The sequence below is a fragment of the Armatimonadota bacterium genome (assembly GCA_016125185.1).
Taxonomy (GTDB): Bacteria; Armatimonadota; Fimbriimonadia; order Fimbriimonadales; family Fimbriimonadaceae; genus Fimbriimonas.
The window spans coordinates 1-57671 of sequence record WGMG01000005.1 but is presented as its reverse complement, the minus strand read 5'-3'; the positions used below and the strand labels follow the sequence as shown (position 1 = coordinate 57671).

Annotated in this window: 43 protein-coding genes and 1 pseudogene (1 of these 44 running past the window's edge); 32 read left to right on the top strand and 12 right to left on the bottom strand. The window is 59.6% G+C overall.

The annotated features are described in order from the left end of the window. The 16 genes from GC165_07330 to GC165_07255 form a co-directional block, all read left to right on the top strand. Nucleotides 1–2537, top strand: partial view of a tetratricopeptide repeat protein gene (locus GC165_07330; GenBank protein MBI1332676.1) — the 3' portion only. Its footprint begins 190 nt before the window's first position; 2537 of the gene's 2727 nt are visible here — the last part of the coding sequence; the start codon falls outside the window, past its left edge; its stop codon occupies nt 2535–2537. A 111-nt stretch (nt 2538–2648) separates the two neighbouring features. After that, a complete protein-coding gene (locus GC165_07325) occupies nt 2649–5228 on the top strand; it encodes a tetratricopeptide repeat protein (protein ID MBI1332675.1) in 2580 nt (859 codons plus the stop codon). A 2100-nt stretch (nt 5229–7328) separates the two neighbouring features. Continuing rightward, nucleotides 7329–7787 (top strand): Rrf2 family transcriptional regulator, encoded by a 459-nt coding sequence (locus GC165_07320; GenBank protein ID MBI1332674.1) that lies wholly within the window; start codon nt 7329–7331, stop codon nt 7785–7787. A 117-nt stretch (nt 7788–7904) separates the two neighbouring features. Further along, nucleotides 7905–8945 (top strand): aliphatic sulfonate ABC transporter substrate-binding protein, encoded by a 1041-nt coding sequence (locus tag GC165_07315; GenBank protein ID MBI1332673.1) that lies wholly within the window; start codon nt 7905–7907, stop codon nt 8943–8945. After that, the gene (locus GC165_07310; GenBank protein MBI1332672.1) at nt 8942–9727 is read left to right on the top strand and encodes an ATP-binding cassette domain-containing protein; all 786 of its coding nucleotides are present in this window, start codon (nt 8942–8944) and stop codon (nt 9725–9727) included. Before GC165_07315 ends, GC165_07310 begins: the two co-directional genes overlap by 4 nt. Then, a complete protein-coding gene (locus GC165_07305; GenBank protein ID MBI1332671.1) occupies nt 9724–10479 on the top strand; it encodes an ABC transporter permease subunit in 756 nt (251 codons plus the stop codon). The genes GC165_07310 and GC165_07305 overlap by 4 nt, the downstream gene beginning before the upstream one ends. A 112-nt stretch (nt 10480–10591) precedes the next feature. Next, complete coding sequence (locus tag GC165_07300; protein ID MBI1332670.1) at nt 10592–10834, top strand: 4Fe-4S dicluster domain-containing protein; 243 nt, start codon at nt 10592–10594, stop codon at nt 10832–10834. Then, a complete protein-coding gene (locus tag GC165_07295; protein ID MBI1332669.1) occupies nt 10827–11654 on the top strand; it encodes a serine acetyltransferase in 828 nt (275 codons plus the stop codon). The genes GC165_07300 and GC165_07295 overlap by 8 nt, the downstream gene beginning before the upstream one ends. 16 nt (nt 11655–11670) lie before the next feature. Next, a complete protein-coding gene (gene cysK, locus GC165_07290) occupies nt 11671–12582 on the top strand; it encodes a cysteine synthase A (GenBank protein MBI1332668.1) in 912 nt (303 codons plus the stop codon). A 1-nt stretch (nt 12583) separates the two neighbouring features. Beyond that, nucleotides 12584–13315: a phosphoadenylyl-sulfate reductase gene (locus GC165_07285; protein ID MBI1332667.1), complete on the top strand. Its 732-nt coding sequence runs from the start codon at nt 12584–12586 to the stop codon at nt 13313–13315. Then, complete coding sequence (locus GC165_07280; GenBank protein ID MBI1332666.1) at nt 13312–14925, top strand: nitrite/sulfite reductase; 1614 nt, start codon at nt 13312–13314, stop codon at nt 14923–14925. The genes GC165_07285 and GC165_07280 overlap by 4 nt, the downstream gene beginning before the upstream one ends. Beyond that, entirely contained in the window at nt 14922–15590 is a 669-nt protein-coding gene (locus GC165_07275; GenBank protein ID MBI1332665.1) for a hypothetical protein, read from the top strand. Before GC165_07280 ends, GC165_07275 begins: the two co-directional genes overlap by 4 nt. Beyond that, a complete protein-coding gene (cobA, locus tag GC165_07270) occupies nt 15587–16390 on the top strand; it encodes a uroporphyrinogen-III C-methyltransferase (protein MBI1332664.1) in 804 nt (267 codons plus the stop codon). The genes GC165_07275 and cobA overlap by 4 nt, the downstream gene beginning before the upstream one ends. Next, nucleotides 16390–17304 (top strand): sulfate adenylyltransferase subunit CysD, encoded by a 915-nt coding sequence (gene cysD / locus GC165_07265; protein MBI1332663.1) that lies wholly within the window; start codon nt 16390–16392, stop codon nt 17302–17304. The genes cobA and cysD overlap by 1 nt, the downstream gene beginning before the upstream one ends. Before the next feature lies 1 nt (nt 17305). After that, entirely contained in the window at nt 17306–18940 is a 1635-nt protein-coding gene (locus GC165_07260) for a GTP-binding protein (protein MBI1332662.1), read from the top strand. A 66-nt stretch (nt 18941–19006) separates the two neighbouring features. Beyond that, the gene (locus GC165_07255; GenBank protein MBI1332661.1) at nt 19007–19234 is read left to right on the top strand and encodes a hypothetical protein; all 228 of its coding nucleotides are present in this window, start codon (nt 19007–19009) and stop codon (nt 19232–19234) included. A 1273-nt stretch (nt 19235–20507) separates the two neighbouring features. Here GC165_07255 and GC165_07250 read toward each other — a convergent pair. Beyond that, a complete protein-coding gene (locus GC165_07250; protein MBI1332660.1) occupies nt 20508–21425 on the bottom strand; it encodes a helix-turn-helix domain-containing protein in 918 nt (305 codons plus the stop codon). Between the two features lie 225 nt (nt 21426–21650). On the opposite strand from GC165_07250, the gene GC165_07245 reads away from it, so the two are divergent. Together GC165_07245 and GC165_07240 are read left to right on the top strand one after the other, a co-directional pair. After that, entirely contained in the window at nt 21651–22637 is a 987-nt protein-coding gene (locus GC165_07245; protein MBI1332659.1) for an aldo/keto reductase, read from the top strand. A 260-nt stretch (nt 22638–22897) separates the two neighbouring features. Continuing rightward, nucleotides 22898–23323, top strand: a complete 426-nt coding sequence (locus GC165_07240) for a hypothetical protein (GenBank protein MBI1332658.1) — start codon at nt 22898–22900, stop codon at nt 23321–23323. 7 nt (nt 23324–23330) lie between these two features. Here GC165_07240 and GC165_07235 read toward each other — a convergent pair whose 3' ends face one another. The 3 genes and pseudogenes from GC165_07235 to GC165_07225 all read right to left on the bottom strand — a co-directional run bounded on the left by GC165_07235 (nt 23331) and on the right by GC165_07225 (nt 27607). Next, nucleotides 23331–23579, bottom strand: a complete 249-nt coding sequence (locus GC165_07235; protein ID MBI1332657.1) for a hypothetical protein — start codon at nt 23577–23579, stop codon at nt 23331–23333. A gap of 640 nt (nt 23580–24219) precedes the next feature. Continuing rightward, nucleotides 24220–24414: pseudogene (locus tag GC165_07230) on the bottom strand (prepilin-type N-terminal cleavage/methylation domain-containing protein). A 175-nt stretch (nt 24415–24589) separates the two neighbouring features. Beyond that, nucleotides 24590–27607 (bottom strand): hypothetical protein, encoded by a 3018-nt coding sequence (locus GC165_07225; GenBank protein MBI1332656.1) that lies wholly within the window; start codon nt 27605–27607, stop codon nt 24590–24592. Between the two features lie 158 nt (nt 27608–27765). Here GC165_07225 and GC165_07220 point away from each other — a divergent pair, with 158 nt between their 5' ends. Both GC165_07220 and GC165_07215 read left to right on the top strand, forming a co-directional pair. Further along, nucleotides 27766–28314 carry a sigma-70 family RNA polymerase sigma factor gene (locus GC165_07220; GenBank protein ID MBI1332655.1) on the top strand — a complete coding sequence of 183 codons (549 nt, stop codon included), beginning with the start codon at nt 27766–27768 and terminating at the stop codon, nt 28312–28314. Next, on the top strand, nt 28289–29527 hold the full coding sequence (locus GC165_07215; protein MBI1332654.1) for a hypothetical protein: 1239 nt from the start codon (nt 28289–28291) through the stop codon (nt 29525–29527). The genes GC165_07220 and GC165_07215 overlap by 26 nt, the downstream gene beginning before the upstream one ends. Nucleotides 29528–29565: 38 nt before the next feature. Here the strand turns inward: GC165_07215 and GC165_07210 are convergent, their stop codons facing one another. Beyond that, nucleotides 29566–30873, bottom strand: coding sequence for a LytR family transcriptional regulator (locus GC165_07210; protein MBI1332653.1), 1308 nt, complete (start codon nt 30871–30873; stop codon nt 29566–29568). Between the two features lie 502 nt (nt 30874–31375). After that, a complete protein-coding gene (locus GC165_07205) occupies nt 31376–33550 on the bottom strand; it encodes an aminopeptidase (protein MBI1332652.1) in 2175 nt (724 codons plus the stop codon). Between the two features lie 786 nt (nt 33551–34336). Here GC165_07205 and GC165_07200 point away from each other — a divergent pair. Continuing rightward, nucleotides 34337–36223: an alpha-galactosidase gene (locus GC165_07200; GenBank protein MBI1332651.1), complete on the top strand. Its 1887-nt coding sequence runs from the start codon at nt 34337–34339 to the stop codon at nt 36221–36223. A 607-nt stretch (nt 36224–36830) separates the two neighbouring features. Here the strand turns inward: GC165_07200 and GC165_07195 are convergent. The 5 genes from GC165_07195 to GC165_07175 all read right to left on the bottom strand — a co-directional run bounded on the left by GC165_07195 (nt 36831) and on the right by GC165_07175 (nt 42273). Next, nucleotides 36831–37580, bottom strand: coding sequence for a methyltransferase domain-containing protein (locus tag GC165_07195; protein ID MBI1332650.1), 750 nt, complete (start codon nt 37578–37580; stop codon nt 36831–36833). A gap of 73 nt (nt 37581–37653) precedes the next feature. Continuing rightward, nucleotides 37654–38418, bottom strand: coding sequence for a hypothetical protein (locus GC165_07190; protein ID MBI1332649.1), 765 nt, complete (start codon nt 38416–38418; stop codon nt 37654–37656). Further along, nucleotides 38373–39050, bottom strand: a complete 678-nt coding sequence (locus GC165_07185; GenBank protein ID MBI1332648.1) for a hypothetical protein — start codon at nt 39048–39050, stop codon at nt 38373–38375. The genes GC165_07190 and GC165_07185 overlap by 46 nt, the downstream gene beginning before the upstream one ends. Beyond that, the gene (locus GC165_07180; protein ID MBI1332647.1) at nt 39034–39621 is read right to left on the bottom strand and encodes an ATP-binding cassette domain-containing protein; all 588 of its coding nucleotides are present in this window, start codon (nt 39619–39621) and stop codon (nt 39034–39036) included. Before GC165_07180 ends, GC165_07185 begins: the two co-directional genes overlap by 17 nt. 30 nt (nt 39622–39651) lie before the next feature. Next, entirely contained in the window at nt 39652–42273 is a 2622-nt protein-coding gene (locus GC165_07175; protein ID MBI1332646.1) for a DUF5117 domain-containing protein, read from the bottom strand. A gap of 106 nt (nt 42274–42379) precedes the next feature. Here GC165_07175 and GC165_07170 point away from each other — a divergent pair, with 106 nt between their 5' ends. Continuing rightward, nucleotides 42380–43666, top strand: a complete 1287-nt coding sequence (locus tag GC165_07170; protein ID MBI1332645.1) for a homoserine dehydrogenase — start codon at nt 42380–42382, stop codon at nt 43664–43666. Further along, entirely contained in the window at nt 43663–44439 is a 777-nt protein-coding gene (gene surE / locus GC165_07165) for a 5'/3'-nucleotidase SurE (GenBank protein MBI1332644.1), read from the top strand. The genes GC165_07170 and surE overlap by 4 nt, the downstream gene beginning before the upstream one ends. Here surE and GC165_07160 read toward each other — a convergent pair. Continuing rightward, nucleotides 44432–44866 (bottom strand): hypothetical protein, encoded by a 435-nt coding sequence (locus GC165_07160; protein ID MBI1332643.1) that lies wholly within the window; start codon nt 44864–44866, stop codon nt 44432–44434. The genes surE and GC165_07160 overlap by 8 nt on opposite strands. Nucleotides 44867–44919: 53 nt before the next feature. Between GC165_07160 and GC165_07155 the strand changes: the two genes are divergently transcribed. The 9 genes from GC165_07155 to GC165_07115 all read left to right on the top strand — a co-directional run bounded on the left by GC165_07155 (nt 44920) and on the right by GC165_07115 (nt 57056). Continuing rightward, nucleotides 44920–45687, top strand: a complete 768-nt coding sequence (locus GC165_07155) for a hypothetical protein (protein ID MBI1332642.1) — start codon at nt 44920–44922, stop codon at nt 45685–45687. A gap of 899 nt (nt 45688–46586) precedes the next feature. After that, nucleotides 46587–47078 (top strand): hypothetical protein, encoded by a 492-nt coding sequence (locus tag GC165_07150; protein MBI1332641.1) that lies wholly within the window; start codon nt 46587–46589, stop codon nt 47076–47078. A gap of 50 nt (nt 47079–47128) precedes the next feature. Next, entirely contained in the window at nt 47129–47662 is a 534-nt protein-coding gene (locus GC165_07145; protein ID MBI1332640.1) for a hypothetical protein, read from the top strand. Between the two features lie 5 nt (nt 47663–47667). Then, nucleotides 47668–49032 carry a flotillin family protein gene (locus GC165_07140; GenBank protein MBI1332639.1) on the top strand — a complete coding sequence of 455 codons (1365 nt, stop codon included), beginning with the start codon at nt 47668–47670 and terminating at the stop codon, nt 49030–49032. Then, nucleotides 49029–50339: a flotillin family protein gene (locus tag GC165_07135; protein ID MBI1332638.1), complete on the top strand. Its 1311-nt coding sequence runs from the start codon at nt 49029–49031 to the stop codon at nt 50337–50339. The genes GC165_07140 and GC165_07135 overlap by 4 nt, the downstream gene beginning before the upstream one ends. Nucleotides 50340–51444: 1105 nt before the next feature. Beyond that, a complete protein-coding gene (locus GC165_07130; protein MBI1332637.1) occupies nt 51445–52170 on the top strand; it encodes a 50S ribosomal protein L1 in 726 nt (241 codons plus the stop codon). 93 nt (nt 52171–52263) lie between these two features. Next, the gene (locus tag GC165_07125; GenBank protein MBI1332636.1) at nt 52264–55161 is read left to right on the top strand and encodes a DUF1553 domain-containing protein; all 2898 of its coding nucleotides are present in this window, start codon (nt 52264–52266) and stop codon (nt 55159–55161) included. A gap of 7 nt (nt 55162–55168) precedes the next feature. Beyond that, on the top strand, nt 55169–56725 hold the full coding sequence (locus GC165_07120; GenBank protein MBI1332635.1) for a DUF1501 domain-containing protein: 1557 nt from the start codon (nt 55169–55171) through the stop codon (nt 56723–56725). A gap of 4 nt (nt 56726–56729) precedes the next feature. Next, on the top strand, nt 56730–57056 hold the full coding sequence (locus GC165_07115) for a hypothetical protein (protein ID MBI1332634.1): 327 nt from the start codon (nt 56730–56732) through the stop codon (nt 57054–57056). Nucleotides 57057–57671: the final 615 nt, after the last annotated feature.

Sequence of the window (57671 nt, the reverse complement as noted above, 5' to 3'; positions counted from 1 at the left end):
TTCAGTCTCCGACCGCCTCGGTCGCGGCCGTCCTGGAGATTCAAAAGCGGCTCAAAGCCGCTGACTGGCCACCGGGCGCGACGATCCGGGTTCGGGCATCGGTTCACACCGGAGAGGCGCATCAGCGCGACGGCGACTACTTCGGCGTCACGCTCAGCGTGGTGGGACGCCTGCTCTCGGCTGGGCACGGCGGCCAAGTTCTGGTCTCAGGCGCGGCAAGCGAAGCCGTCCAAAACCAACTGCCGGAACAAGCCGGACTTCGCTCGATGGGCACCCATCGCCTCCGCGACCTCTCGCACCCCGACGAGGTTTTCCAACTCGACCACCCCGACCTCGACCAGGAGTTTCCCGCTCTTGCGACGCTGGATAACCGGCCCAACAATCTCCCCCGACCCCGCACCAGCTTCATTGGTCGTGAGCTCGAACGGCTCGACCTGGAAGTTTTGAGCACCAAAGCTCAGCTTCTCACCCTGACTGGCATGGGCGGCACCGGCAAAACCCGCCTCGCCATCGAGTTTGCCGCCGACCAGGTGGGGCGGTTTGCCCACGGCGTTTGGTTCGTCGATCTCGCCCCGTTAGCCGACCCCGAGCTCGTCCCTAATGCCGTGGCCGACGTGTTCAAATATCGGTCGGAGGAAGGGCGAACGATGACCCAAACCTTGGTCGAGAGACTCAAAGACAAGGCGATGCTGATCGTCATCGACAACTGCGAGCATGTGCTGGATGCCTCGGCGGAGCTCATCGACGAAGTGCTTCATGCGTGCCCAAATCTGCGCCTTGTGGCTACCAGCCGCGAGGCCCTCGGCATCTCGGGGGAGCAGGTGTACCGAGTTCGGTCGTTGGCAACGCCGAAGCCCAATGTGGACGCCTCCGTTCTGGCCGATTGCGATTCGGTACAGCTCTTCGTCGAGCGCGCCCGTCTGGCCCGGCACGACTTCCGAGTCACGGACGCGAACGCCCCAGCGGTGGCCTCGATCTGTTCGCGCTTGGATGGCATTCCTCTGGCCATCGAACTCGCCGCCGCTCGTCTCCGTTCGATGTCGGCCCAGGACATTTCCAGTCGGTTGGATCAGAAGTTCCGTCTGCTGACAGGCGGGTCGAAAACGGCGTTGAAGCGTCAACAGACCCTAGAGGGCCTGATCGATTGGTCGTACAACCTTCTACAGGAGGCGGAGCAGGAGTTGCTTTTGCGCCTGAGCGTTTTTCGCGGCGGATGGACGGTGCGGCTGGCCGAGCGGGTGTGCAGCGACGACATCGTGGATGAGTTCGACGTCCTCGACCTGCTCTCCAATTTAGTGGAAAAATCGCTGATTTTCTTGGAAGGAGACAGCGAAACCAGCCGGTACCGAATACTGGAAACCGTGCGCGACTATGCGTCGGAAAAGCTCGTGGGGAGTAGGGCCGATGTGTGGCGAGATCGTCATTTGGAAGCCATCACCCAACTGGCCGAAGAAGGCGACCGGCTGTTTCATGGGCCCGATCAAGCCAAGTGGCAAGAGGCTATTTCGGCGGAGACCGACAATATCCGCGCCGCCCTCATGTGGGCGAGCGACGACCCCGAGCGGGCGGAGACCGCCTTACGGCTCATTGGCTTTATGCGCATCTTTTGGAGTCGAGGAAGCCGTTTTCAAGAGGGATACGAATGGGCGACAGCCTTCCTTCAGACGACGCCCGGTGAACCACGGACCCGCGCTCAAGCGCTGATGACGGCATCGGCGATGGCGGGCCCGCTGGGCAGATATTCCGAGTCGATAGATCACCTCGACGAAGCGTTAGCCATTGCTCGCCAGGTGGGTGACAAGCTTTTGGAGACTGCCGCCGTGCGGGCCATGGCCAACCACCAAATCGTGCTAGGAGAGTTTGAGAAGGCGGTGCCGCTGCTTCGCGATTCACTCAAGGCTGAGCGCGAGGTCGGCAACAAGATCGGCGAGGCCGCTGTTCTCCGCAGCCTAGGTGCGGCGGTGTGCCAACTTGGCGACGATATCGAATCTGAAGCCCTCCTTCGAGAGGCAATTTCGAAGGCGAAGGAGATCGGGGACACCGACGCTCCGCCCGCCAATTTTGGCAACCTCGGGTATCTGCTCTACACAATGGGTCGATTCGAAGAATCGGCCGAAGTCCAGTTGGAGGCTTTGCGGCTGGCAGAGGAAAATCACCATCCTCGAATGGCGGCAAGGTCGGCTCAGAATCTTTCGGCGACGTTGTTGGAGCTTGGCGATGTGGACGGAGCTCGGCGGTATTTGTCGGCAGCCCTCCGGTTTGCCTCGGAGAACAGTGTGCTGCGCCTCATGGCGGATGCGCTGGAAGTGCTGGCTACACTCTTGGTTCGGACTCAGGGGAGCTTGGTGGATGCGGCCAAGGCATACGGCAAAGCGGATAGCCTTCGGGAACAGACCAGGGCGGAGCTTCCGCAGAAGCTGATGGCGCGTCGGTCGGCGACGGAAGGCGCTGTGCGCTCGGCGATCGGGGATGCGGCTTTCGAGGAGGCTTATCGGTTGGGTCAGGGAATGAGCTTGGAGGACGCGGCGGGTCTGTGAGGGGTGGAGTGGTCAACGGTGACTGGGAGTTGTGAGCGTCCCATCCTTTTGCCACCGACGTCGAGGATTCTCAAATTCGACGACAGCCTGATAAAATGTAACCGATAAGCGATGGACGAACCAAAGAAGACTCCAACCGCGTTCATTTCTTATTCGTGGGATGACGACACTCACAAAGATTGGGTGCGAGAACTAGCCACTCGTCTGCGAAACGATGGCGTAGAGACTATTCTCGACCAATGGCACTCGGTGCCTGGCGACCAGGTTCCGCACTTCATGGAGCAGGCGGTTGCCGACAACGATTTCGTCGTCATCATCTGCACTCCAAAATACAAGGTTCGGGCTGATGAGAGGAAGGGCGCAGTCGCTTACGAAGGCGATATCATCACCAGCGAAATCCTGTACGACGAGAACCATCGAAAGTTCATCCCCGTGATTGCATCGGGCGACAAGGGGACCTCTTTGCCGATCTATGCCAGGGGCAAATACTTTATCGACCTCGCTAGACGACCTTACTCGGAAGACAACTACCAAGAGCTTCTGCGGGCCTTGCACAAGGTTCGGCCCGAGATTCCGCCGGTCGGTTTGTCGCCGTTCGCTCCGAAACCTTCGGCGGTACCCAACAAACTTTGGATGCTTCCCAACCGACCGACGCCGTACTTTACCGGGCAGGAGGAGGTGCTGACGGAGGTGCATACCAAGCTGGCGACGGGGCATGTGAGCCTCGGTCAGGCGGCGGGGCTGGTGGGCGAGGGCGGCATCGGCAAGACGGAGATTGCCTTGCAGTACTGCCAACGGTTTGCCGACGAGTACGAGCGAGTGTTTTGGTTTAGCGGACGCGACCGGGCGGCATTGCAGACGGACTTGGCGCGAGCGTGTGAGCGGACGTTTGGCAAGGATGACGGGCTGGAGGGTCAGCCGAACGTGGGTCTGCAACGGGCGTTGCGAATGCGGGAGACTTTGCGCGAGATGAGCGAATGCCTGGTCGTGCTGGACAACGTGGACGACCTGGAGGGGTTGCGTGCTCAGGATGAGGCGGCAGCCAAGGAGTTGGGACAGGATGTCGGGTTCATCGACGCCTTGCTCAACCTTCATGGTCCGCATGTGCTGATTACCTCGCGGCGGGAGCATTGGGGACAACTGGCGACGACGATTCGCGTTGAGAAGTTGCCGGAAGAGGAAGGAGCGTTGATGTTCTTGCGCCGGGCATTGAACCGAGAAAAGGCTTCGTTCGATTCGTTTTCGAAAGAGGATCGGGCGGCGGCGCTGGAGTTGAGCCGCGACGTAGACGGCTATCAGCTTGCCCTGGACCAAGCAGGGGCGACGGCGTTTGCTTATCAGTGGAGACCGGCGAAGTACTTGGCCGAGTTTCGCGCGCGCTTTGCCGAACTTTCGAAAGAAGCGGCCGACGGTTTGGGTCTGAAGCACGAGCCGGCCTACGCAACCGTCGAGCTTTCGCTGAAGCATCTAGACGAAGCGTGCCCACAGGCAGGGCAATTGGTGCGGTGGTGTGCGTACCTGCCACCGGACGGCATTCCACCCGAGATTTTTCGCGTCAAGTACGGTGAGGTCGTCGAATCGTTGCAAGGGATGTCGCTGGACAACGTGATCCTTGCCGCGCGGAACCAATCACTGATCCATGTCGATTCCGAGCACGATTTGCTGACGATGCACCGCCACCTTCAGCGCATCGTCCGCCTGCTCGATTCGGGTGCAGAGGATGGAGAACCGAAGCGGTACGAAGCGTTAGCGTGGGCGGCAGACTTAGCTGATCCTGGCCAAGAATTCGAAGACTGGCAAGCCCGCGAGCGTCTGGTTCCGGTTTGGCGCTTCCTCGCCGAGCGAGCGCCGGAATCCGAAGCCGTGATTCAATGCTTATACATCATCGCCGATCATGGCTTTCAGGCATGGGGCGGGATCGGCATACTGGCCGAAGCCGAACGAGCGTACCGTCTGGCGGAACGGCTTCTGCCCGAATCGGATCGATGGCGACTCTTGGCCTTGAGTGTCTACGGATCGATCCTCGATGCCCACGGTCGCTACACCGAAGCATCTGCTCTGCATGAGGCCGCAGTTCGACTTTCTGGAGAGAACCTTGGCGAAAGAGACAGGAACACGTTGACGGCTAAAGGCAACCTGGCCAGGACCTATAGTGCGCTTGGCCGTCACGAAGAGGCGTTGAACCTTCAAAAGGAAGTTCTGGAGTTAAGGACCGAGATTCTTGGTCCGCGCGATCCCCGCACCCTGGCGGCGATGAATAACCTGGCTTCCACTTACAGCGAACTTGGCCGTCATGAAGAAGCCTTGAAGCTGATGGAAGAAGTACTGGAGTTAAGGACCGAGATTTCCGGTCCACGCCACCCTGACACCTTAACGGCGATGAATAACCTGGCTTCCACTTACGTCGAACTTGGCCGTCATGAAGAAGCCTTGAAGCTGATGGAAGAAGTACTGGAGTTAAGGACCGAGATTTCCGGTCCGCGCCATCCCGAAACCCTGTCGGCGATGAACAACCTAGCTTGGACCTATTGGAATCTGGGGCGGCGAGACGAGGCGATCGCTCTTATGCGAAAAGTGATCGATAGCAGTCTTGAAGTTCTTAACCCTGACCACCCGCGTATTAAGATGTCCCAGGCGAGTTTGGCGGTGATGTTGGATGCCGTGAACCGTGAACCGGGAACGGGGCCGTAAACCGGGAGCGTTATGGGTCGGCGAGCCAGTCGAGGAATTGGTGGACCATCTTGGCTTCGAATCGGGTGGTGAGTCCGGTGTGGTGGGCGTAGAGGAAGTTTTCGGGCGGTGCGGTTTGCGCGAGACTTGTCTCGCTGCGTTGGAGGGCGGGCGTCACGAAGTTCCCGCCCAGCCCAATATTGCGTTCCTTGAGAAGAGGAGGAGAATTGCACAATATTTTTCTTGTGCAATGTAAATCTTGTCTTTTCTAGTTTTTGGCTCATCATGAGCCGGGGCCGGGTGGCTTTGGTGGACAAGATGTGGGTTGCTCAATGAGCGGGACAACCCCGGACCGCACCCTCAGCGCCGAGGCTCAGGGCGAACGCATGAATCTTTGATCAGAGGTTTTGAGGGTTCAAAGGGAGTTGCTCGCGTAGCACCGAAGCAGGGTCAAAACCATCTCCCCTCCAAAGCTTGGAGGGGTGTCGCGAAGCGACGGGGTGGATGACCTTTTGTGACCGCCATAATGGCGGGGTCGCCCCGGTACTCGGGACTCCTTGGACTTTCTTCGTGTGCGGGACAATTCCCGGGGTGCAAGCACCCCGGGCTAAGCTCTGCGACCTCTCCGAGGTCGTTGTTGGACGGTAGGGGCGCAGGGCGCAGAGTACAGAAAGCAGAGCGCGGGAGGTCAGGCGATTTGGAGTGCGTCCCGAGGATCGGGACGCTTTGGCACGTCGCTGGACCCCGCCGAGCGAAGAGAGGAAGAGCCCTTGGAAAATAGTGCCACAAAGGCACTATTTTCTGAGGATGACGCGAAGCGGAATCGGGGCGAGACTTGTCTCGCGGGGTTGGAGGTTGGGCGCCACGCCCGCCAAAGGGGCTTCGCCCGGGTCGCCCCGATACTCGGGACTCCTCGGACTTTTCTTGCCTCGACCTTCTACCCAGCCCGGTTGGGCTGGGCTAAGTTAGAACGGGCCTTCAGCCCTGCATTGGTCAGTGTTTGTGCGCTTGGTGGATGGAGCGCCGGGTCTGGATTTCTATCCCCAGTCCCGATTCTCGGGACTCCTCGGGCCCTTTGCTGATACGGGACAATTCCCGGGGTGCAAGCACCCCGGGCTAAGCTCTGCGACCTCTCCGAGGTCGTTCCAAGACAAGTAGGGGCACTGCATAAACAGTGGCGCTGAGCACAGAAGGCAGGCAAAGGGTGTGATTCGCTAGGTCTAGGAACATCCAAGGAATCCTGCCACAAAGGCAGAAATGTAGTGGCCGGTGAGAGAATCGAACCGGGGGATAGTCGATGGCCTCTTTTCGACCGAGCAGTCCCTTAATCTCAGACACTCCCGCGTGGTTCTCTTGTTATTGCGGAGGTTTGTCATCTATCCCACGGTTCGATTCTCTCACCGATCCCTTCGCCAAGGGATAGCCTCGTTTTACGAAGGCTTAAGGCTTAAGGCTTAAGGCTTAAGGCTTAAGGCTTACGGCTTCGCCTAAGGTCGGCTCAGCCACTCCACATGAATCCTGCCACAAAGGCAGGCTCCATTGCGGACCAGGGAGTAGCGCGGTTATTCGGAATCCGGAGTCTGGTCGGTGCATCACCATACACGGACTATTCCAAAATGGCGAATTGGTATGAACTTCGTTCAAGCGTACTAGCCACGCTACTTCCCGGGGGGAGTCGCTGAACGCAGTGAAGCGGTGGGGAGGATTCATTGATTTGCACCCCGCACTCCTTTCGTATACTTGTCTTCCTGGCGGGCGTGACGCCTACTACCCAGCACTGGTGACCCTCCAACCTCGGACTTCGGCAAAAAGGCAGACGTCTTTACCAGGGCCGCGTCAAACTATGGTGGGCAGGATGCCCACCCTCCCAATGGGCCGCACTCCTTTGATCGGTCACGACAATGGATTTTCCCCTCCCTTTTTCGCATTGCGAGAAACCGGAGAGGGAATGGGCCCTACCAGCCAGCGAAGCAGGCTTGAGCACCCCCAAAGTGGGTTCGGCAGAAAGTAGAAAGCCCTTGCCCTCAATCGTCCCGTCCCACAAAGACATGGCCACCGCAAGCGAGAAGATGTCGTCCACCTAACCGACCACCCACGAACCAGGGGAGCTATAATCCATCTATGCTGTCGAGCCGAGCCCGGTATGCCACGCGGGCTCTCTTGGACCTCAGTCTTCAGTATCCGGGAGGGCCGATCCTCATTCAGGATATCGCCGACCGGCAAAAGGTGCCCCTCAAATATCTCCAGCAGATTCTGCTCGATCTCAAGCAGGCCGGCTTCCTCACCAGTCGAAAAGGGCCGGGCGGCGGCTACTGCCTGGCGGTGGCTCCCGAGGACATCACCCTCGGTCAAGTCCTTGCCGCCATGGACGGCGCCGTTGTCGATTTGAGCTGCAATGTGTCCGGCAACTTTAACGATTGTGGTTGTCCAAACCCGTCGACCTGCGCCATCCGCAACGCCCTCGACGAAGTCGCCAAGGCGATGCTGGGAGTCCTGAACGAAACGACCTTCGCCGATCTTCGCGATCGACAGCGCAAAGCTGACGAAGGCCAGGACGAGATTCTCAATTACATCATTTAGGCGTCGCGCCGATTTTCCTTCGTTTGTTAACTTTCAAATCGAATTCGTAGGCCATTTGTGCCGTATTGAGGTTTAATCTAATACTCTATGGACTAAATAGTCTATTCTGGAGAGACGATGAATTTCGGAAGTCAGCTTGGGTTGCCCGCGCTCACCCTCTTCGCCGTATCGGCGGGGCTGATCTTCCTGGGTCCGAAGGATGCTCCGGCCGCTAGCCGGGGCAAAAGCGGAGCGATTCGCGTTGCCTACTTTCCCAACATCACCCACGCGCCCGGTCTGATCGGGATCGGAAAAGGGATTTGGCAACGGGACCTGGCGGGCTACCGGGTGGAACCGATGGTGGTCAACGCGGGACCCGAGGCGATCGAAGCGCTCTTGGCCAAAGAAATCGACTTTAGCTTCGTCGGCCCCAGTCCGGCGGTCAATGCCTATCTGAAATCCAACGGGAAGGCGTTGCGGATCATCTCGGGGGCGTGCCTGGGTGGCGCGTCGCTGATTCGGCGGGCCGATGTCCAAATCTCCGGCGTCCGCGATTTGGACGGCAAGCGCGTGGCGGTGCCTCAGCTTGGCGGAACCCAGGACGTTTCTTGCCGCTATTTCCTCAGTCAGAACGGCCTACGGGCAAAAGAGCGCGGGGGCACGGTCGAGATTGCGCCGATCAAAAACCCCGACATTCTCGCTCTCTTTCTCCAAAAACAGGTTGACGCGGCCTGGGTCCCCGAACCCTGGGCGGCCCGCATCAAGAAGGAGGCGGGAGCTAAGACCGTCGTCGACGAGCGCGATCTTTGGCCGGAAGGGAAGTTCAGCACAACGGTGCTGGTGGTCCGTGCCGAGTTTGCCGACGCCCACCCGGATGTCGTGACCAACGTCTTGCGGGCCCACCTCGACACCCTCGAATGGATTCGGCAACACGATGCGGAGGCCAAGGTGGCGGTCAACTCGGAGCTGAAGCGGCTGACGGGCAAGGCGCTGGAGGGCGACGTGCTGAACGAGGCTTGGTCGCATGTTTTGTTCAGCGAGGACCCGAACGAGGAGAGCATCGACAGCTTTGCAAAAGCCGCGACGGTAGCGGGGTACCAAAAGCCGTCCGAGGTCAGCCTTTCAGGATTGATCGATACGCAAGCTCTCACGCGAGCGCGCAAGGATCGCCAACGATGAGTTCTCAACTGGTGATCGAAGGCGTCAACAAGACTTTTAGCAGTCGTGGGCATGTGGTCCAGGCTCTCTCGGATGTTTCGTTAGAGGTCGAGCCAGGCGAAATTGTGATGCTGGTTGGGCCGTCCGGGTGCGGGAAATCGACCTTGCTTAACGTGATCGCCGGCCTTGAAAAAGTGGATTCGGGGCTGCTGACGATCGATGGGCGGCCGATCGAAGGTCCGGGGCCGGACCGAGCCGTCGTATTCCAGGACGGCGCGCTTTTTCCTTGGCTGACGGTGCAGAAGAACGTCGAGTTTGGGCTTCGCCAGTTGGGCGTCTCGGACAAAGAGCGAGCGGAGCGGGCAAGCGAATTTCTGGCCAACGTCGGACTCGCAGGGTTCGAGAATCGGAACATCCACGAGCTTTCGGGTGGCATGCGGCAGCGGGTGGCGATCGCTCGGGCGCTGGTCACCAATCCGAAAGTGGTTTTGATGGACGAGCCGTTTTCCGCCCTCGATGCGCTGACGCGGGAGGACCTGTACGACCAAATGCAGGAGCTTTGGCAGGCTTCGGCGACGAGTGTGATCTTCGTGACCCACAACGTCCGCGAGGCGGTGACGCTCGGCGACCGAGTCGTTTTGATGACGCCCCGACCCGGGCGTATTCAGTCGATTTTCGACGTTCGCATTCTGCGGCCGCGTCAAGTGGACGACGCAGACGTGGCTCGGCTGGCCAAGCGCATCTCGATGGAGATGAAGTACGGCATCGGCATCGACGATGTGTCGGAGGCGATGTACATATGAAGGCGCTCCGCACCGCCCTGTTTTTCGTCTTCCTCATCGCCGCGTGGGCGTTTGTGGCCCAGCGTCAGATCTGGGATTCGACGCTGTTTCCGTCGCCGGCCAAGGTGGCGGGAACCCTGGCGGACCTCGGTCGGGACGGCACGCTCCTGAATGCGACGATTGTGAGCCTGAGGCGGGTGTGCCTGGGCTATGCGATCTCGCTGGGGATCGGGCTGCCGTTGGGAGCCCTGCTGGCCCAGGTCGCATGGATCGAGGATACGGTGGGGGCGCTGGTCAGCGCATTTCAGACGTTGCCCAGCATCTGCTGGCTCCCTCTGGCCTTGCTTTGGTTTGGGCTGAATGACCGCGCGATCCTGTTCGTCATCGTCATGGGGTCGCTGGTTTCCATCGCGATGGCGGTCAAGGATGGCGTTCGCCATCTTCCGCCGAGTTACCTCCGGGCGGCGCGAACCATGGGCACCTCGCCCTTGCGAACCTACACCGAAGTGCTGATTCCGGCTTCCCAACCCGCCCTGCTGACGGCGGCGAAGCTGGGCTGGTCGTATGCCTGGCGCGCATTGATGAGCGGCGAACTGCTGTTCGTCAGCCTCGGCCTGGGGCACATCTTGATGATGGGGCGCGAACTGGCGGATATGAGCCAGGTGCTGGCGGTGATGATCGTCATCATGGCGCTGGGGTTGGGGGCGGAGCATCTGTTCTTCCGTCCGCTCGAGACCCATGTTCGTCAGCGTTGGGGGTTTGCCACATCATGACGACCTTTTCTGTTTCCGTGATTCGACTTCGACGACGCGTCGAGTCACTTGCTTCTCGCCAAACCTTGGGCCGCGCCGTTGCCGCCTCACTTCACCCAACCGGAAAATCGATATGCCCTACGTCGTTTTAGAACCCTGCATCGGAGTCAAGGATAAGTCCTGCGTCACGGTCTGCCCCGTCGACTGCATTTACGAAGGGGAGGACATGGTTTACATCAACCCCGAGGAGTGCATCGACTGCGGACTTTGCGAGTCGGAGTGCCCGGTCAACGCCATCATGATCGACAGCGAAGTGCCCGAGAACTGGCGGCACTACATCGATCTCAACCGTGAGAACGGCTACAAACGTGACTGAGACCGCCTTTACCGACCGACTGGCAGAAGCGCACGCCCGGTACCCATACCGGTCGGATCTTCGCGCCTGGTCCAACCGATTTGTGGCGAGTTCGCTCTCGCTCCTCTTTCCTCATTTTGCCCAGGATGGAGTTCGCATCGAGAACCGATACGACCTGCTGAAAGTGCAGTTGAACGAGGCTCTTAGGGACCTGCGCGAGACCTACCCCACCGTAGGGTTGGAGATCGCCGAGTCCTTCTTGGCGGCTCTGCCGAACGTCTACGAGCTTCTGCTGGAGGATGCCGAGGCGTTTTACCAAAACGACCCGGCGGCCGAGAGCCTGGATGAGATCATACTCGCCTACCCCGGCTTCTATGCCGTCGCCACCCACCGGATCGCGCACACCCTGTATGAGCTTGGCGTGCCGCTCCTGCCGCGGCTATTGGGCGAGCACGCCCATCGGCAAAGCGGGGTGGACATCCATCCGGGCGCATCGATTGGGCGGTCCTTCTTCCTCGACCACGGCACCGGTGTGGTGATCGGCGAGACCTCGACGATCGGCGACCGGGTGAAGATTTACCAAGGCGTGACGCTAGGGGCTCTCCACGTGTACAAACGGCTGGCGAAGGTGAAGCGCCACCCAACCATCGAGGACGAGGTGGTGATTTACGCCCACGCAACGATCTTGGGCGGCGACACCCGCATCGGCGCTGGTTCCGTCATCGGCGGCAATAGCTGGATCACGGAAAGCATTCCTCCCCACTCGGTGGTCAGCCACCGCAACACGGTGCGCAGCACCAACGACCAAACAACCTACGAACTACACGATTTCAACATCTAACCCAGGAGTTTTAACTTTGAAAAGCGAATCAGTACTGAACCTCATCGGCAATACGCCCCACCTCAAAATCAATCGCCTCTTTGACCGCGATGTCGAGGTGTGGATCAAGCTTGAGCGTACCAACCCGGGCGGGAGCATCAAGGACCGCATCGCCCTTTCGATGATCGAGGACGCAGAAGAGCGGGGGATTTTGAGCCCCGACAGCGTCCTTGTCGAGCCGACTTCGGGCAATACCGGCGTCGGTTTGGCGATGGTCGCAGCGGTCAAGGGCTACGAAATCATCCTTGTGATGCCCGAATCGATGTCCGTCGAGCGGCGCAAGCTGATGTCGGCCTACGGAGCGAAGTTCGAGCTGACGCCGCGCGAGAAAGGCATGAACGGCGCGATCGCGCGAGCCCAAGAGCTGGCAGCAACCCTACCCAACGCCTGGATTCCCAGCCAGTTCGACAACGAGGCTAACATTGCGGTGCATAAGCGAACGACGGCGGAGGAAATCTTTGCCGACTTTCCCGAAGGGCTGGATTACGTGATCACCGGCGTGGGCACGGGCGGGCACATCACCGGTGTGGCCGAGGTCCTGAAGACCCGCTATCCGAACCTCAAGGTGTTCGCCGTCGAACCGGCGAAGTCGGCGGTGATTTCGGGCGGGTCCCCCAGTCCGCACCGCCTCCAGGGCATCGGCGCGGGGTTCATTCCGCAGAACCTTCACACCGACATCTTGGACGGAACGATTCCGGTCGACGAGGCCGACGCCTTCGGCTTTGCCCGCCGAGCGGCGCTGGAGGAAGGCTTGCTCGTTGGCATTTCAACGGGAGCATCCCTGGCCGCGGTGAACCAGAAACTGCCCGAGATTCCCGATGGCAGCCGGGTGCTGACCTTCAACTACGACACTGGCGAGCGATACCTGTCGATCGACGACCTTTTTTGACATGAGCACCCTCCTAGAAGTCACCGAGATCGAAGACCTGAACCGGCTTTTCGAGCACGAAACGCCCGAAAAGCTTTTGGCGTGGGCGGTCGAGCGGTTCCCAAACCGTCTTCGACTGGCGTGCAGTTTTGGGGCAGAGGACGTCGCGCTGGTGGACATCGTCTCCCGAAACGGCCTCGGCATCGTGCCCTTCGTGCTGGACACCGGGCGTCTGCACCAAGAGACCTACGAGGTGATGGACCGCTTTCGGGCGAAGTACGGAATCGAGTTTGAAACCTACTATCCAGATACCGAACGGATTCAGCGCCTGCTGAGTGTGAAGGGACCGAATTCCTTCTACGAGTCCATCGAGAACCGGAAGGAGTGTTGCGGCATTCGAAAGGTCGAACCGCTTCGACGGGCTTTGAGCGGGTGCGACGGATGGGTGACGGGCCTTCGCCGCGAGCAGGCGGTGACGAGGACGTCGCTCCCCAAGATTGAAATCGATGAGAGCCACGGGGGCATTGTCAAGCTCAACCCGCTGGCAGATTGGACGGAGGCCCAGATTTGGGAATACATCCGCCAAAACAACGTGCCCTACAACGCTCTCCACGACCAAGGATTTCCCAGCATTGGCTGCGCACCCTGTACGCGAGCGATTCAGCCGGGAGAAGACATTCGAGCCGGCCGCTGGTGGTGGGAGGCTCCCGAGCACAAAGAGTGCGGTTTGCACTCAAGGATCCAACGATCATGAACGACGCAGAACGCATTAAGAAAGAAAAAGACGGTCTCGATGTCTGGGAAGACATCGTTCGCTACTCCAAAACTGGGTTCGATTCCATCGATCCCGACGACTTCCTGCGCATGCGTTGGTACGGGCTGTACCAACAGAAGCCGAACGTTGGCCACTTCATGCTTCGAGTCAAGATTCCGGGGGGCATCATCACGAGCCCTCAGGCGAAGGTGATCGGCGAGATCGCGAACATCTATGCGCGGGGTATCACGGATATCACCACGCGGCAGAACTTCCAGTTCCACTGGCTGACGGTCGAGGACATTCCCGACATCTTTGCTCGTCTCGATTCGGTCGGAATCACCTCGTCGGGCGCTTGCGGCGATATTCCGCGCAACGTGACCGGCTGTCCGGTGGCGGGCATCGACCCCCACGAAGTGTTCGACGCCCAGCCGTATGTCGAGGCCGTACACCAGTTCTTCTTAGACAACAAGGACTTCTCCGACCTGCCGCGAAAGTACAAGCTGGCGGTTTCGGGATGCCCCGAGAACTGCGCGCAGCCGGAGATCAACGACATCGCCGCGACCGGCGTCCGCCGCGAACTTCCGAACGGCGAGTTCGAAAACGGGTTCCACATTCGGGTGGGCGGCGGACTGTCTTCGCGGCCCTTCTTTGCCCAGCAGATGAATATGTTTGTGCCGTGCGACAAACTGGTCGACGTTTTTCGGGCGGCGACCGAAGTCTTCCGCGACTATGGGAACCGCGAGAATCGCAAGAAGGCACGCATCAAGTTCCTCGTCGCCGAATGGGGCATCGAGAAGTTCGAGGAAGAAGTGCGGGCTCGGCTCGACTGGTCGCCCGATCCGGCCCTGAACGTTCTCGATCCGCGAAAGAACTTCCGCGACCACGTGGGGGTCCACGAGCAGAAGCAAGCCGGGCTCTTCTGGGTTGGGGCGGTGGTGCTGACCGGACGCATGACCGGCGATCAACTCATCGAAGCTGGGCGGCTGGCGGAAGAGTACGGCAACGGCATTTTGCGTACGACCAACCAGCAAAACCTGATCTTTTCGGATATCCCCGAAGCGCGATTGGAAGCGTTTCTGACGGAGCTGGAGGCGGCCGGACTGTATCACCGAGTCTCGTCGATTCGGCGAGCGGCGGTGGCGTGTACCGGCAACGAATTCTGCAATTTGGCCCTGACGGAGACAAAGAATCTGCTCATCGAAATCGTGAAGCATTTGGACGAAACCGTTTCGCTGGACGAGCCTTTGCGTATCAACCTCAACGGATGTCCGAACTCGTGCGGCCAGCACCACATCGGGGACATCGGCCTGCAGGGATGCTTGGTGAAGCAGGGGACCGACAAGGTCGACGGCTACGATATTTCGCTCGGCGGCCGACTGGGACGCGACTCGAAGTTCGTTCGGCCGATTTGGCGTAAGGTCCCGGCGACACAGGTGAAGTATGCGATCGAGCATCTGATCAACGGTTATTTGGATCAGCGAGAGATCGACGAGGACTTTAGCGGGTTTGTGGATCGCAATTCGGACGACGACCTCGCCGCGCTGATGCAAGTTCCGTTTGCCGAAGGGGTCGATACACCGGTGCAGGTGGGAGTCCAGGAAGAGTGAGCTACCCAACCTACCATTCGGTGTTCCTCCACCTGGAGGGGCGTTCGTGCCTCGTCGTTGGCGGTGGTCCAATCGCGGTCGAAAAGATCACCGGTCTGAAGGATGCGGGCGCACGGGTGACTGTGATCGCACCCCAGGCGCTGGACACGATTTCGGACTGGCACGAGGCAGGCGAGGTGGAGTGGCTGGCTCGCGAGTTTGTGCCCGAAGACGTTTTGCCGTTCTTTTTGGTCATCGGCGCGACGGACGACATGGAGGTCAACCGCGAGGTCTACGAGGCGGGAAACCGCCTGAACCGGCTGGCGAATGCGGTTGACGACCCGGACTACTGCAACTTCATCATGGCGGCAATGGTTCGGCGCGGGCCGGTGCAGGTCGCGGTGTCCTCGTCGGGTTGCAGTCCAGCGCTGGCTCAGAAGATTCGCAATCGCATTGCGAACGAGATTTTGGAACCGGAAGCCGGCTTGTTGGCCGAGTTCTTGGGCTCGTGGCGACCGGCGGTCAAGGATCGATTGGTCGGCTACGGAGTTCGCAAGAGCTTTTGGGAAGACGTGTTGGCGTCGGCGGTTCCCGGCTTCATCGCCGACGGAAACGCGTTGGCGGCGGACGCCGAGATGGAGCGCCTGCTCGACACGGCAGCGGCTGGGCAACGGAGGGTCTCATGAGCGGCCACGTGTACCTCGTCGGCGCCGGTCCCGGCGATCCCGGACTGATCACGGTTCGCGGGGCGGACGCTCTGCGACGGGCCGAGGTGGTTCTTTATGACCGGCTGGTGAATCCAGAGTTGCTGGACTACGCGCCGCGAGAGGCGGTCTGCGAGTACGTCGGCAAAGAGCTTGGCGCAAGAAACATCAATCGGCAGGAGTCGATCAACGAGCGCCTCATCGCTTGGGCCCGGAAAGGGAAAACGGTCGTCCGTCTGAAAGGTGGCGATCCGTTTGTGTTCGGACGCGGCGGCGAGGAAGCGCTGGCCCTGGCGGCGGAAGGTCTTTCGTTTACGGTGGTACCGGGCGTGAGCTCGGCGATCGCGGCTCCGGCAAGCGCAGGCATTCCGGTCAGCCATCGCGGAGTGGCGAGCGCGTTTGCGGTTTTTGCCGGTCGGGAAGGTCAGAAAAGCGGCCTGGAGGAGAACAACTGGCGGGCGGCGGCGCTGATTCCGACGGCGGTGTTCCTGATGGGCGTCGAGCGGCTGCCCGTGATCGTGGAGAACTTGATTCGCTACGGGCGGTCGCCCAAAACGCCGGTTGCCATCGTTTCGCAAGGGACTTTGCCCGAGCAAGAAGTGGTCGTCGGCACTTTGGAGACCATCGTCGATTTAGCGAAGGAGGTTCGCCCTCCCGCTACCGTCGTGGTAGGCGATACCGTCGGCATTCGAGAGCGACTGGCGTCGGCATCGACGGCCAAAAACGACCTCCTACGCGAGCTGTCAAGGGAGCTTTGCCATGCGGGAGATGCCCGATGGTGATGACGCAAGTGAGACAACCGCTCGACGCCGGACTTCGCGCGTTAGAGTCGGAAGCGATCTATGTGATCCGCGAGGTTTTCGGGCAGTTTGAGCGGCCAATCCTCCTCTTTTCGGGTGGGAAGGATTCGATCGTGCTCGCACACTTGGCGGCGCGCGCCTTCGCTCCGGCCCGGGTTCCGTTCAAGCTGGTGCACGTCGATACCGGCCACAACTTCGAGGAGACTTTGGCGTTTCGCGAACGGTTTGCCGAGTCGCTCGGATGCGACCTCGTGGTGAAGCAGGTGCAGGAACTGATCGACGCTGGGCGGCTCGTGGAAGAGCCGGGGCCGCACCCCAGCCGAAACGGCCTGCAGACGCAGACCCTGCTGGAAGCGATTGCCGACCTGAAGGCCGACGCCGCGATGGGCGGCGCACGCCGAGACGAGGAAAAAGCGCGAGCCAAGGAGCGGTTCTTCTCGTTTAGAGACCGGTTTGGGCAATGGGACCCCAAGGCCCAGCGACCAGAACTTTGGAGCCTGTTCAACGGCCGAAAGCATCCGGGCGAGCACTTCCGAGTGTTCCCCCTCAGCAACTGGACCGAGCTTGACATTTGGCGATATATCGCAGCCCGCGAAATCGAAATGCCAAGCCTGTACTTTAGCCATCGTCGGCACGTGATATTGCGGCAAGGCGTGCTCTATGCGGACACGCCTTACACGGCGGCCCTGCCCGGCGAGACCGTTTTGGAGAAGGAGGTTCGGTTCCGAACCATCGGCGACGCGACCTGTACCGGGGCCATCGAGTCTCGGGCACGGACCATCGAAGAGGTGATCGTCGAGCTTGGCTTGACTCGCGTGACGGAGCGAAATACGCGGGGCGACGACAAGCGATCCGAGGCGGCGATGGAGGACCGCAAGCGACTGGGCTACTTCTGAGATGACGACCGTAGAACCAAAAACCGCCGAAGGCGGACACGAGGTCTTGCGCATCTCGACGGCGGGAAGCGTGGACGATGGGAAGAGCACGCTGATCGGGCGGTTGCTTTTCGACTCGAAGGCGATTCCCGACGACCAGTACGAGGCGATCCTGCGGGTGAGCGATGGGGAGGATATTAACCTCGCTCTGCTGACCGACGGGCTTCGTGCCGAGCGGGAACAGCAGATCACCATCGACGTGGCCTATCGCTATTTTTCGACGGCGAAGCGGCGATTCATCATCGCGGACACGCCGGGGCACGCTCAATACACGCGTAACATGGTGACCGGCGCCTCGACGGCGGACCTCGCCCTGATTCTTGTGGATGCCCGAAAGGGCCTGCTGAATCAGTCTCGCCGCCACGCGGTCATCGCGGCTTTGCTGCGGGTGCCGAGGGTCGTGGTCGCGGTGAACAAGATGGACCTGGTGGGGTTTGAGGAGAGCGTTTTTCGCCAAATCGAGTCTGAGTTTCGAACCTTTTTGGCCGGGATGAGCGACCAGACGGTGGACTTCGTGCCGATTTCGGCCCTGCAGGGCGATAACGTGGTCGAACGGAGCCGGAATATGCCTTGGTACGGCGGACCGGCAATCCTCGAGTACCTCGAGACCGTTCCGCTTGAAGCCGACCCCTCGCATGGGCTCTTTCGGCTGCCGGTTCAATGCGTGATCCGGCCCGACCAGAACTTTCGCGGCTTTGCCGGGAGGATTACGGGCGGGGAGATCAGCGTCGGTGCGGAGGTGAAGGTGGCCCGAAACGGTCTTCGTTCCCGAGTTCGTTCGGTCGAGACGGCCGATGGCTCACTCACGTCGGCTCGGGTCGGCGACTCGGTGATCCTGACGCTGGAGGACGAGATCGATGTGAGCCGGGGCGATACGCTGGTCCGGGTTGAGCATTCCATCGATTCGACTCAAGCGTTTGAGGCGACGATCTGCTGGATGGGCGAGCAACCGCTGAAGCTCGACCGACCTTACATCGTGGCGCATTCGACTCGGGAAGCGGCGGGCCAAGTGCGGGCGATCGACTATCGGCTAGATATCGAAACGCTGGAGCGGGTCGGGGCGGAAACGCTGGAACTCAACGAGATCGGACGCGTGGCGATCACGACGTCTCGACCGCTGTTTTTGGACACGTATCAGGACAATCGGGCGACGGGCGGGTTTATTCTCATCGACCCGGCGGTCAACGTGCCGGTTGCGGCGGGAATGATCACGCGGACCCAGGTAGACGTTGACGCGGGACTGCGCGAATCGGTGGTTCAAAAAGGTCTGATCGTTGGGCTAGAAGGCTCGGTTTCAATCGCGGTTGAGCTGGAAGCACACCTGAGGGAGGCGGGATATCGGACGGTACGCCTCGGCGCCGATCTGTTCGATGGGTCGGGCCTCGACTTCGAGACTGAGGTTTGGAACGTCGCGCAGGTGCTAAGCCGCCAGGGCGCGATCGTGATTGTGCTGGCCAAGGGCGGTGATGTGCAGATCATTCTGACCGACGACGCCTTGCCGGAAGACGAGCTGGGCACGCTATACGCGAGGTCGGGTGACGTGGACGGGGCGGATTTGGCGCACCGCCTGGAGCCCTATCTGGTGGGCACCGGATAGAGGGTGGCCGTCAAATTTGGCGGCCCTATCCTTCTCGCTTGGCCCTACGAAGTAGAATTCCATACCGTGTATCGGAAAACGATTCGACTGGAGACGATGGCGGATGAATACGCGTTGCCCCTCTCCACGAGGTCGATCAACTTTCTTTTCGAATATGGCATCCTCACGGCCGACGCTTTGGCCAAGGCCGACCTAGCCGTTATCGAAAACATCCGAGGAGTCGGCCGCCAGACGATCACCGAATTGCAGGAGTCTCAGCAAATCCTGCGTCGCAAGCTCCACACGCCTCAGTAAGCGAGTTGGTATCAACCTGAGTCACGCCGAGTAATCACGACGGCCCTTGTGGCACGATTGGAAGCGCGATTTCCCTTGGAGTAGCGTGGCTACTTAGGAATTGAAGTTGAGAGTACGAACCACAACGGCCTCTGATTTTGACGGCAACCCAAAGATGCCCCTTGAAGAAGGGGCCGGTGAAATCCGAGGAACGAGGATTGAACCGGGGGATAGGTGAAAAAGCTTCGGACGAGCCGACTAACCACGCTGCTCCACGGAGGAGACGGTAAGCGAAGCGAACTCCTTAGATCCCGCCGAAGGAAGAGCCCTTGTGCAAAGGTCCACAGAGGCACGTTTGCATGAGGTGGAGCGTAGCGACATCGGTATGGGGAAAAAAGTCTCTTTTCGATGGAGCCGTCCCGTCATCTCTGACGCGTACTAACCGCGATACGCCAATGAGGGGTATTCGTTGCAGTTTGTCGTCTATCCCTCGGTTTGATTCTCTCACCGATCCCTTCGCCAAGGGATAGCCTTGTCCTGCGAGGACAAGGCTTGTAATCCTGCCTTTATGGCAGGATTCATTGCGGACCCTACCTGGGAGTAGCGTGGATATTCGGAGATTGAGGTCGAGTCGGTGCACTATCAAACACGGACTTTTACAAAACGGCGAATTGGTATCAACTCACTTCAAGCCTAGTAACCACGCTGCTCCCTGGGGGGAGCCGGTGCGCGAAGCAAACCGGAGGGGAGGAGGCTGAATGTTCACCAACCAACACTGGTAAATCCCAGCTTCGCCCTCCTTCGTCCTCGTCCCTCGGACTTCGGCGGACAAGCAGACGCCTTTACCAGTGCCACGATTTCGCTTTGGTGGGCAAGATGCCCACCCTCCCAGGGGGCTGACCTCCTTTGACCATCCACGAATCCTCCCTACGGCTTCACTGCGTTCAGCCACTCCACATGAATCCTGCCTTTGTGGCAGTATTCATTGCGGACCCTACCTGGGAGTAGCGTGGTTATTCGGAGATTGAGGTCGAGTCGGTGCATCAACCTAAATCGTGCTGACCAGCCAAGATGCCCCTTGAGGAAGGGGCCGGTGAACATCGTGAACCGGGGGATAGGCGACAGCCTCGTCTTCAAGGACACGATTTCGCTTTGGTGGGCAAGATGCCCACCCTCCCAGGGGGCTGACCCCCTTTGACCATCGACGAATCCTCGCCACCGTCCCGATGTCGCTATTCTCCATTTGCCTTCGCCAAGGGATAGCCTCGTTTTACGAAGACTTGCGGCTGATGTCCTAGTCGGCGACCGCGAGTTGGCGCAGGCGTTCGACGTCGCGCATCGGCGCGTCGCCGAAGTGGCGTTTATAGTCTCGGCTGAAGTGCGACGGGTCGTCGTAGCCGACCCGGTACCCCGCGCTGGCGGCGTCAAGGCTTTCGCCGAGCATGAGCTGGCGGGCCTGCTGGAGCCGGAGCAGTTTCTGGAATTGCAGGGGGCTCATCGACATCACCGTCTTAAAATGATGGTGAAAAGCCGATGTGCTCATGCCCAAATCCTGGGCGAGACCTTCCATGCTGACGGACTGATCGAAATCGCGGCGCAGACGGTCGACGGCCTTGGCGATGCGGTGCGAATGCCCGCCGAGCATCGGCAGGTGCCGCAGACGCTCACCTTGCGGACCCATCAGGAGTCGAAACGCGATCTCCCGTTTGACGAGCGGCAGAAGGACGGCAGCTTCGGCGGGCTTATCTAGCAGGCGCACCAGCCGGACCATCGCATCCAGCAAATCCGACTCCAAACGACTCACAAAAACCGCCCGCGCGTCGCCGGGATTGCTGGGCGACGGGAGCCCGGATTCGATCATCACCGAGCCGATGAGTGCCGGGTCGAGTTCGAGGCGGACGGAGAGGTAAGGGCGATCCGGCGACGCTTCGATGACGCAACCGGTGACGGGCATCTCCAGCGAGGCGATCATGTAGTGCTCGGCGTCGTACCGGTATCGGATGTCGCCCAGAAAGATCTCCTTTGCGCCTTGAGCGATGACGCAGACGGACGGTCGCGAGACGCCAAACGTGCGGTCGGTGGGCTTGGAGGCTCGGGCAAGACGGAGGCCCGGCTGGGGTTCTTCGACGCCGTCGGCGGTCATCATGCGGGCCAGCCGCTCGACGAATTCTTCTCGGTTCGTCTGGTCTCGGAGTTCGTTCATTTCCTTCATCTTGACGCCTCGAAGGCCGGTCTCAAGCACTTGTGGAGTTTCTTCCAAGACTCCTGGAAAAACGTACAAGCGACAGAGAGGTATTGGCTCGTACAATTTACCACAGCAGAGTCAATTGGCCATTTCCATCACATCGAGGCCACGGACTTTTGTACAATTTGGCTTCTCAAGATCGGACGTTAGATTCGCACCGAGAGAGCCATCGACCTTAGCTTCAATAACGAAATGGAAAAACGAAAACTTGGAAATAGCAATCTCGAAGTCTCCGCCCTCGGGCTCGGCTGCATGGGCATGAGCTACGGCCTTGGTCCGGCGGGAGATAAGGATGAAATGATCGCGGTTCTGCGGGCCGCAGTAGATCTGGGGGTGACCTTCTTCGACACGGCCGAAATGTATGGCCCCTTTGAGAACGAAAAGCTGGTGGGAGAGGCGCTGGGTCCAGTTCGCGACCAGGTGGTGATCGCCACGAAGTTCGGCTTTAAGATCAGGGACGGCAAGATGGCGGGCGTGGACAGCCGACCGGAGCATATTCGGGAAGTGGCCGAGGCGTCGCTTCAGCGCCTGAACATCGACGTGATCGACCTCCTTTATCAGCATCGCGTGGACCCCAACGTGCCGATCGAGGACGTGGCGGGAGCGGTGAAGGACCTGATTCAGGAAGGCAAAGTCCGGCACTTCGGCCTTTCGGAGGCGGGCGTGCAGACGATTCGCCGAGCCCACGCGGTCCAGCCGGTGACGGCCCTGCAGAGCGAGTATTCGCTTTGGTGGCGCGAGCCCGAGCAGGAGATTCTGCCCACGCTGGAAGAACTCGGCATCGGCTTTGTGCCGTTCAGCCCGCTCGGCAAGGGTTTCCTGACCGGCAAGATCGACGAGAGCACGACCTTCGACGACAACGACTTCCGCAACGTGGTCCCGCGCTTCTCGGCCGAAAACCGCAAGGCGAATCTGGGATTGGTCGAGGTGCTGAAGACGATCGCCGCGGCCAAGAACGCCACTCCGGCTCAGCTCGCGCTGGCATGGGTCCTGGCCCAAAAGCCGTGGATCGTCCCGATTCCGGGCACGACCAAGCGGCACCGACTGGAGGAGAACATCGCGGCGACCTCGGTCGAACTGACAAGCGAGGACAGGGCGCAAATCGAAGCGGCGCTGGCCGAGATCGAAGTCGTCGGCGAGCGGTATCCCGAGCAGATGCGAAGCCTCATCAATCGGTGAGGAGACCGTGCCACTCGCGTCAACTGTCGTGCAATCTCACGACAGTTGACGTAAAAAGTGATAATCATTTCCTCCAAGTGGAAGAACCCAGGTGGACCGGTACTAAGCAAGTGACTTCGGGGTTATTTCAGCAAACAGTTGATAAAAGGATTGCAGCTTGGAGGGAGAGGTTTTCTCGACCGGTCACCGGCAAACAAGCCATTCGTGAGTTTGAGGAGTATGCGTTCGATGGGGAGGAGTTGTTCAGCATTTCGGAGGTTGTGGACACTCATTACTCCCCGGAGAATGCGCACTTCCTCAGCCACGAACTTCCTTATTTTCGCATCCGCAAACTAGAGCGCGGCGCACAAATGACGGGCTTAGAGGAACATATTTGGCAGCGATGCGTCAACGCAAGGGAGATGGACGCCGAATACGTTTCGGTCATTCGACTTCAGGCTTCGGACGGCACGCAGGCTTGGTTCACGATTTCGATGAACGGCTACCATCTTAAATCCTCGATCATCGACGCAGCAGGACCGTTTTGGAACCTCCACGATCTGATTCTGTTCTGCTCGTCGAAGGTGAAAATGTGGCACTCGTGGTGGGAGCCGCGGCGATGCCACGAAGACGTCAACGATATCGGCACCGAGATCGAGCGTATCAGCGGCAAGCCCCGCGCCGACTACAAAGGGCTGGCCGCCTAAGGCTGCGCTAGTTTCGGCGGGGACCGCCGAGACCGATTCCCGATCCCTTCAGAATCTTATTGACTTCGTCTGGGTGTTGTCGGATGTATTCGGCTCGCTTGTCTGGAGGCATGGATTCCAGCTTTGAAGACATATCGGCCTTTGCCTTCTTGCCTTCTTCAACGTCTGCCGCAGACGGACCCGCTGGCGGTGCCGACTTACAGCCGACGACCACCAACGCGCACCCAATCAGGAAGATGGTTAGTCGATTCGCCATCTTAGTTCGGCTTGTCGATGGCATAGTAATAGTCCATCCACGGGTCTCCAAGCGGGTACTTCGGGTTGATGATGGAGCCGACATTGTACTGTTGGCAGTTCTTCATCAATGTGGAGTTGTTGAAGTAGTCCGATAAGCGATTACTGACGGTGACGGGCATGCTTTTGGCGTGGCCATCGACCCACGAAACGTTGGCCTGTTTGTTGTGCAGTCCCCACGTTTGTGGTCCCACTTCCGACGGGTTTTGAATCCACGTTTGGTAGGTGAGGATCGGGGCCGAGGTGTTAACCGCAACCGCGTCGGCGACTAGGATGGTTTCGGCGGGGGCGACGACCGACGTCATGCTCACGGAAGGGCTTGGCGGGTATCCCCAGCCCGTAAGCTCAAAAACCATTACGTTGGCGTTGACGCCGTGCCCGTTGGGATATTCGGGAGCGACTCCCGCGTTGGCAAGATAGCCGGTAGCGTCCGGGCAGCCATAAATCTGCTGATTCTTCATGTAGGGGTACAGAAGCCCATTTTGAGAGCTAAAGAACGGGCCGTCGAAGTTGGGAAGGGTGTAGTAGGCATCGACATACCAGTCCTGGAGGTGGAATTCGGTGTCGGTGGCGAGGATGTTGACGGAAAAGCAAGCCATGTCGTCGTAGTCGCTGACATAGAGCAGGTGGGCCATGGCAATCTGCTTGACTTCGCTTAGGCAGACCGCTTTCTTGGCTGCAGCCTTGGCTTGGGCGAAGACGGGGAAGAGGATTGCCGCCAGGATCGCAATGATGGCGATCACGACGAGCAGTTCGATCAGCGTGAAGCCTCTCGTCCGCAAATGATTTCTGTCCATATAATTTCTCCGAGTCTCTTAACAGTCAGATCGCTGGTGGGCGATTTAAGAGCATGATGCTCAGCCGATATCAACAAAACGTAAACAATGTGAAAACAAGAATGATTTTCGCTTGAATTGGTCTAGAACGCCCACTTATTCCGCAAGAATTGGGCGTTTCGGCTCTTCTTTGAGGTTATTTTGTGGCGACAGCAAGCCGGTAGGCGTCTTCGAGCGGAATCGCGATGCCTCTCGCCCAAGCCTCCTCGAAGTCGGGTAGCGGCAGCGCCTTCTTCACCCTTTCGATCGTCGCAGCGTATTCGTCATCGTCGATTTTTCGACGGAGTTTGAGGGTGTCTCGGGAGGCCGCAAGAAGGGTTGCGCTTTCGGTAAAGCGGTCGAGAGCGGCGAGGACGGCGGCGTGGGTTTGCAAAGCACAGAGCGTCCAGTATCGGAAGCCGATCTTTCGTCGTTTGGTGAGAACCTCCCGATTGGTGGCAAGCGCCGCATGAAAGCTTCCTCGCTTTAGCTGGTGGCGGGCAATCAGAGCGAGGAACATCGAGATGCCGAACTCCTCGTTGCGACGTTGCGTCTGGCGCAGTCCGTCACTGGCCAATTGAAGCCCGTCGTCAAGGTTTCCAAGGTCGAGGTGAACTCGCGCGAGGTTGTAGAGGAGGGGCCACATGGGCTCTCCGTCATGAGCGAATTTCGAGACGGCCATACCCTGGCAAAACACTTCCAAGGCACCGTGGAGATCGCCGGCGGTCCAGTGGTTGGTTCCGAGGGCGCTGTAGGCGGACTCAAGGATGAGCGGATTTTGGGCCTTCAGCCCATAGGCAAGGAAATGCTCGTCGTGGGCGATGGCTTCATCCAACCTCCCAAGATGAACGGCGGCAGCGGCGACCGATCGATGGCAAATGGCTTCTTGATCCTCCAGTCCATGCTTTCGAGCAATCTCAAGCCCGCGCATGGAGACGGCATAGGACTCCTCGAACTCGGAAGGGTAGAGCTGGGCGTCGGCCATCAGACGTAGCAGCATGATCTGGTCCATCGGAGGGAAGGAGTCGAAGTCGGGCGATTTGCAGAGGGCGAGAATGGTGGGACGTCCGGCTTGGCTATAACCGCGCAACGTATAGAGGATTCGGACGCATTCAGAGATGCGGCCAGACTTTTCGAAAGTACGAAGGGCGGCGAGACGATTGTCACGGTCCCATGACACCTCGTCGACGCTCGAAACATTTGGAGTGGCCGGAAGATTGAGATAGTACTCGGCGTGTCGCTGTCGCAAGGGATCGAAATCCGCGGCCTCGATCAGACCTATGCCGTATTCTCGGAACGACTCTAACAGGCGAAATCTGGCCGGGGCGGATTCATCGTTGGACGCATCCATGCGCAAAAGGGAGCGCTCGCGGAGATCGAGGATCATGCCCAGGCATTCTTCTGTGGCACCCTTTTCTCCGCAAGGGCCGTCGAATGCGCAGGAGCAGGGAAGGCAGACTTTGGCGGCGGCTTCGATGGTAAACCCGCCTCGAAAAACCGACAAGTGAGCAAAGAAACGCTTGAGTTCGGGGGTTAGAAGATCGTAGCTATAGTCGATGGCGGCGCGGAGCGTGCGGTGGCGGTTGGGGATATCACGCCTTCGATTACGGAGGATTTCGAGCCTACTTTCCAGATTTTGGAGGATTTGGGCGGGCGTGAAGGAGTTGGATATGCCGGCCGCAAACTCAAGCGCGAGGGGCAGGCCATCGAGTTGAATGCAGATAGAAGCGATCGAACGGGCATTATGGCGTGTGATCTGAAAATCAGGGACGATGGCCTGAGCACGATCGAGGAAAAGCTGGATGCTCGGGACGGTGGATAGTTCGCGAAGGTCGTTTTCGCCAATCTGGTCGGGATCGGGAATAGGCAGAGTCGCGAGGTCGATTTCGTGCTCGCCCGCGAGCTTCAGCGCTTGACGGGACGTCGTAAGGATGGAAAGCTGAGGGACCTTTCGGAGGAGGGAGTCGACAAATGGCGCCACACTATCGACCAGATGTTCCAAATTGTCGAGAATGATAAGGTTCTTGACGCCGGACAGAGAGCCATTGAGCACTTCAATCGGATCGCTGCCGGGTTCGGCTTGGAGCCGCAGCGACTCGGAAAGGACATGGTGCGCCATGCTGCCGTCGGAGACGTCGGCGAGGGGAACGAACCAGACATTCCAGCCATGAATCTGGGCCATATCCCGCCCGACTTCGATGGAAAGTCGAGTTTTCCCCGACCCGGCCGTGCCGATCAACGTCACCAAGCGGGAGCGGTGGTCAGAGAGCGTCTTTGCGATCTGCGTTCGCTCGCTGCCGCGCCCGAAGAACCGCGTCAACTGGATGGGAAGATTTGAAGCGATAGGTTCTGAGTCGCTAACGGGCGCGGCGTCGGCTTCATCGTTGGATGCCGATTGATTCGTCGGTAAGGGATTCCACTGGCCCCCGGCTTCCCGCTCAGCCTTGCTGGCGAGTTCGGAGATGGTTGCACCGGGCTCTTCGTTTAACTCCTCGGCGAGGGTTTCGCGTAGTTCGCGGAAGTGCTGCAGAGCGCTGTGGGGTCGCCCGCAGGCCAAATAAAGGCGCATGAGCGAGGCGTGGAAGTCCTCACGCAAGTGGTCTTTGGCGAGGGCGAGCCGGACATAGCGAATCGCTTCTTCGTTCTTGCCTTCGGTGGTCAACGCCTGGACCAGGGATTGAAGCGCGGAGACAAACTGATCCTCCAGGTGAAGGCGTTCGCGCTGAACCCAGTCTTCGTAATATCCGGGCAGAAAGTCGCCCCGGTAGAGGTCGATGGCGCGCGATAGCTTCACGAGCCTTTCTGTGTTGGAAGGGGTGGCCTCGGCGGCTTCGATCAGGTGGTTGAACTCGGCGACATCGGTAGAAATAAGTTCGGAGTCGAACGAGACGAGCCCCTGCTTGGCAACGATGATGGCGCCGGCTGGAATCGGAGGGGGTTCCAAATGATGGCGAAGCGACGAAAGCGCTTGCCGAAGATTTCTTTGGGATGCTTCCACTTCGCCGTCGGGCCAGAGCATGTCGGCGAGCTCTTCGCGCGAATGTCGGCGCTTGGGATAATAAGCGAGGTAGGCAAGGAGGAGGCCGACTCGGCGTGTGCGGAAGCGGCTGATCGTCAAATGTTCGGACTCGGCTTGGAGCCTGCCGAACATTTCGATTCGCCAAATGGACCTCATAACAAAAATTATACGGGCGGGCCAGAGCCGAAAGGGGCTACCCAGCCATTATCGGGAATCTTGGCTTTGGCGAGAAATCCAAAACGTTTCCAACCGTTTGCGTCCATCATGCATCTAACCTTCCGTTCTTTCTTCCAAAGAGAACAGGAATCGACGAGATGACCGATAAGGAACTGGCGAAAAGGATCTGCGAAGGCGACTTGGCCGCGGCTGAGGAATTTGCCCGCGGCCATTATCCCGCCGTGCTTCGCCTCGCCGTGCGGCTTGCGGGTCGCCAAGAGGACGCGGAGGACATCGCCCAAGAAACTTTTCTGACCGCTCGTCAAAAGATTCACACCTATCGAGGGCGTTCGAGCCTGCGAACCTGGATTCACCGAATCGCGCTGAACCACTACCGCCAGTGGCGGCGAAAGCGAACCACGCTTCCGTTGGTCGATCACGACCGCTCGTCAAACGACGGCGGTATTGCGGCCTTCGAGACCGGGCATGTGCTGTTGAACGCCATGCGCGGCATGGAGGAGAAGCAGCGCGAGGCGTTCGTCCTGTTCGAAGTCGAACAGCTCTCGATGAGCGAAACGGCCCAAGTGTTGGGCGTCCCCGTCGGAACGGCCAAGGCGCGCGTCCACTACGCCCGCCAGTACCTGCGACGACAGTTGGAAGGAGGACCAGAGGTTATTAGAGATGCACATCCACACACGACACACTAGCGACGAACTCATCGATCGCGAACTTCAGGCGTTGCGTGAGCCAGCCTCCTCGGTCCACGGGCTGGGGGACGCGATTTTGGCCATGCAGGCGACGCCGACAATCAAGGGCTCGACCAGTCGAAAATGGCTCCTTCGATTGGGTCCCGCGGTCGGGATCGGCGCGGTCGCATTGGCGTTCTCGCTCTCGTCGGGCAAAGCCTACGCGGGTGAGCTTCAGGCCATCGCCAACGCGCAGAACTTCCGCCAGGCCAAGTACCAAAAGTCGTTCTTGTTCGGCGGTCAGGCCAAGCCGTACCTCGTCACCGAACTGTTCATTCAGGGCGACAGCGAGACCTTTCGGCAGTTTGCGCCCGACGGCACCCTGCAGGTGGCCCTGGTGCGGAACGGCGACGTGAGCTCGAACTACTTTTCGGGTGACGCCCTGAACGGCCTACCGGCGCGAGGCTCGATCGACGAGGACCACTCGGGACACATGGGAATCGATTCGATCGACTCGCTTCTGCACAGCTCGTTCTTTCGAACGCATTCGGTGGTGAAGAAGACCGGCGTGGAACTGAACGGCCACTCCTACGACTACTACGATCTGGCGAACGGGTACTACCGGCTTTGGGTCGATCCCGACACGAAGCTGATCGCCCAACGGGAGATTTACGACCACGGCAAGACGCTGTGGGAGCGGGACGTGTACGACTATCCGGCGTCGTTCCCCAAGCCGACTTTCAAGCAACCACAGGTGCCGGGGATCACGTTCTTCGACTATCTGACGGCTCGGCGCGAACTTGAAAGGCGGTTGGCGGACGGCGGCGACGTGCAGAACGTGGGCGGAGTCTCGATCTGCCTGAAGGCGCTGATTCGCGACCATCGAACCTATTCGGCGCTCTTCACGACGACGGGTGCGCAGGGCGATATCAACGACAACCGGAACTGCCAGGTCTCGGGGGCGACCTACCTGTCCACGCGGCTCGATTTGTCCACGCTGAACCTGCGCCAGGGCGAGCAACTGCTGACGACTCGCGCTTACGTCGAGGGAACCGAAGGGACGTCGGATAATCCGACGGTCAAGATCGGAGCCTGGAATCGCGACGGGAAGTTTGTCGGCTGGGCGACGTTCCGTCCCGGCAAGGTTTTGTACGCCCCGTTTGCCGAGCAACTGGTGCACCGTTCATCGAGCGCGGGAGGCGTCGCCAAGGCGTCGCCGGCCAAAGGTCGGTAACGTAAACGCAAAATGCCCGCCTCCGTTTGGGGGTGGGCTTAGCCGTGCGAGGGGCCGGGGACTTCAGCGACCTGAACCGTGTCCTGCCCGATCGTGATCGCGATGTCCTCGTTGGCCGGGCTGGAGGGCGGGGCCTTGGAGATATTCGTCGAACCGATCAGGCCCTGAATCTGCTTGGCCATGTCAAAGTAAGACGCCTTTTGGTACACGACGGTGGTCGCGGCGGCGGCGGGCGCGTTGCCCATCACGGTGGCGTTAAAGCCCTTCTCGTTCAGGAGCTTGGCGACCTTCGACGCGGCTCCCGGCGTTTTCGTGCCGTTGGTGACCACGATCCTCAGCGTCTTCTTGATCGCTTCGTCGTCGTAGTTGATCAGCCAATCGACGGTGGCTTGGGCCCGGTCGTCGTCGAGGACGTAGAAGTAGACGCCGTTCAGCTTCTTGTCGCCGCCGGGAAGCGTGCCGCTGACCATCTGCTGACCCGCCGACCCGCGGAAGATATTGGCGAGGGCTAGGCACTGAAGCCTGGACAAATCGGTCTCGATTTGGTTGAAGCCGGTGTCGATGATCTGGTCCGCGTGCATGATGTTCCCCGGCGTGTTCGCGGCGAGCATGAGGGCGTGGACCATCTGCTGTTGGCGGGCGGTGCGGCGGAGGTCACCTTCCTCCTTCGAGCTCTTGACGTTGTGGAGGGGGATGATGTGGCCGTCGGCGTCCATCTTCGATCGGTTGACTTCTCGGAAGCGGACGAAGCCCTCGGCTCCCTTGCCGTCGACGACCTGCTTACCGGCGGGCAGGTGGATGTGAAGGCCGCCCCAGTTGTCGTCGTAGTTCATGTCGTCGATGGCTTCTACCTCGACGCCGCCGACCGAGTCGACGATTTCGCGCACGGCCGTCGGCTTGATGACGACGTAGTGATCGACCTCCACGCCGAAGAGGTCCTTGATGGTTCCTTTCAGCAGGTCGATGCCACCGCGGCTGAAGGTCGCGTTGATTTTGCCCGTCTTTCCATCCGGTGCTTTCACGTAGGTGTCGCGCGGAATCGAGCAGGCTCGGACCGATTTCTTAGCCAAATCGACCGACAGGAGCATGACGGTGTCGGCGCGGGAGGCCTTGGTGTAGACGAAGCCTTTGTTGTTGTGGTTGTAGTCCTGCCCAACGAGCAGGATGGTCATGCGCTTTTGGTTGGGAAAATAGCTGAGCGGGTCCTTGCCCGCGATTAAGATCTTGCTGAGGGTGGCGTCGGGTCCGAAGGCGCTGACGACCTTGCTGGCGACGTGCAGTCCGACGCCGAGCGCCGTGCAGGCACCAAGAAACAAGACGTACAGGCTCGTTCGAAGCCATTTCATGCTACTAGAAGTAACGCGGGGCGGGCTCTTTGGGTTCCTCTGCAAAACTCTGAAGGAAATTATGACTGATTGGGCGGGAAAAGGGAACCAGGGCCCGGTCGAGGGCGTGCTGGGAGGTGGGGCGATTTGGAGTGCGCGGACTTGTCCGCGCTTTGGTAGGCGAGACTTGTCTCGCCGCGTTGGAGGGTGGGCGTCACGCCCGCCAAGAGGGCTTCGCCCGGGTCGTCCCGATGCTCGGGACTCCTTGGACTTTTTCGGCTGCGGGTTGTTCCCCGGGGTGCACGCACCCCGGGCTAAGGTCTGCGACCTCTCCGAGGTCGTTCGTGAACGGTAGGGGTGCAGAGCTCTGAGCACAGAGCACAGGGCGACTCTTCGCTAGGGCGAGGGAGGTCGGCCCATTTGGAGTGCGCGGACTTGTCTCGCGAGATTGGCGCCACGAAAACGTGTAACGGACTCGAACCCAGCCCGAAAAAGGCTGGGTTCGGCAGACCCACGGTGAACTCTACTCGTCCTTTGCTTCGCCAAGAGCGACGTCTGCGGCGTGCTTGATGCGGCCCCGTCGGTCCTTGATCTTTTGGGCGGCGCGGAAGACATCGGCGTTGGCCGTCTTGTCCCACGCGGCGAGGGCGCGGATGCTGTTCACGACCACCATGATCGGCGCTTTGTCGTTGATGAACGATCGGAGTTTGGCGGTGGTGGCCGGGTCCTGCGGCAACTTCGACAGTGCGAGCACGGCGGCGGCGCGACGGTCGTAGTTCGGGTGATCCAGCATGCCCATCCAGAACGAGCGAAGGTCGGCGCTGGCCAGATCGACCAGCGGCGTGATGTTGCGGAACACCAGGCTCTGGCCCCGATCGGCCTGAACGGCGGCGACGACGGCCTGAATATTGGCTGACCCGCCCGCCTTCATCATGCGGCTCATCGCCTCGGCTCGGTCCGGCGCGTTGAGGCCGTACTTCAGGATGTACGGCAGTTCCTCGTCGCTCCAGTGCAGCGTCGGAATCTCGCGCAGAAAGTAGTGCCGGGGATCGAACACCACGGCGGCCGGCTTCGTACCAACGGTGGCTTCGAAGGTCTCTTCCGCCTTCGAAAGGTGCACGCCAGCGAGCATATGGTTGCCGCTGGAATCGATCATGTCGACCATGGTCTGAACGTTGTAGATCGGCGTCCCGTCGCTGGTGTCCTGCGTCTGCTTGACGTTCAGGCGAACCTTGCCGTTTTCGTACGTCCAGGTGTAATCGATGACCGGATGGCCGGGCTTATCGAACCACTGATCCCAGAACGGCTCGGTGTTGATGCCGCAAGCCTCGGTGATGGCGCGGCGAAGCTGGGCGCTTTCGACCGGCGTGTGCTTCCACATGGTCAGGTAGTTGTGCAGACCGGCGAAGAAGGATTCGTCTCCCAGCCACCGGCGGAGCGTGTGGAGCACGACGCCGCCCTTGGGGTAGGTGTGCGAGTCGAACATCGCGTCGCCGTTGGTGTACATCTTGTCCGAGATCGGCCGCTTGTAGCGGCGAGCCTCGCGGAAGTAGGACTGCATCGCGTCTTCGACCTCCCAGTCGTAGGCCACTTGGCCCCGGCTGTGCTCGAAATACATCATCTGCATGTAGGTGGCGAAGCTCTCGTTGAGCCACGTGTCGCTCCAGTCTTTGCAGGTGACGAGGTCGCCGAACCACTGGTGGCCAAGCTCGTGGGAGTTCAGGCTATCCATGCGGTAGTAGCCGTCACGGGCCTCGGTGAGGCTGGGTTCGCCCAGCGTGGTGGCCGAGACGTTCTCCATGCCGCCGCCGAAGTCGTACATCGCGTTTTGCGCGTACTTCGGCCAGGCGTATTTCACGCCCAAGATGTTCGAATAGAACGTGAGCATGTCCTTGGTGTGGCCGAACGAGTCGTCGATCATGTAGCCCTCGCCCTTCGGCACCACGTACCAAAGATCGACGCCTTGCCAGGTGTCCTTCTTGATGTCGAACGGCCCGCCGACCATCGTGAGTAGGTAGGTCGCATGCGGCTGGTCCATCTTCCAGTTGAAGGTCTTGCGGGATTTGTCCTTGCTGAGCTTGGTACTGGTGAGGACGCCGTTGCCGATCATCTGCCAGTCGGATTCGACGGTGCAGTGGGTTTCGCTGGTTGCCAGGTCGTTGGGATAGTCCCAGGTCGGGGCCCACTCGCAGTTGGTTTCCGCCTCGCCTTGAGTCCAAAAACCGACGTGGTAGGCGTTGCCCTCGCGGGGCTCGATCCAGTGGAAGCCGCCGCCACCGCCGCCGAACGAGCGAGCCTTAGAGTTTTTCGCGCTGTAAGAAATGGTGACCTTAAAGGCTTTGCCTTTGACGGTCTTGGGGACGGCGATGAAGAGGTCGGTGTTGTCGCCTCGGTGGTATTTGGCGTCCTTGCCATCGACTTTGACCGAGCTGATATCGAGCGATTTGCCCGCCATCAGTTTGATCTCGGTGAGGCCGCTTCGGAGGGGGCTGAGCGTGTTGATGGTCGTGCCCTTGAAGTAGCGGTTGGCGTAGTCGATGTCCATCGTGATGTCGATGTGCTGGAGATCGCAGGTGCGGTCGAGCGCGTAGTGCAGGCTTGCGCGCGGGGGCGCGAACGGGTTTCCTTGGCCGCGTTGGGCGAGGGCGAAGGGGGTGATGGCTAAGCCTAAGATGATTGCAGAAGACAGTTTTAACATAGGCGAATGTGAACACGCTACCCGATTTGGTGTCTTTGGTACTCGCGGGGTTGGAGGGTGGGCGTCACGCCCGCAGGAAGACGCATATGCGATTCCGAGAAGCGGAGCGGAATCGGAAAGTGAAGCTGGGATTTACCAGTGTTAGTGAATGTGCCATCAGCCTCCTCCCCTCCGGTTCGCTCTACAGCCCGACTCACCGGCTCCCCCCAGGGAGCAGCGTGGTTAGTCGGCTCGTCGGAAGCTTTTCATCTATCCCCCGGTTCAATCCTCATTCCTCGGATTTCACCGGCCCCTTTGCTAAGGGGCATCTTGGTTAGTCGGTCCGAATTAAGTTGATACCGACTCGACATCGATTTCGGAATAGCCGCGCTACTTCCCGGGGAGGGTCCGCAATGGAGCCTGCCACAAAGGCAGGATTCATGTGGAGTCGGTGAATGCAATGAACTCCTAAGATCCCGCCGAAGGAAAATGGAGCAAAGCGACATCGGGACGGTGGGGAGGATTGAATGGTCAAAACTTGGAGTTCCACGTTCCCAAAGAAAAGCCCCAGCCGTAGACGACTGGGGCCCAGCGAAAGGTTGTTAAGAGGTTAGTCGGCGTCGGTACCGGCGGCCTTTTCGGCTTTCTGCTCGGCGGCGTTCGGACTCTTCTCGTGGGACTTGTCCGTGATGGGCGATCCGCATGCGGCTAACACAAACGACGAAAGTAGAAACAGTGCAAGAATTCGTTTCATGGCGGAATTTAGCACACGGCGCGTCGGTTTGAGAAGTGATATGCTATCCACGCATGTTTCTTCCGACGATCTTAGCCATGCAGGGTCTGAACGAGTTCCATCTCGGCGACCTTGATCTCAAGAGTTTTTCCCAAGATTGGGGAACGGCTCAGAAAAATCGATCCGTAGATAGCCATCCTCTCCGCCTGGGCGGAAAGACGTACGAAACTGGCGTTGGCACGCACGCGATGAGCGAGTGCACGATCCAGCTTCAGAAGGATGCAACTCGGTTCCACGCCGTTGTGGGAGTCGACGACGAGACGGAGGGCCTCGGGTCCGTTCGGTTCATCGTTTTCGTCGACGACAAGAAGGTTTTCGATAGTGGAACCATGCGTGGTAAAACCCCGCCGAAGACGGTGGACGTCGACCTGAAGGGAGCCAAAATTCTGTCTCTCGAGGTCGAGGATGCTGGTGATGGGATCGACCACGACCACGCGGACTGGGCCGACGCCTCGATCTCGTATCACTCCAAGAAGCCGATGGCGTACGTCGTAAGTTCGAATCAGCCGGACCCGATCCTCGCGCCGATCGACAAGGTGCATACATCGCTGAACGGCGCACGCGCGATCGGTACGACTCCAGGTAAGGAGTTTGTTTTCCGAGTGCCGGTCACGGGCAAGATGCCGATCAAGGTAACGACGGGCAAACTGCCGGACGGCCTGGTGTTCGACTCGACTCGACGCATTATCACTGGTCGCGTAAAGACCGCGGGCGTGTACAAAGTGCGCATCGACGCCTCGGGACCGGGTGGCAAGGACAGCGAGACGCTGAAGATCGTGGCGGGCAAGGATAAGCTCGCCCAGACGCCGCCGATGGGTTGGAATAGCTGGAACGTTTGGGGTCTCTCGGTCGACACCGACAAGGTTCGCGCCGCAGCCGACGCCTTCGTCAAGCTGGGGCTGGCCGACAACGGTTACACGTTTGTGAACGTGGATGACGGTTGGGAAAAGGGACGCGCCGACAACGGCGAAATCACGACCAATGAGCGGTTCCAGAACATCAAGAGCCTGTGTGATTATGTTCATAGCTTGGGCCTGAAGGTTGGAATTTACAGTTCGCCGGGACCGAAGACGTGCGGCGGCTACGAGGGTAGCTATCGGCACGAGGAAGAGGACGCCGAGTCGTACGCCAAATGGGGCATCGACTACCTGAAGTACGACTGGTGTTCGTACGGCGGGATCGTGCGAAACCCCGACCTCGACGGCCTGAAGCTCCCGTACATCAAGATGAAAAACGCGCTAGAAGCCAGCGACCGCGACATCGTGTTCAGCCTTTGCCAGTACGGTATGGGCGACGTGTTCAAGTGGGGCCGCAGCGTGGGCGGAAACCTGTGGCGCACCACGGGCGACATCAACGACTCGTGGGGAAGCATGTCGGGCATCGGCTTCGACCATTCGCGGCGATCGCCGTTTGCGGGTCCGGGCGGCTGGAACGACCCGGATATGCTGGTCGTCGGCTGGCTGGGCTGGGGTCCGAACATTCGTCCGACGAAGCTGACCAAGCACGAGCAGGTGACGCACATCACGATGTGGTCGATGCTGGCGGCGCCGCTTCTGCTGGGTTGCGACCTGACGCGGATCGACGATTTCACCCTGCGACTGATCACGAATCCCGACGTCATCGACGTGGACCAGGATACGATGGGCAAGGCCGCGGTTCGAGTTTGGCAGGAAGGAAAGGTCGAGATTTGGAAGCGTCCGCTGGACGACGGATCGTCGGCTGTCGCGGTGTTCAATCGCGGGCATATGCCGGTTTCGCGCGAGTTCGCGTGGAAGCAGTTCGACCTGAAGGGATCGTCGCATTCGGTGCGCGACCTTTGGCAACGAAAGGACCTCGGTCGGAAGTCGAGCCTGAAGCTGACGGTTCCGGCGCACGGGGCTCTGATGTTTAAGGTCAAGTAGGCTTCAGGCTGCCATTTCCGTCTCCTGACTCTTGTCAGGAGACGGGAAGTGAAAATCCGCTGATTCGGCCAGCCCCTCACGCATAGGTGGATGGGCCAGTATCCAAAGCGCCCGACTCCATCGCACCTATACGTGCCACCCGGGGCTATCTCACCGCGCCCACGCTCCAACACGAAGAGATAGCCTCGCATAGAGTCCTCCTCCCCACCGCTTCGCCTAAAGTCGGCTCAGCGACTCCCCCCTGTGGAGTAGCGTGGTTATTCAGAAATCGAGGTCGAGTCAACGCACCATTCAGCCTTCCAAATTTAGGCATTTACAATAGAAATGCGATTTGGCATCGACTCATGCCGAGCCTACTAATCAAGCTACTCCCTGGGGGGAGTCGCTGAACGCAGTGAAGCGGTGGGGAGGATTCATTGATGTGCACCCCGCACTCCATTCGTATACTCGTCTTCCTGGCGGGCGATTCCGATTTGCTCCATCCTCAGAAAATATTGCCTTTGTGGCACCATTTTCCAACGCGGCGAGACAAGTCTCGCCTACGAAAGCGCGGACAAGTCCGCGCAAACCACAGGCGGGACGCCTGGGCCCCCGAGAAGCCCAGAACCTACTTCGGTCGGATGCAGGTGAAATGGATTCGATCCGTTTTGCCGCGCGGCGGCTGAAGCGTGTACGAGTGGAAATACTTAATGTCGGTAAAACCCGCTTCCATCAGCATTTCGATCGTCTCTTCGAGGCCGTAGGCGCGTTGGATATGCAGTTCCTCGAACGCCTGATCGCCGATCCAGAACTTCATCGAGACATGAATCAGGCGCGTCTTGGGGTCCCAGTCGCCGCGCCATCGGTAGCGCACGCGGCTGGTCTTCGACATGTCCTGCTGGTTGAACAGCTTCGCCTCGAACGCATACGCGGTGTTCATATCGAAGATGAACGATCCGCCGGGGACGACATGCCGGAACGCGGACTCAAACGCCTTTTGCAATTGCCCCTTATCGGTGATATTGTTGAAGCTATCGAAGAAGCAAAAGACGGCGTCGTAGGTGCGGCCCATGTCCACATCGGCGGCGTCGGCGACCTCGTAGCGGATGGGTAGTTTCTTGCGCGCGGCCTTCTTGCGGGCCTGCTCGATCATGTCGGCGGAGAGATCGAAGCCTTCGAGTTCGAACCCTTCGCGGAACATGAACTCGGTCATGATGCCGGTGCCACAGCACATATCGAGCATCGTTTTGGGGCGGATTTCCTGCATGGACAGCAGGAGCAGGTAGTACGAAACCCACATCCGGTACGGGACCGGCTTCATGAGCTCGTCGTAGAACTCGGCGACCTTGGTAAAGCTATCCGCCTCGAGGCTATTCACGGTCGCAATCGTCCGCTATTTCCCGCGGAGTTCTTCGAGTTTCGCTTCGGCGGCTTTCAGGCGTCGGTCCGCTTTAGTCAGATACAGATATACGCCGAACCACAGGAGTATCGGTGGCAGAGCGACTAGAATTTTGAAGGTCGTGTCCATAGTTTTCAGTTTCGAGTTCGAGGATGCCGGCGCGACTGCGGAGGCTGTAAATCCAATGAGTGACGAGCGAGACGAGGATCAGCAATTCGATGGTGACCAAGGCGTACCCGCCCTTGAGGTTGCCCTTCATGATCGTATCCGTCGGGTGGAAGCTATCGCCTTGAATGGAGGGAAGCCGGGGATAGACGAACGTGAAGAACATGAACGGGAGAAAAGCGGCTAAGGCATAACCAGCAGAATTTGTGGCCCGCTTGGCCGAGTCTTGGAAGGCGGCGCGAAGCACAAAGAAGGCCAGGTAGATGACCATCACGAACAGGAACGAGGTCTGGCGAGGGTCGTTTTGCCACCACGCTAACCACTGAATTCGGCTGAAGAAGATGCCGGAAATCATGGTGAGGATGATGAAGATCATCGCGAGTTCGTGGGCGGCGGACGATCGAATGTCCCAGCGCTCGTCTCTTGTAGAAAGGTAGCGATAGCTGAAATAGGCGCCGAGGGCGACGAAAAAGGTCGCCATCATGGGGCACGGAAAGTGCCAAAAAAAGATGCGGGCGAACTCGGGAGATTGGAAGTTCTTGGCGTCCGGCACCAGGTAGGAATGGAACGTGGCAAGGGGAATGCCAACGAGGAGCAGAAGGTTCCTTAGCCTTTCCATATCTTTGAGTAAACCACAGGTCCGACGGTACATGTGGCAATCGCATAGGCAATCATGACAATTCCGGCTTTTTCGCCATTCTCCAGCGGTTCGCCGAAGGCGGTTGCGGTTCCACTGACGCCGAGGTTGATGAGGAAGAGCAGGACCGGAACCGAGATGGCGGCGGCGAGCGGATAGCGGTTGTTGGCGGGGGCGGCGATCGCGCCAGAAAGGGTGACGGTGCTGGCGATGGCGATCGCTCCGCCGAGGGCGGTGGTGGCAAAGACGCCAGGGTTGGCGATCCTGACCTTGAGGATGATGACGAAGGCGACGCTCATCAGCAAGGTCGCGACGATCATCTGGATGATGTTGAACAGCGCCTTGCCCCAATACACGGCCTCGGGCCGCGCACACAGCCGCCAGAAGTCGGCGGTGTGGTTCTCCTCCTCGCCGAGGAACGTTCGGGCGAGGCTGACGCTGGCGGCGAAGACGAGGATCATCCAGTAGATTCCGGCCGCGATCATCGGGTTCAGCGATGTGGTCCAGGTGATCGCGTTGGCGGTGATGACGCTGACGAGGCAGATGAGGCCGGTGGTGGTGAAGCCGCTGAGACCGCGCGTTTCGGCGTGCCACTCCTTCATGAAGACGGCGCGAATCTCGCGCGACCAGCTAGAGTTCGAGGGCATGGGTGCCAAACCTCCTTTCCCCCGGGTCGTTGGTGGCGATCACCACCACGCCGCGTTGCTTCTGCTCCTCGACAATCTGCTCGATGAGGCTCTTTCCGGCTTCGTCGAGGGCGACGCCCGGCTCGTCCCACAGCAAAATCTTGGGATTGGGTTGGATCGCGAGGGCGATCTTGAGGCGGGATCGCAGGCCGGACGAGAGGTGTTGCGACTGTACGTCGCGGTGCTCGGTCAGGCCGGTCAGACCGATGAGTTCGTCGCATCGAGAGTCGATGCCGCGGATGTCGGCGGCGAGTTCCAAATGCTCGGCGACGGTGAGGTTGGCAAAAACGGCCTGGTCGAGGGCGCAGTAGGCGAGGTCGACGCGGTAGTCCTCGATGGCGAGGTCCACGCTTCCCTTGTTGGGCCGCTCCAGGCCGGACAGAACCTTGAGAAGGGTGGACTTGCCGATGCCGTTGCGGCCGGTGACGATGAGGCAGTCACCCGGCACCAGAGAAAAGTCGAGGCTGTGGAAGATCCACCGCTTTCCATATCGCTTTCCCAGATTTTTGGCCTCGACCACGGTACTGAGTATGAATGAATAGAGCCCCTTTCGGGGCTCTGGTTACTTCTTCTTCTCTTCGTCCTTGATGAGTTGGAGGATTTCGTTGGGCACGTGCCATTGCCAGCATTCCTCCTGCGATTTCGCGTCGTAGTGCCACGGCAGGCCGAGCAACTCGCGCAGGCTCATGGACTGCGAACCGCCGCTCGCCTTGGAGTACGTGTCGTTCAGGATCGCATCGATGTCGTGCTTGCAGTCGATCAGGTGAGCCTTGGTGATCGTGTCTCCGGAGCGAGGAATCGCAGCGGTGACCTTCACTTCCAGACCCTTCAGCGCCTCGCGAAGGAGCGGGCGGAGGTCGGTTTGGCTCGCGCCGCTGCCGTTGATCTTGCCGTCGGCCATCTTGAGGAAGTTGCGATGCAGGCCTCGCTGGTAGATCGACGTCGTGATCTTCGGCTGATCGAGTTCGAGGAACGTGTCGCCGACCACCTCGTTGACGAGTTGGGTGACGGTGTACGCCTTGCCGGGGAACTCGGCTTCGAAGTCCTGCAGCGCGCGGACCTTTCGATCCGACATCAGGCCGCGAAGGATGATCGACTGGACCGAATTCATCGCGTCGCCGTAGCCGGTGGGCGAAATCTTGTCGTACACGTTCGGGTTCAGGATCACCATCGGCGGGCGAGCGCCCTTCATCATCAGGAGCTTGACGGCCTTGGCCTGCTGTTCGGCCGAAACCGGCTGGAAGATGTCGTCCGAGCCGCGTCCGACGTGGTTGTCGTACTCGACCACGCCGCCGACCAATGCCTGCACGTGCATCAGCTCGGTCAGCCACTGGCTGAAGAGAGCTTGGTAGGCGTCTTGTGTGCGGTCGTAGGACTTGCCGTACTTCGACGTTGCGGGCAAGAGGTAGTTCTTGGAGATGCGCTCCAAGTTCAAAATGCCGAGCCGGGTCGCTTCGACCGGGTCGTCGCTAATGATTTCGGACTGCATCTGCGGGTCGATACCGGCGTACTTGTAGTTGCCGAATCGGAGCCACGGGTTGCGCACCTGCTGACCAAGGAGAGCGTCGAGGGTCGAAGTCTCTTGGTCGGGTGTCGAAGCCTTGATGGGCATGTAGCCGTACTTGATGGCGAATTTGTCGTACGGGCCGATCATGCCGATCGTCTGCGTCACGCCGTCGCCGGGTTGGGCCACGTAGTTGTAGCGGCTATAGCTCATGATCGACGCCGCCACGCCGTGTGTCTTTGTGAACTCAGGGTCGCGAAGCTGGGCGATGGTGTAGGCGGCGCTGGCCTTGAAGTTATGCTCCAGGCCGAGCGTGTGGCCGACTTCGTGGGTGACCACGTACTTGATGAGCTTGCCCATCAGTTCGTCGGAAATCGGCAGATGCTGGACCTGCGGGTCGATGGCGGCGCACTGGCTGAAGTACCAATTCTCGACGAGGTTGACGACGTTGTGCCAGATGATGACGTGGGCGGAGACGGTTTCGCCGCTTCGAGGGTCCTGGATGGACGGGCCAATGGCGTTCTCGATCTCGCTCGGCGCCCAGCGAATGACGTTGTAGCGGGCGTCTTCGGGGTCCCAATCGGGGTCTTCTTCCTTGGTCGGGGCGAGCTTGCCGATGATGGCGTTCTTGAATCCAGCCTCCTCGAAGGCGGGTTGCCACGCCTCGATGGATTCGCGAACCGATTCCTTCCACTTATCCGGCACTTCGGGCGAGACGTAGAACACGATCGGCTGGACCGGCTCGCTCAGGCTGGCGTTCGGGTCCTTCTTTTCCAGGCGGAAGCGGTTGATGTACTCGACGTCGGTCGCCGGTCGCTCCTCGCCGCCAAAGGCGGTAAAGCCGGTGGTGAAGTAGCCGATTCGGGAGTCCTTGAGGCGACCCATCATCGGCGTATCCGGGAGTTCGACCAGGCTGTAGTGGACGACGGTGGTGGCGCGGCTGGAGTCGTAGTTGCTGCCGCCACCGAGGAACGGGTTTCCGCCGCCGGTCTGGCCGCGGCCCATCATGAACGTCATTTGGGTTCGAACTTCGACGTTTCGCGGGAAGGCCTTGACCTTGTTGATCGACGTTTTGCTCGTGTCCACGCCCATCGCGCCGGGGATCGAAGTTCGGACACTGAAGTCTTGCGGGTCGGAGGTGTAGAACGACGTCATGTCGACGACCGCCGCCTTGTTTGGAGCTTCGGCGTACTCGTCGAAGCTGAGAATGATCGGCTCGATGGAGTTCTTTTCGACGCCGATCTTGACGCCCTTGTCGTCGCCCATCGCCCGGGTGGAGACATCGACGGCGCGCATGTAGATTTTCTTTTCGTTGCGCTCGAACTTGATGACTTTGGTGCCGCCCGGCGTGCCGGGGAAGCCGAGGGCCTTCGGCATTTCGGCGATTTCAGCCTGCCACAGGAACGGCTTTCCGTACAAGTCTTCGGGAATTTCGAAATAGACCTTGTCGCCGACCTGATAGATTTTGAAGACGCCTTCCTGAGTTTTGAGCTCGGTGTTCTTCAGCAGGTCGTCGTACTTCTTCTGCTCAGAGGTCTTCTTTTCCTCTTGCTTGGTGTCGGTTTTCTTCTCTTCCTTCTTCTCGTCCTGCTTGCCTTGGGTGGCGGGAGGAGCGGCTTGGGCCCAGATGGTTGAAGCAGAGAATGCGAGGGTCAACGCGAGGAAAATAGCACGCTTCATGATTTCTTAAACTCCAACTTTACGCTTTTTAGGTTCTAAAAGGTTTCGATTGGATGAAAGAAATTTTCGGCTAATTTTGGTCGCGTCATAATGATGATCTGACTTCATGAATCACGATATTCGAATTGGCATGCTTGGCTTTGGCACCGTGGGCACGGGCACGTACCGGATGCTCGTCAACAATCGCGACGCGATTACGAACAAGGTGGGGCACGCCATGGCGATTACGCGCATCGGCATTCGCGATTCTTCCAAGGAGCGGTCGCTGGATGCGTCCGTCTTTACAACCGATCTCGACAGCATCGTGGCTGACCCGAATATCGATGTGGTTTGCGAACTGATCGGCGGCGTAGAGCCCGCGGCGGAACTGGTCGAACGCGCCCTGATGAACGGCAAACACGTGGTGACGGCGAACAAAGAACTGATCGCGAAACACGGCTCACGCTTGGTGCATTTGGCCAAGTCGCGCGGCTTGGACCTGCACTATGAAGCGGCAGTGGGTGGCGGAATTCCGCTGGTTCAACCCCTCAAGCACCAGTTGGCGGGTAACGACGTCATCCGCATGATGGGCATCCTCAACGGCACCTCGAACTACATCCTGACGAAGATGGAGCAGGAGGGGGCCGACTTTGCCGACGCGCTTCGCGAGGCCCAAGCGGCGGGCTACGCCGAGGCCGACCCGACGAACGACGTCGAAGGCATCGACACGTCGTACAAGATTTCTATTCTCGCCTCGATCGCGTTTGGCAAGCAGGTGTTGGTCGAGGACATCTACCGCGAAGGCATCTCGAAGGTCGGCATCACCGACATCGAGTACGCGAAGTCGTGGAACTACCGCATCAAGCTGGTGGGCGTGGTGGACGCGGTGGGCGGCGACGCGGTGTGCGTGCGGGTTCACCCGACGATGATTCCGCTGACGCATCCGCTGGCATCGGTGAACGGGGTTTACAACGCGCTTTGGCTCAACGGCGACTTCGTGGGCGACGTGATGTTTAGCGGCCGCGGCGCGGGTTCCGACCCGACCGGCTCGGCGGTTATCGGCGACCTTATCGACGTAGGCCGAAACATGGTCGTGGGCGGATCGGGCAGCGCGATTCCGTACGACACCGGCATGAAGACGGTGCCGATCGACGAGGTGGAGTCGGCGTTCTACATGCGCCTTCGCGTGCTGGATCGACCGAAGACGCTGGGCGAGATTTCGATGGTGTTTGGCGAGTTCGGCATCAGCATCGCGGAAATGCAGATGAAGACCCTTCCGAACGACCAAGGCGAGATCGTGTTCCTGACGCACCGAGCCTCTGAGCGGGACTTTGCCAAAGCGCTGGAGCAGGTCGGAAACCTCGACGCGGTGGCGCAGGTGGCGGCGGTCATTCGGGTTGAGGACAAAGCGTGAAGATTCTCATCACCAACGATGATGGGATTCACGGACGCGGCCTCTACGAACTAGCGATGGTGGCGCGGCAGTTCGGCGATGTGGTGATCGTTGCGCCAGATCGCGAGCGGTCGGCGTGCGGACACGCGATGACCCTTCGCGACCCGTTGCGGGTGAAGGAGGTCGAGTACCACGGTCTGACCGCCTACGCGGTCAACGGCGTTCCGGTGGACTGCGTGAACGTCGGCCTGACGGTGGCGTACCCGGACGGGTGCGACCTGATCCTGAGCGGTATCAACTACGGCCCCAACTTGGGCTTCGACATTACCTATTCAGGCACGGTGGCGGGAGCGATGGAGGGCGCGATCAACGGCATCCATTCCATCGCGCTGTCGCTGGCGGTCTTCGTGGCCGAGGCTCCGGCCCACTGGGAAACCGCGTCGCAGTGGCTGAACGAAAACTTCATGAACCTGGTCGATTCCGATTGGGAAGACCTGACCTTTTTGAACGTGAATATCCCGTCGATCGTTTACGAAGAACTGCGCGGGGCCAAGGTGGCCGAGATGGGCAAGCGGGTTTATAAGGACCGCGTGGAGAAACGCGACGACCCGTGGGGGCGGCCCTACTACTGGCAGGGCGGCATGGCGCTGATGTCGGCCAACCAGCCCAACACCGACGTGAAGGCGGTCAACGAAGGGTTTGTCAGCATCACGCCGCTGAGCCTGAATTGGACGAATCGGCCCCTGGCCGAGAAGATCGCGCACGAAAACGACTGGCCGATCGAGCTTAGTTGACGCCGGTGAACTTCTGGAGCTTTTTGATGTCCTTCGGGGATTGGAAGCTCTCCAGCGGCACATAGATGAGCTTGAACTTCCATAGCTCGACCACCACGTACTCTTTGCGCTGGATCACATCGCGGATGGACTTGATGTTGACCCGGTAGTTGTGGTCCATCGGGGTCGTGATGAAATAGAGGTGTTCGCCCTCGGCGACCATGCGCGTCGGACTCAGAACCCGCTTGGCGGCGCGGCCAGTGATGAGGATCGACCGGGCGGGGATGGAGAGCGGCCAAAGGATCATCAACATGCCCAATCCGATGCCCACTTGGCTGGGCATGAGAACTAACATGAGGATGCCCGAAACGGGGAAGGCGATGAACGCGGGCCAGAACCGCCGCACGTACTCGTTGGCGCTCCAATACACCAGTTGGGAGCGGCTCACGCGATATTCATTTGTCTCTATTCTTTCCAACGACAACCAAGTATTATGATGCCATGCTCAAAGTTGATCGCGAGGGGGCCGTCCTCCACGTGAAGCTGAATCGTCCAGACGTGCGAAATGCTCTCAACGACGAACTCATCGACGCCCTGTATCAACTTTTCTCAACAATTTCGCCCGAGATTCGGGCCGTGGTGATTTCGGGCGCCGGTCCGAGCTTCTGCGCGGGCGGCGATCTGGAGTGGATGCGTAAGGCGGCCAGCTATACCGAGGAGCAAAACGTGGGCGATGCGATGCGGATTTCGAAGATGTTTTCCGCGATTCGCGACTGCGCGGCGGTGACGATTGCGAGCGTGCACGGAGCGGCGCTGGGCGGCGGAAGCGGCTTGGTGGCGGCGTGCGACATCGCGATTTCGACCGAAGACGCGAAGTTCGGTTTCACCGAAGTGAAGCTGGGGCTAATTCCGGCGACGATCTCGCCATTCGTGATCGACAAGATCGGCAAGGGCCACTCGCGGGCGCTGTTTGCCACGGGCGAAGTGTTCACGGCTCAGCGGGCGATGCACATCGGTTTGGTGCAGGAAGTCGTTCCGTCGGCGGGTATGTCGGCGGCGGTCAACACGAAGGTCCGGGCGATTCTGGGCTCGGGTCCGCAAGCGGTGGCGGGGGCTAAGCGGTTGGTGAACGATGCTCCGCTGACGGCGGAAGAGACGGCGCGGCGGCTGGCCGAAGCCCGCGTGAGCGACGAGGGCCAGGCGGGGATTTCCGCGTTCCTGGAGAAGAAGCGAGCGCCCTTCGTGGTCGACGTTGAATACGGCGACTAGTCGTCGTCGGCTTGGTTGCTAGGCTGGAAATGGGTGGTCCAGGTAAGTGGTTGGACCAAAGACGAGGCAGCCGCCTATCCCCCGGTTCATTTCATTCACCGGCTCCTTCCTCAAGGAGCATCTAGGGTTGTCGGCCCGATTCGAGTTGATGCCAGATCGGAGACTGAACGGCACACCGCCTCACCATCGATTTCCGAAGAACCACGCTACTCCACAGGGAGGGTCCGCAATGGAGCCTGCCGCAAAGGCAGGATTCATGTCGAAGTCAAAGGGAGGTCAGCCCACTGGGAAGGTGGGCATCCTGCCCACCAAAGTTGGCAAAGACGCGTGCTTGTCGGCCGAAGTCCGAAGTAGGAGGACGAAGGAAGGCGAAGCTGGGATTTACCATTGTTGGTAGGTGACTGATCAGCCTCCTCCCCTCCGGTTCGCCCTACAGCCCGACTCACCGGCTCCACATGAATCCTGCCGTTGTGGCAGGATTCATGCGGACCCTCCCCAGGGAGCAGCGTAGTTACTAGGCTTGAAGTGAGTTGATACCTACTCACCTACTTTGTTTGAGCCTGACTCTTGAGGCTGAAATGTTCACCGCCCACCCCCGATTTCCAAATAGCCAAGCTACTCCCTGGGGGGAGTCGCTGAACGTAGTGAAGCGGTGGGGAGGATTCATGTGGAAGGCGAGAGAAGCGAGCCGGCGGGCAGGACTAGAAGACGAATGCCTCGGTCAAACAAGGCTATCCCTTGGCGAAGGGATCGGTGAGAGAATCGAACCGAGGGATAGACGACAAGCTTTCGGAATGACGGATTAGCCACGGGGCACAAACCGATGTGGAGAGAACATTTTCAACCAACGCCTATCCACGAAAATAATAAGGTAGACATTTTTCTACATTTTATGTAAAATGGTCGGCATGATCGACCGTTTTCGCCATTGGTACGAGCACGAGAAGGCCGCCAATCTCCGAATGATCGAAATGATCGAGTCGGTGCCGTTCGAACGGCACGAGGACCCTCGTTTTGTCCGCGCCGTCTGCCTCGCCGCGCACTTGGCCGCCTGCCGCGAGAACTGGCTGGACCGGATGGATTCGGACGGCGAGAACCAAACCGATTGGTTTGTCGATCACTTTGAGCTTGGCGGTTTGCGTCCGCGATACCAGCGAATCGAGCGTCAATGGACGGAATATTTGGAGCGGTTGAAGGACGAGGACTTGCCGAAAAACTTTGAGTTTCAGGGCGGAGACGGGACGCACTACATCTTGCGGATCGAGACTCAGTTGACGCAGTTGGTTGGCCACGCGTTCTACCATCGGGGACAGGTGGCGCTGCTCGTCGACGAATTGGGCGGGGAGACGGTCGATACCGACTACCTCTTCTGGGAGGTCGCTAAGCGATAGGTCCCAGATTCTTCGCAACCTGTTAGGCCAAAAGTCGTACTATTTGATGAATGGTTGCCATTTACGTAGCCGCTTTCCTAGTTGGAATCGCGATCCTGGTCTTTGGGCTCGTAGCCGGCAATCTTGATCATTCCTTCGGCGACCACGACACGGTCGACGGGGAGAATCCGATTTGGATACCATTTCTCAGCCCGCGCTTCTGGATCTACGGTCTGGGGAGCTTCGGGTTGGCGGGCATCCTCTGCACGTTGGCGAGCGTGCCCAATACGCTCGTGTTGGCGATCGTGACCGGCGCTCTCACGGGCCTGGTGGTCAGTACGGCCACGCGGTACCTGCTTCGGCGGGCCGAGACGACCAGCGACTACCGGTTGGAGAGCCTTTTGGGGCATACCGGGAGCGTCACGGTGCCGATCCGACCGGAATCGCGGGGTAAGGTTCGACTGAACCGTCAAGACGAAGTACTCGAGATCTTCGCAAAGGCGAGCAGTCCAACTGCCGAGATCATGCCGGGTTCGCCGGTGATCGTTGTTGGTGTCGAAGGCGACACCCTGGAAGTGATTTCTCAGGACGAGGTCCTAAGCTAAAGACAATGAACATTTTCTATACTTTTTCTCAAGTGGGGGGAGGGACGATGCCCGCCGAGGTTCTGTCGGGGCTGTATCTTGCGGTCTTTCTCATCGTCGCGTTCCTCGTTTTCTACATCTTTCTGCGGTCGTTGCTCTATATCTGCCCGCCGAACGAAGCCCTCATCTTCTCGGGTCGCCGCCACAAACAGCCTGATGGTTCAATTCGCGGTTTCCGAGTGGTGTTCGGAGGGCGAGGCTGGCGAGTGCCGATTTTGGAGCGGGTGGACCGAATGAACCTGAACACGTTCGAGGTTCCGATTTCGATTCGCGGCGCTTACTCTCAGGGCGGAATCGCGCTCAATGTCGAGGCGGTCGCGAACGTGAAGGTCTCGAGCAATTCGGCGGTGATGGGCAACGCGATCGAACGTTTTCTCGGCCAGCCGCCAACCGCCATCGGCAAGGTCTCGAAGGAAACGCTGGAAGGGCACCTGCGGGGTGTTTTGGCTCGGCTCACTCCGGAGCAGATCAACGAGGATCGACTGAAATTTGCCGAAGAGCTGAGCAATGAGTCCGAGCTCGACCTCAAGAAGCTCGGATTGCACCTCGATACGTTCAAGATTCAGCACGTCAGCGATGAGAGCCACTACCTGGACTCCATCGGACGAGAAGCGATCGCCAATATCATCCGCGACGCCGAAATCGCCGAATCGGACGCCAAACGGCAAGCAGAAAAAATTGAGAGCGAAGAATTGGCAAAAGCCAAAGTCGCTGAAGCCACCGCCGACGCCGCCATCGCCAAAATGCGAAACGAACTTCGAACCATTCAGGCGGACTTGGAAGCCAAAGTGACGGCCGAACAGGAAACCACGAAAGCGGCGGCCCGCGAGGCCCGAGCCAAGGCCGAGCAGGAGCTTCAGCAGATTCGATCCCAGGTCGAGGCGCTTCGATTGAAGGTCGACGAGATTTTGCCCGCGGAAGCCGAAAAGGTGGCCCGCGAGTACTCAGCAAAGGGCGATGCAGCGAGTGTGAGAGAGCGCGGCCTTGCCGCCGGACAAGCTCTCGAAGCGCTCCATTCGGCGTGGCGAGATGCGGGGCCAGCGGCGATGAACATCGCGGTGATGGACGACTTGGAGAAGATATTGAAGGCAACCACCGACACGGTCAAGAAGGTCAAAATCGGCACCGTCAAGCTCGTGGATTCGGGCGATGGGCAAGCGCTGACGAATTACGTTGCGTCCTATCCGGCGATCTTCCACGCGATCCTCGCCAGCGTTCGGGATACGGTCGGAATCGACGTTCCCCAAATCCTCCACGGCACCGCCCCCGACTCGAACTCTGGAGAGCCCGAAACACCCTCGGAAAGGAAATCTAAGGAGGTGAAGAAATGACCGGAGCCGCAATCGTCATTGGCGTGATCATTTTCTTCATTCTGATTTTCCTCCTCAGCCTTCCCTCGCTGATCTATATTTGCGCGCCGAACGAAGTGTTGATCTTCTCGGGCGGACGAAGAAAGGACGGCACACGGGAATACGGCTATCGGCTGGTGAAAGGCGGGCGGGGAATCCGAATCCCGTTCCTGGAGCGTGTGGATCGGATCAACCTGACCAACATGCCGATCGACGTGAGCGCGTCCAACGCCTATAGCAAAGGCGGAATACCGCTGACGGTGCAAGGGGTGGCCAACGTCAAGATCGCCGGACACGAGCCGGTGCTGAACAACGCCATCGAGCGCTTTCTTGGCAAGCAGCGCGAAGAAATCATGGCCATCGCCAAGGCCACGCTGGAGGGATCTCTGCGCGGTGTACTCAGCACGATGACGCCGGAGCAGGTGAACGAGGACAAGATTCTCTTTGCCGAGCGGCTGGTCCACGAGGTTGAAACCGACATGACGACCCTCGGGCTCGTGGTCGATACGCTCAAGATTCAGAACGTTCACGATGAGGTCAAGTACCTCGACTCGATGGGTCGAAAACGAGGAGCTGAGGTCATTAGCTCGGCACGAATCGCCGAGGCCAAAGCCAAAGCCGAATCGATCATTCGGTCGGCGGAGAACCGCGAGCAGGAGCAGAGAGCCGTTATCCAGGGTCAAATCGAAACCGCTAAGGCGGACGCCGAAAAACGTCTCGTCGATGCGACCACCCAACGAGCGGCGGTCGTGGCCGAAGAACTGTCGGTCGTCGCGGCGGAAGTGGCCAAGGCGAAGGCCGAAGTCAACGTTCAGACGGCGCGATACGATCAGGTCCGAAACAAACTGGATGCCGAAGTGGTCCAGCCAGCCAAGGCCTCGGCAGAGGCCGCTCAGGCCAAGGCGAAGGCGCAATATGCCAACCTGATCGCCGACGGCCAGGCGCGAGGCGACGCCCTGCGAGCGATGGCGGAGGCGTGGGAAGCCGCGGGCCCAAGCGCCCGAGAGATGATGCTTTCTCAGAAGCTAGAGCCGTTGATTCGCGCGATCGGCGATTCGATCTCTACAACGCCGGTCGAGCAACTGACGATCGTCTCGGGTGGAAGCAAAGGCGGTAGCCAGATGGGCGCGCTCGTGAACATGGCGACTCAGGCCAAGGAAGTTTTCGGAATCGACGTGGTGGACAAGATCAAGAATCTCGGCAACCCGAATCCGATTAACGTGAATGTTTCCTCTCCGGCGCCGGTGAACCCGCACCTGCCTCCGCCCGAGGAACCGCCTAAGAAGTAGTGGCTGGGAGCTTCTAGCTTCTAGCTGCAAGCCCTTGTAAGTCGAGGCCATCCCATTGGGAGGGTGGGCATCTTGCCCACCATAGCCAGACGTGGCACTGGTAAGCGCTTGGCCCAAAACGAAGCTATCAACTATCCCCCGGTTCAATCCTCGTGCCTCGAATTTCACCGGCCCCTTCGCTAAGGGGCATCTTTGCTAGTCGGCCCGACTCTGATTTCGGAATAGCCAAGCTACTCCCTGGGGGGAGTCGCTGAACGTAGTGAAGCGGTGGGGAGGATTCATGTGGAGTGGCTGAACGCAGTGAAGTCGTGGGGAGGATCATTAATGGTCAAGCTCGCCAAAGCTCAGCGGTGGCACTGGTAAAAACGTCCGCTAGAACGGATGCGATCAACCTCCTCCCCTCCGGTTCGCCCTACGGCCCGACTCACCGGCTCCCCCCAGGGAGCAGCGTAGTTACTAGGTTCGGATGAAGTTCATACCAATTCGCCATTTTGTAAAAGTCCGAATTTTGAAAGCAGAAATGTTCACCGCCCACCCCCGATTTCCAAATAGCCAAGCTACTCCCTGGGGAGGGTCCGCAATGGAGCCTGCCACAAAGGCAGGATTCATGTGGAGTCGCTGAACGTAGTGAAGTCGTGGGGAGGATTCATGTGGAGTGGCTGAACGCAGTGAAGCCGTGGGGAGGATCATTAATGGTCAGGCTCGCAAAAGCTAAGTGGTGGCACTGGTAAGCGCTTGGCCCAAAGCGAAGCTATCAACTATCCCCCGGTTCAATCCTCGTACCTCGAATTTCACCGGCCCCTTCCTCAAGGGGCATCTCGGTTAGTCGGCTTGACTTAAGCTAATGCAAACCCGCTTTCGAATTCCGATTGACCACGCTACTCCCTGGGGAGGGTCCGCAATGGAGCCTGCCACAAAGGCAGGATTCATGTGGATGGCGAACGAAGCGAGCCGGTGGGGAGGAAGATAGCCTCAAGCTAGAAGCCACAAGCCACAAGCCACAAGCTAGAAGCTTGCGGCTAGAAGCTAAAAGCCATTTCTCAGGTACAATATTGCTTCGCAATTTAGTGGGAGGCCAACAGGCCGCGCGAACCACAGGTGAACCATGCGAAAGAATAAGAAGAAAGAAAAGCACTCGCCGCGCTACTTTGCGCTGGCGGCGACGGTTGACAAAGACAACCTACTCACCATCGAAGAAGCTCTGACCCAGGTCAAGAAGACGGCTACCGCCAAGTTCGTGGAGTCCGTCGACGTCGCGATCCGACTCGGCATCGACCCGCGAAAGAGCGATCAGAACGTCCGCGGTCTGACCACCCTTCCGCACGGAACGGGCAAGTCGCGAGCCGTTGCGGTTCTCGCCAAGGGCGACCTGGCCAAGGAAGCCGAGGGCGCAGGCGCCGACGTGGTCGGAGCCGAAGAGCTCATCACCCGAATTCAGAACGGCGACAAGGACCTCAAGTTCGACGTTCTTCTCGCCACCGAAGAGATGGCCCCTCAGCTTGGTAAGATTGGCCGCGTGCTTGGCGCTCGAACGCCGAACAAGCGAAACGGCACCGTCACCAACGCCATCGGCAACGCGGTCAAGGAAATCAAGAGCGCGAGCCGAATCGAGTACCGCGCCGACAAGGAGGGTGTTGTCCACCTTTCGATCGGTAAGGTCAACTTCACCGACGCTCAGCTTCAGGAGAACTTCCTCGCCGGTTTCGGTGCGGTTCTGCGAGCCAAGCCGTCCAGCGCGAAGGGCAAGTACGTTCAAACGATCACCGTCAGCGCCTCGATGGGCCCCGGCATCTCGATCGACCCGACGAGCGCATCCAAAGCCGCAGGCTAAACCCCAGTTACCGGGATTCGACGAAAGGCTTCCAATTCAGGTTGGAAGCCTTTTCTTTTTGCCTCAAAACGGCGTAAGATCACGGTGGTTGCAATGAAGCAGGCCCGCTCCCTCATTTTGTTCGTCTCGGCAGCCGGTTGCCTCGGCTACGGCTTGGCGGCGAATCCGGCTCAAGACAAGGGCAAACCCACGAAGACGATTAAGGCGGTCGACTTCAATCGCGATATTCGCCCGATCCTCAGCGAGCACTGCTTCCGGTGCCACGGACCCGACGGCAAGGAAGTGAAGGCGAACCTTCGCCTGAGTGACGAAAAGGACGCGACCCGCGAGCGAGACGGCGAATGGGTCATCAAGTCGGGAAGCGCGAAAGATTCGCTGATCATGACCCGTATCGCGGTCGGGGGCGACGACCCCATGCCGCCGAAAGACTCGGGCGTCGAGCCGCTGACGAAGGAGCAGGTCGAGACCATCCGGCGATGGATCGACCAGGGCGCGAAATACGAAAAGCATTGGGCGTTTGTGCCGCCCGTCATGCCCGAGATTCCGAAGGTCAAGGCAAAGAATCAGGTCCGAAACCCGATCGACAATTTCATACTCGCAAAGCTGGAACCGAAGGGTCTGAAGCTGGAAAAGGAAGCCGATCCGGCCACCTTACTCCGCCGCGCAAGCCTATCGTTGACGGGCCTCTTGCCCACGCCCGAGGAGCTTCAACAACTTGAGAGCGACAAGAAGCCGGGCGCCTATGACAGGGCGGTGGATCGCCTGTTGGCCAGCCCGCGGTACGGCGAAAACCAGGCGCGGTACTGGCTCGACGCGGTTCGGTACGGCGACACCCACGGTCTGCACCTCGACAACGAGCGGATGGTGTACCCCTACCGAGACTGGGTGGTGAACGCCTTCAACGAGGACATGCCGTACGACAAATTCACGCTCTGGCAACTGGCGGGTGACCTGATGCCGAACCCGACGCGCGACATGCTGGTGGCAACGGGTTACGTGCGGATGAATCCGACCACCGACGAGGGCGGCGCCATCGAAGAGGAGTTTCTGGTCAAAAACACGATGGACCGGGTCGATACGATGTCGACCGTGTTCCTGGGGATGACGGTCGGATGCGCCAAGTGCCACGACCACAAATACGACCCGATTACGACGAAAAACTACTATCAGCTTTTCGCCTTCTTCAATTCGACCAAGGACGCGCCGCTAGATGGCAACGAGCTCAACCCGATGCCGAATTTGTACGTGCCATCGCCGGAGGAGACGAAGGCGCTGGACGACACCAAGGCGGAAATGAAGCGGCTGGAGGACGGCGTCAGCCTGGAAACCGCCGAGGAATGGCTGAAGGCGAACTACGTCGTCCCGCCGAAAATGGGCCCGTGGGAGGTCTCGCAGACCTTCCGACACAAGAGTTTCGACGAGGCGTTCGACACCGACGTGAAGCCGGACAAGTGGAGCCCGATCAAGCTGGTCCGGGCGACGGCCATCGCGTTGGCGAGCCTCGACAACTCCTCCAACTATTTGCGGACGACCCTCACCGAAGACCAAGACCGGACCCTGGCCATGCGTTTTGGAAGCGACGACGGGATCAAAGTTTGGCTGAATGGCGACCTGGTCCACTCGAACAAGGTTCAACGAACCGTCCAGACTCCAACGGACGAAGTAAAGCTCAACCTGAAGAAGGGTGCGAATCTGCTGGTGGTGAAGATCACCAATGCGCTGGGTGGCGACGGCGTGGTGTTCGACTACGGCAACGCGACCGAGACCGCCGCCGAACTGGCGCATCAAAAGAACGATCCGCTGTTCACGCGGCAGACGTACCTGCGATCCGGTCCGAAGACCGAGATGTCCAAGCAGTACCTGGCGGCAAACGACCGAAAGATGAAAATCGACGCCGCCATCCCGCGAACCCTGATCGCGCAGGAGATGGATAAGCCCCGTCCGGCTTATGTTCTGCGCCGGGGCGAGTATAACTTGCGCGGCGAAGAGGTCCACCGAGGCATCCCCGAGGCGCTCGGCAAACTGCCGGACGGCGCACCGTTGAACCGCCTTGGGTTAGCCGAATGGCTGGTGGATAAGAACAATCCGCTGACCATGCGCGTGTTCGTGAACCGGGTTTGGCAACAGCACTTTGGCACCGGCATCGTGAAGACGGCGGAGGACTTTGGGAACCAGGGCGAGTGGCCCAGCCACCACGAATTGCTCGACTATCTCACGATGAAATTCATCGAGGGCGGATATTCGCTGAAGAAGCTCCACAAGCTGATTTTGACGAGCGCGGCCTTCCGACAGCAGTCGGTGGTGACGGCCGAAAAGGAAAAGATCGACCCCGAAAACCGGCTTATTTCGCACGGCCCGCGCTTCCGGCTCGACGCCGAGGTTCTGCGGGATCAGGTGTTGCAGGTCAGCGGACTTTTGGTCAATCGTGAGGGCGGGCGGGGCTTCCATCCGTACCAGCCGGCGGGCCTGTGGGAAGAGGTCGCGTTCGACTCCAGCACGACGGCGCACTACACGCAGGATACGGACAGCGGCATCTACCGGCGCACCCTCTACCTCTTCTGGAAGCGCACGTCGCCGCACCCGATGATGCTGAATTTCGACGCTCCCGAGCGGGAGGCGTGCGTGGTGCGTCGCCAACGAACCAACACGCCGCTCCAGGCGCTAACGGCGATGAACGAGCCTGCATTTGTCGAGTCGGCAAGGGTGTTTGGCGAGCGGATCGTGAAGACGAAGAAGACCGACGACGAACGGCTCAAGTTTGCCTATCAATGGGCGCTCGGACGCGAGCCGTCGAAGGTGGAAAGCCAGATTTTGCTCCAGTCGGCCAAGCGCTACGAGCAGATGTACCAAGCCAATCCGGCGGACGCCGAAAAGCTCTGCTCCTCTGGCCTTGCCCCGCAGGCGCCGGGCTTGCCCAAGAGCGACGTGGCGGCCTGGACCATGATCGCCAACACGATCTTCAACCTCGACGAGTTTTTGACCCAACACTAGAAGCCATATGGACCCAATCCGCGAGTACGAATTGATGATGACCCGAAGGGAACTCTTCGGGCGGACGGCGATGGGCGTCGGCTCGGCGGCCCTGCACACGCTCCTGCGCGGAAGTGGAATGGGCTTGGCGCTGGCGGCGGCCGAGGCGTTTGGGCAACAAGGTCAACCGCAGTTCCACATGGGCAAGCCACGACCGGGTCTACCCGGCATGCCAAACTTTGCGCCGAAAGCCAAGCGCGTGATCATGCTGTTCATGAACGGCGGCCCGAGCCAGTTGGACCTCTTCGACTATAAGCCGAAGATGAACGAGGAGTACGACAAGGACCTTCCCGACCATATCCGCAACGGCCAACGCATTACGACGATGACCAGCGGACAGGCGCGTTTTCCAGTCGCTCCGTCGAAGTTTAAGTTCCAAAAGTATGACAATCAGGGCGAGGGTCTTTGGGTGTCGGAACTGTTGCCCCATACGGCGTCGATCGCGAGCGAACTGTGCGTGATCAAGACGATGTGGACCGAGGCGATCAACCACGATCCGGCGGTGACGTACATTCAGACGGGGAGTCAGCTTCCGGGTCGGCCCAGCCTCGGCGCGTGGGTGAGCTACGGCCTGGGGAGCATGAACGAGGACCTGCCGACCTACGTGGTGCTCCACAGCAAGGTGTCGAGCGGCAAGGTGGACCAGGCGCTGTTCGCGCGGCTGTGGGGAACTGGCTTCCTGCCGAGCGAGTATCAGGGCGTCAGCCTGCGGTCGTCGGGCGACCCGGTGCTGTACCTCAGCGACCCGAACGGGGTGGATCGCGACACGCGCCGGTCGATGCTCGACGATGTGTCGAAGTTGAACCACCTGCAGTTAGACCATTTTGGCGACCCGGAGATCGCCGCGCGCATCTCGCAGTACGAGATGGCGTACCGCATGCAGTCGAGCGTGCCCGAACTGATGGACCTTTCCCATGAGCCGCAGGAGGTCTTCGACCTGTACGGGTCCGACTCGAAGATGCCCGGCACGTTTGCCGCGAACTGCCTGCTGGCGCGGCGTTTGGCGGAGCGAGGCGTGCGGTTTATTCAGATTTTCCATCGCGGATGGGACCAGCACGGGAACCTGGCCAACGACCTTCCGTCGCAGTGTAAAGACGTGGATCAGGCGAGCGCCGCGTTGGTCAAAGACCTCAAGCGCCTGGGGATGCTGGACGACACGCTGGTGGTTTGGGGCGGCGAATTCGGGCGGACGATTTATTGTCAGGGGCCGCTTTCCCACGAGAATTACGGCCGCGACCACCACCCGCGATGCTTCACCCGCTGGATGGCGGGCGGCGGCGTCAAGCCGGGCATCTCGTACGGCCACACCGACGACTACGGCTACAACATTGTGGACAACGATGGAAAGGTCATCAATCCGTCGGTGGACGACTTCACGCCCGGCGCGGTGCATATCCACGATATGAACGCGACGATGCTTCATCTATTGGGCATCGATCACACGAAGCTGACGTACCGGTATCAGGGACGCGATTTCCGGCTGACGGACGTGCATGGCCACGTCGTGCAAGACTTGCTGGCGTAGGCCAATGCGAATTGACGGTGAACCGACCAATGTAGAATTTCGGCCCCGTTTGACGCTTGGCCGAGCGCTGATGGTCGTTTCATTCCTGTTGCCATTTGTTTTGAATTTTGGCAATTCATATGGACGAGGGGCGTACGTCGTCATGGTCGCAACCCTCCTTATCCTCGCGATTGGCTACGGCTTAACGGTCTGGGAGGACCTTCGAGACGGTCTGCGGTTTTCTTACGGCCGGCTCTTTTATGCTTTAGCGATGGGGCTTGTGTACTTGGTCCTCACTCCAATATTGATGGCGGCGGCGCAAGCGGCGATCAAGGTTGGCAGTCATCAGTGATCCCAGCTTGAGCTAACCATTTCAAGCTCTGGCAACGGATGCGAGTTGGTATGAATTTCATTCAGGCCCCGTAACCACGCTGCTCCCTTGGGAGACTCCGGGATGAATGCTGGCACAAGGGCTCGCTTCGCTAGGGCGAGGGAGGTCAGGTGATGTTGAGTGCGCGGACTTGTCCGCGCTCTATCCTGCGAGACTTGTCTCGCCGCGTTGGAAGGTGGGCGTCACGCCCGCCAATGAATCCTCCCCACCGCTTCGCCTAAGGTCGGCTCAGCGACTCCCCCCGTGGAGTAGCGTGGATATTCGGAATTCGAAGTCTGGTCGGTACATCACCATACACGGACTATTGCAAAATGGCGAATTGGGATCAACTCAATTCAAGCCTTGTAACCACGCTACTTCCCAGGGGGAGTCGCTGAACGCAGTGAAGCGGTGGGGAGGAGGCTGAATGCTCACCTACCATCACTGGTAAGTCCCAGCTTCGCCCGGGTCGTCCCGACTCTCGGGACTCCTCGGACTTTGACTGTTTTCGGATAAATCCCGGGGTGCAAGCACCCCGGGCTCGTGTCTTAAACTCTTTGTGATGGTCCTCCCGAGGACGCTCGGGTGGTGGAAGGT

Excerpts from the sequence above, each read along its gene's own strand:
- GC165_07190 (MBI1332649.1), bottom strand. The coding sequence starts at position 38,418 with ATGTACCGTCGGACCTGTGGTTTACTCAAAGATATGGAAAGGCTAAGG.
- GC165_07210 (MBI1332653.1), bottom strand. The coding sequence starts at position 30,873 with ATGAAATGGCTTCGAACGAGCCTGTACGTCTTGTTTCTTGGTGCCTGC.
- GC165_07130 (MBI1332637.1), top strand. The coding sequence starts at position 51,445 with ATGCGAAAGAATAAGAAGAAAGAAAAGCACTCGCCGCGCTACTTTGCG.
- GC165_07250 (MBI1332660.1), bottom strand. The coding sequence starts at position 21,425 with ATGAAGGAAATGAACGAACTCCGAGACCAGACGAACCGAGAAGAATTC.
- GC165_07300 (MBI1332670.1), top strand. The coding sequence starts at position 10,592 with ATGCCCTACGTCGTTTTAGAACCCTGCATCGGAGTCAAGGATAAGTCC.
- GC165_07320 (MBI1332674.1), top strand. The coding sequence starts at position 7,329 with ATGCTGTCGAGCCGAGCCCGGTATGCCACGCGGGCTCTCTTGGACCTC.
- GC165_07140 (MBI1332639.1), top strand. The coding sequence starts at position 47,668 with ATGAACATTTTCTATACTTTTTCTCAAGTGGGGGGAGGGACGATGCCC.
- GC165_07225 (MBI1332656.1), bottom strand. The coding sequence starts at position 27,607 with ATGAGGTCCATTTGGCGAATCGAAATGTTCGGCAGGCTCCAAGCCGAG.
- GC165_07305 (MBI1332671.1), top strand. The coding sequence starts at position 9,724 with ATGAAGGCGCTCCGCACCGCCCTGTTTTTCGTCTTCCTCATCGCCGCG.
- GC165_07260 (MBI1332662.1), top strand. The coding sequence starts at position 17,306 with ATGACGACCGTAGAACCAAAAACCGCCGAAGGCGGACACGAGGTCTTG.
- GC165_07170 (MBI1332645.1), top strand. The coding sequence starts at position 42,380 with ATGAATCACGATATTCGAATTGGCATGCTTGGCTTTGGCACCGTGGGC.
- GC165_07135 (MBI1332638.1), top strand. The coding sequence starts at position 49,029 with ATGACCGGAGCCGCAATCGTCATTGGCGTGATCATTTTCTTCATTCTG.
- GC165_07235 (MBI1332657.1), bottom strand. The coding sequence starts at position 23,579 with ATGGCGAATCGACTAACCATCTTCCTGATTGGGTGCGCGTTGGTGGTC.
- cobA (MBI1332664.1), top strand. The coding sequence starts at position 15,587 with ATGAGCGGCCACGTGTACCTCGTCGGCGCCGGTCCCGGCGATCCCGGA.
- GC165_07155 (MBI1332642.1), top strand. The coding sequence starts at position 44,920 with ATGCTCAAAGTTGATCGCGAGGGGGCCGTCCTCCACGTGAAGCTGAAT.
- GC165_07145 (MBI1332640.1), top strand. The coding sequence starts at position 47,129 with ATGGTTGCCATTTACGTAGCCGCTTTCCTAGTTGGAATCGCGATCCTG.
- GC165_07205 (MBI1332652.1), bottom strand. The coding sequence starts at position 33,550 with ATGTTAAAACTGTCTTCTGCAATCATCTTAGGCTTAGCCATCACCCCC.
- GC165_07220 (MBI1332655.1), top strand. The coding sequence starts at position 27,766 with ATGACCGATAAGGAACTGGCGAAAAGGATCTGCGAAGGCGACTTGGCC.
- GC165_07285 (MBI1332667.1), top strand. The coding sequence starts at position 12,584 with ATGAGCACCCTCCTAGAAGTCACCGAGATCGAAGACCTGAACCGGCTT.
- GC165_07115 (MBI1332634.1), top strand. The coding sequence starts at position 56,730 with ATGCGAATTGACGGTGAACCGACCAATGTAGAATTTCGGCCCCGTTTG.
- GC165_07215 (MBI1332654.1), top strand. The coding sequence starts at position 28,289 with ATGCACATCCACACACGACACACTAGCGACGAACTCATCGATCGCGAA.
- GC165_07150 (MBI1332641.1), top strand. The coding sequence starts at position 46,587 with ATGGTCGGCATGATCGACCGTTTTCGCCATTGGTACGAGCACGAGAAG.
- GC165_07310 (MBI1332672.1), top strand. The coding sequence starts at position 8,942 with ATGAGTTCTCAACTGGTGATCGAAGGCGTCAACAAGACTTTTAGCAGT.
- GC165_07315 (MBI1332673.1), top strand. The coding sequence starts at position 7,905 with ATGAATTTCGGAAGTCAGCTTGGGTTGCCCGCGCTCACCCTCTTCGCC.
- GC165_07245 (MBI1332659.1), top strand. The coding sequence starts at position 21,651 with ATGGAAAAACGAAAACTTGGAAATAGCAATCTCGAAGTCTCCGCCCTC.
- GC165_07185 (MBI1332648.1), bottom strand. The coding sequence starts at position 39,050 with ATGCCCTCGAACTCTAGCTGGTCGCGCGAGATTCGCGCCGTCTTCATG.
- GC165_07280 (MBI1332666.1), top strand. The coding sequence starts at position 13,312 with ATGAACGACGCAGAACGCATTAAGAAAGAAAAAGACGGTCTCGATGTC.
- cysD (MBI1332663.1), top strand. The coding sequence starts at position 16,390 with ATGACGCAAGTGAGACAACCGCTCGACGCCGGACTTCGCGCGTTAGAG.
- GC165_07120 (MBI1332635.1), top strand. The coding sequence starts at position 55,169 with ATGGACCCAATCCGCGAGTACGAATTGATGATGACCCGAAGGGAACTC.
- GC165_07200 (MBI1332651.1), top strand. The coding sequence starts at position 34,337 with ATGTTTCTTCCGACGATCTTAGCCATGCAGGGTCTGAACGAGTTCCAT.
- GC165_07325 (MBI1332675.1), top strand. The coding sequence starts at position 2,649 with ATGGACGAACCAAAGAAGACTCCAACCGCGTTCATTTCTTATTCGTGG.
- GC165_07125 (MBI1332636.1), top strand. The coding sequence starts at position 52,264 with ATGAAGCAGGCCCGCTCCCTCATTTTGTTCGTCTCGGCAGCCGGTTGC.
- GC165_07175 (MBI1332646.1), bottom strand. The coding sequence starts at position 42,273 with ATGAAGCGTGCTATTTTCCTCGCGTTGACCCTCGCATTCTCTGCTTCA.